The sequence below is a fragment of the Nesterenkonia marinintestina genome, from assembly GCF_025420485.1.
In the GTDB taxonomy this organism is placed as follows: domain Bacteria; phylum Actinomycetota; class Actinomycetes; order Actinomycetales; family Micrococcaceae; genus Nesterenkonia; species Nesterenkonia marinintestina.
In genome coordinates, this window is record NZ_JAOEFD010000003.1 from 1 (window position 1) to 55426 (window position 55426).

Annotated in this window: 60 protein-coding genes, 1 tRNA gene, 1 other RNA gene and 2 pseudogenes (1 of these 64 cut by a window edge); 28 read left to right on the forward strand and 36 right to left on the reverse strand. The window is 69.0% G+C overall.

Annotation, left to right across the window (positions count from 1 at the left end):
- From N7E59_RS03350 to N7E59_RS03380, 7 genes are all read left to right on the forward strand, one after another.
- Nucleotides 1-1294: phage portal protein (locus tag N7E59_RS03350; protein WP_261623506.1), on the forward strand; the 1294-nt coding region annotated here is incomplete at its 5' end.
- A complete protein-coding gene (locus N7E59_RS03355; RefSeq protein WP_261623507.1) occupies nt 1291-1869 on the forward strand; it encodes a VG15 protein in 579 nt (192 codons plus the stop codon). The genes N7E59_RS03350 and N7E59_RS03355, both read left to right, overlap by 4 nt.
- Nucleotides 1870-1880: 11 nt before the next feature.
- Nucleotides 1881-2438 (forward strand): FUSC family protein, encoded by a 558-nt coding sequence (locus N7E59_RS03360; protein ID WP_261623508.1) that lies wholly within the window; start codon nt 1881-1883, stop codon nt 2436-2438.
- Entirely contained in the window at nt 2435-2617 is a 183-nt protein-coding gene (locus N7E59_RS03365; protein ID WP_261623509.1) for a hypothetical protein, read from the forward strand. Before N7E59_RS03360 ends, N7E59_RS03365 begins: the two co-directional genes overlap by 4 nt.
- A 137-nt stretch (nt 2618-2754) precedes the next feature.
- A complete protein-coding gene (locus tag N7E59_RS03370) occupies nt 2755-3591 on the forward strand; it encodes a phage major capsid protein (RefSeq protein ID WP_261623701.1) in 837 nt (278 codons plus the stop codon).
- A complete protein-coding gene (locus N7E59_RS03375; protein WP_261623510.1) occupies nt 3591-3920 on the forward strand; it encodes a hypothetical protein in 330 nt (109 codons plus the stop codon). The genes N7E59_RS03370 and N7E59_RS03375 overlap by 1 nt, the downstream gene beginning before the upstream one ends.
- Complete coding sequence (locus tag N7E59_RS03380; RefSeq protein WP_261623511.1) at nt 3917-4234, forward strand: hypothetical protein; 318 nt, start codon at nt 3917-3919, stop codon at nt 4232-4234. The genes N7E59_RS03375 and N7E59_RS03380 overlap by 4 nt, the downstream gene beginning before the upstream one ends.
- A 529-nt stretch (nt 4235-4763) precedes the next feature.
- Here the strand turns inward: N7E59_RS03380 and N7E59_RS03385 are convergent.
- Nucleotides 4764-4988 carry a hypothetical protein gene (locus N7E59_RS03385; RefSeq protein ID WP_261623512.1) on the reverse strand — a complete coding sequence of 75 codons (225 nt, stop codon included), beginning with the start codon at nt 4986-4988 and terminating at the stop codon, nt 4764-4766.
- A 421-nt stretch (nt 4989-5409) separates the two neighbouring features.
- Between N7E59_RS03385 and N7E59_RS03390 the strand changes: the two are divergent.
- The 10 genes and pseudogenes from N7E59_RS03390 to ssrA all read left to right on the forward strand — a co-directional run.
- Nucleotides 5410-5886 (forward strand): annotated as a pseudogene (locus tag N7E59_RS03390) (type II secretion system F family protein); the annotation flags it as partial.
- Nucleotides 5883-6824, forward strand: a complete 942-nt coding sequence (locus tag N7E59_RS03395; protein WP_261623513.1) for a type II secretion system F family protein — start codon at nt 5883-5885, stop codon at nt 6822-6824. The pseudogene N7E59_RS03390 and the gene N7E59_RS03395, both read left to right, overlap by 4 nt.
- Before the next feature lie 109 nt (nt 6825-6933).
- Nucleotides 6934-7152, forward strand: a complete 219-nt coding sequence (locus tag N7E59_RS03400; protein ID WP_261623719.1) for a hypothetical protein — start codon at nt 6934-6936, stop codon at nt 7150-7152.
- The gene (locus N7E59_RS03405; RefSeq protein WP_261623514.1) at nt 7149-7544 is read left to right on the forward strand and encodes a TadE family protein; all 396 of its coding nucleotides are present in this window, start codon (nt 7149-7151) and stop codon (nt 7542-7544) included. Before N7E59_RS03400 ends, N7E59_RS03405 begins: the two co-directional genes overlap by 4 nt.
- A complete protein-coding gene (locus tag N7E59_RS03410) occupies nt 7537-7992 on the forward strand; it encodes a hypothetical protein (protein WP_261623515.1) in 456 nt (151 codons plus the stop codon). The genes N7E59_RS03405 and N7E59_RS03410 overlap by 8 nt, the downstream gene beginning before the upstream one ends.
- Complete coding sequence (locus N7E59_RS03415; protein ID WP_261623516.1) at nt 7989-8429, forward strand: pilus assembly protein TadG-related protein; 441 nt, start codon at nt 7989-7991, stop codon at nt 8427-8429. Before N7E59_RS03410 ends, N7E59_RS03415 begins: the two co-directional genes overlap by 4 nt.
- Before the next feature lie 67 nt (nt 8430-8496).
- Complete coding sequence (prfB, locus tag N7E59_RS03420; protein WP_261623517.1) at nt 8497-9606, forward strand: peptide chain release factor 2; 1110 nt, start codon at nt 8497-8499, stop codon at nt 9604-9606.
- Nucleotides 9607-9629: 23 nt separating this feature from the next.
- A complete protein-coding gene (gene ftsE, locus N7E59_RS03425) occupies nt 9630-10724 on the forward strand; it encodes a cell division ATP-binding protein FtsE (protein ID WP_261623518.1) in 1095 nt (364 codons plus the stop codon).
- Nucleotides 10724-11635 carry a permease-like cell division protein FtsX gene (gene ftsX, locus N7E59_RS03430; protein WP_261623519.1) on the forward strand — a complete coding sequence of 304 codons (912 nt, stop codon included), beginning with the start codon at nt 10724-10726 and terminating at the stop codon, nt 11633-11635. The genes ftsE and ftsX overlap by 1 nt, the downstream gene beginning before the upstream one ends.
- A gap of 107 nt (nt 11636-11742) precedes the next feature.
- Nucleotides 11743-12122, forward strand: a transfer-messenger RNA (tmRNA) gene (gene ssrA, locus N7E59_RS03435).
- 65 nt (nt 12123-12187) lie between these two features.
- Here ssrA and smpB read toward each other — a convergent pair.
- The 9 genes from smpB to N7E59_RS03480 form a co-directional block, all read right to left on the reverse strand.
- The gene (gene smpB, locus N7E59_RS03440) at nt 12188-12691 is read right to left on the reverse strand and encodes an SsrA-binding protein SmpB (RefSeq protein WP_261623520.1); all 504 of its coding nucleotides are present in this window, start codon (nt 12689-12691) and stop codon (nt 12188-12190) included.
- Nucleotides 12692-12788: 97 nt separating this feature from the next.
- Nucleotides 12789-13463, reverse strand: coding sequence for a cyclase family protein (locus tag N7E59_RS03445; RefSeq protein WP_261623521.1), 675 nt, complete (start codon nt 13461-13463; stop codon nt 12789-12791).
- On the reverse strand, nt 13463-13867 hold the full coding sequence (locus tag N7E59_RS03450) for a FluC/FEX family fluoride channel (protein ID WP_261623522.1): 405 nt from the start codon (nt 13865-13867) through the stop codon (nt 13463-13465). The genes N7E59_RS03445 and N7E59_RS03450 overlap by 1 nt, the downstream gene beginning before the upstream one ends.
- A complete protein-coding gene (locus N7E59_RS03455; RefSeq protein WP_261623523.1) occupies nt 13864-14397 on the reverse strand; it encodes a fluoride efflux transporter FluC in 534 nt (177 codons plus the stop codon). Before N7E59_RS03455 ends, N7E59_RS03450 begins: the two co-directional genes overlap by 4 nt.
- A 12-nt stretch (nt 14398-14409) precedes the next feature.
- Nucleotides 14410-15111: a metal-dependent transcriptional regulator gene (locus N7E59_RS03460; protein WP_261623524.1), complete on the reverse strand. Its 702-nt coding sequence runs from the start codon at nt 15109-15111 to the stop codon at nt 14410-14412.
- Nucleotides 15108-16019: a metal ABC transporter permease gene (locus N7E59_RS03465; protein WP_261623702.1), complete on the reverse strand. Its 912-nt coding sequence runs from the start codon at nt 16017-16019 to the stop codon at nt 15108-15110. The genes N7E59_RS03460 and N7E59_RS03465 overlap by 4 nt, the downstream gene beginning before the upstream one ends.
- Nucleotides 16019-16828, reverse strand: a complete 810-nt coding sequence (locus tag N7E59_RS03470) for a metal ABC transporter ATP-binding protein (protein ID WP_261623525.1) — start codon at nt 16826-16828, stop codon at nt 16019-16021. The genes N7E59_RS03465 and N7E59_RS03470 overlap by 1 nt, the downstream gene beginning before the upstream one ends.
- On the reverse strand, nt 16825-17823 hold the full coding sequence (locus tag N7E59_RS03475) for a metal ABC transporter solute-binding protein, Zn/Mn family (protein ID WP_261623526.1): 999 nt from the start codon (nt 17821-17823) through the stop codon (nt 16825-16827). Before N7E59_RS03475 ends, N7E59_RS03470 begins: the two co-directional genes overlap by 4 nt.
- Before the next feature lie 56 nt (nt 17824-17879).
- Nucleotides 17880-19121: an MFS transporter gene (locus N7E59_RS03480; RefSeq protein ID WP_261623527.1), complete on the reverse strand. Its 1242-nt coding sequence runs from the start codon at nt 19119-19121 to the stop codon at nt 17880-17882.
- An 87-nt stretch (nt 19122-19208) separates the two neighbouring features.
- Between N7E59_RS03480 and N7E59_RS03485 the strand changes: the two genes are divergently transcribed.
- The 4 genes from N7E59_RS03485 (at nt 19209) to N7E59_RS03500 (ending at nt 25154) form a co-directional block, all read left to right on the forward strand.
- Nucleotides 19209-22235, forward strand: coding sequence for a DEAD/DEAH box helicase (locus N7E59_RS03485; RefSeq protein ID WP_261623528.1), 3027 nt, complete (start codon nt 19209-19211; stop codon nt 22233-22235).
- A complete protein-coding gene (locus N7E59_RS03490) occupies nt 22228-23415 on the forward strand; it encodes a hypothetical protein (RefSeq protein ID WP_261623529.1) in 1188 nt (395 codons plus the stop codon). The genes N7E59_RS03485 and N7E59_RS03490 overlap by 8 nt, the downstream gene beginning before the upstream one ends.
- A gap of 103 nt (nt 23416-23518) precedes the next feature.
- Nucleotides 23519-24253: a polyprenol monophosphomannose synthase gene (locus tag N7E59_RS03495; protein WP_261623530.1), complete on the forward strand. Its 735-nt coding sequence runs from the start codon at nt 23519-23521 to the stop codon at nt 24251-24253.
- A 1-nt stretch (nt 24254) separates the two neighbouring features.
- The gene (locus tag N7E59_RS03500; RefSeq protein WP_261623531.1) at nt 24255-25154 is read left to right on the forward strand and encodes a dihydrodipicolinate synthase family protein; all 900 of its coding nucleotides are present in this window, start codon (nt 24255-24257) and stop codon (nt 25152-25154) included.
- 67 nt (nt 25155-25221) lie between these two features.
- On the opposite strand, the gene N7E59_RS03505 is transcribed toward N7E59_RS03500, so the two are convergent.
- The 5 genes and pseudogenes from N7E59_RS03505 to N7E59_RS03525 all read right to left on the reverse strand — a co-directional run bounded on the left by N7E59_RS03505 (nt 25222) and on the right by N7E59_RS03525 (nt 29047).
- Nucleotides 25222-25563 (reverse strand): RNA polymerase-binding protein RbpA, encoded by a 342-nt coding sequence (locus tag N7E59_RS03505; RefSeq protein ID WP_261623532.1) that lies wholly within the window; start codon nt 25561-25563, stop codon nt 25222-25224.
- Between the two features lie 667 nt (nt 25564-26230).
- A pseudogene (locus N7E59_RS11895) lies at nt 26231-27097 on the reverse strand (SPFH domain-containing protein); the annotation flags it as partial.
- 73 nt (nt 27098-27170) lie between these two features.
- A complete protein-coding gene (locus tag N7E59_RS03515; protein ID WP_261623534.1) occupies nt 27171-27656 on the reverse strand; it encodes an NfeD family protein in 486 nt (161 codons plus the stop codon).
- 66 nt (nt 27657-27722) lie between these two features.
- Nucleotides 27723-28583 (reverse strand): methyltransferase domain-containing protein, encoded by an 861-nt coding sequence (locus N7E59_RS03520; protein ID WP_261623535.1) that lies wholly within the window; start codon nt 28581-28583, stop codon nt 27723-27725.
- The gene (locus N7E59_RS03525) at nt 28571-29047 is read right to left on the reverse strand and encodes a hypothetical protein (protein WP_261623536.1); all 477 of its coding nucleotides are present in this window, start codon (nt 29045-29047) and stop codon (nt 28571-28573) included. The genes N7E59_RS03520 and N7E59_RS03525 overlap by 13 nt, the downstream gene beginning before the upstream one ends.
- A gap of 68 nt (nt 29048-29115) precedes the next feature.
- Between N7E59_RS03525 and N7E59_RS03530 the strand changes: the two genes are divergently transcribed.
- Both N7E59_RS03530 and N7E59_RS03535 read left to right on the forward strand, forming a co-directional pair.
- Entirely contained in the window at nt 29116-29505 is a 390-nt protein-coding gene (locus N7E59_RS03530; protein ID WP_261623537.1) for an SRPBCC family protein, read from the forward strand.
- Between the two features lie 134 nt (nt 29506-29639).
- Nucleotides 29640-30554: a sulfurtransferase gene (locus N7E59_RS03535; RefSeq protein ID WP_261623538.1), complete on the forward strand. Its 915-nt coding sequence runs from the start codon at nt 29640-29642 to the stop codon at nt 30552-30554.
- Between the two features lie 30 nt (nt 30555-30584).
- Here N7E59_RS03535 and N7E59_RS03540 read toward each other — a convergent pair whose 3' ends face one another.
- The 3 genes from N7E59_RS03540 to N7E59_RS03550 all read right to left on the reverse strand — a co-directional run bounded on the left by N7E59_RS03540 (nt 30585) and on the right by N7E59_RS03550 (nt 33230).
- Nucleotides 30585-31556, reverse strand: coding sequence for a substrate-binding domain-containing protein (locus N7E59_RS03540; protein ID WP_261623539.1), 972 nt, complete (start codon nt 31554-31556; stop codon nt 30585-30587).
- A gap of 26 nt (nt 31557-31582) precedes the next feature.
- Nucleotides 31583-31873: a hypothetical protein gene (locus tag N7E59_RS03545; protein WP_261623540.1), complete on the reverse strand. Its 291-nt coding sequence runs from the start codon at nt 31871-31873 to the stop codon at nt 31583-31585.
- Between the two features lie 100 nt (nt 31874-31973).
- Nucleotides 31974-33230 carry a Na/Pi cotransporter family protein gene (locus N7E59_RS03550; RefSeq protein ID WP_261623541.1) on the reverse strand — a complete coding sequence of 419 codons (1257 nt, stop codon included), beginning with the start codon at nt 33228-33230 and terminating at the stop codon, nt 31974-31976.
- A gap of 237 nt (nt 33231-33467) precedes the next feature.
- On the opposite strand from N7E59_RS03550, the gene N7E59_RS03555 reads away from it, so the two are divergent.
- Both N7E59_RS03555 and N7E59_RS03560 read left to right on the forward strand, forming a co-directional pair.
- Nucleotides 33468-33827, forward strand: coding sequence for a DUF3054 domain-containing protein (locus N7E59_RS03555; RefSeq protein WP_261623542.1), 360 nt, complete (start codon nt 33468-33470; stop codon nt 33825-33827).
- Nucleotides 33828-33903: 76 nt separating this feature from the next.
- Nucleotides 33904-34992 (forward strand): NADH:flavin oxidoreductase/NADH oxidase, encoded by a 1089-nt coding sequence (locus N7E59_RS03560; protein ID WP_261623543.1) that lies wholly within the window; start codon nt 33904-33906, stop codon nt 34990-34992.
- On the opposite strand, the gene N7E59_RS03565 is transcribed toward N7E59_RS03560, so the two are convergent.
- The 17 genes from N7E59_RS03565 to N7E59_RS03645 all read right to left on the reverse strand — a co-directional run bounded on the left by N7E59_RS03565 (nt 34980) and on the right by N7E59_RS03645 (nt 52034).
- Nucleotides 34980-36773, reverse strand: a complete 1794-nt coding sequence (locus tag N7E59_RS03565) for an L-lactate permease (RefSeq protein ID WP_261623544.1) — start codon at nt 36771-36773, stop codon at nt 34980-34982. The two genes, N7E59_RS03560 and N7E59_RS03565, sit on opposite strands and share 13 nt — an antisense overlap.
- Before the next feature lie 258 nt (nt 36774-37031).
- Nucleotides 37032-37104 (reverse strand) — tRNA-Ala (locus N7E59_RS03570).
- Nucleotides 37105-37155: 51 nt separating this feature from the next.
- Nucleotides 37156-37515 (reverse strand): ribosome silencing factor, encoded by a 360-nt coding sequence (rsfS, locus tag N7E59_RS03575; RefSeq protein WP_261623545.1) that lies wholly within the window; start codon nt 37513-37515, stop codon nt 37156-37158.
- Between the two features lie 61 nt (nt 37516-37576).
- Nucleotides 37577-38089: a hypothetical protein gene (locus N7E59_RS03580; protein WP_261623546.1), complete on the reverse strand. Its 513-nt coding sequence runs from the start codon at nt 38087-38089 to the stop codon at nt 37577-37579.
- Nucleotides 38086-38754 carry a nicotinate-nucleotide adenylyltransferase gene (gene nadD / locus N7E59_RS03585; RefSeq protein WP_390905004.1) on the reverse strand — a complete coding sequence of 223 codons (669 nt, stop codon included), beginning with the start codon at nt 38752-38754 and terminating at the stop codon, nt 38086-38088. The genes N7E59_RS03580 and nadD overlap by 4 nt, the downstream gene beginning before the upstream one ends.
- A complete protein-coding gene (locus N7E59_RS03590) occupies nt 38751-38939 on the reverse strand; it encodes a hypothetical protein (RefSeq protein ID WP_261623548.1) in 189 nt (62 codons plus the stop codon). Before N7E59_RS03590 ends, nadD begins: the two co-directional genes overlap by 4 nt.
- A gap of 141 nt (nt 38940-39080) precedes the next feature.
- Nucleotides 39081-40400, reverse strand: coding sequence for a glutamate-5-semialdehyde dehydrogenase (locus N7E59_RS03595; protein WP_261623549.1), 1320 nt, complete (start codon nt 40398-40400; stop codon nt 39081-39083).
- Nucleotides 40401-40450: 50 nt separating this feature from the next.
- A complete protein-coding gene (gene proB / locus N7E59_RS03600) occupies nt 40451-41602 on the reverse strand; it encodes a glutamate 5-kinase (RefSeq protein ID WP_261623550.1) in 1152 nt (383 codons plus the stop codon).
- Nucleotides 41599-43173: a GTPase ObgE gene (gene obgE / locus N7E59_RS03605; RefSeq protein ID WP_261623551.1), complete on the reverse strand. Its 1575-nt coding sequence runs from the start codon at nt 43171-43173 to the stop codon at nt 41599-41601. Before obgE ends, proB begins: the two co-directional genes overlap by 4 nt.
- 118 nt (nt 43174-43291) lie before the next feature.
- Nucleotides 43292-43549, reverse strand: coding sequence for a 50S ribosomal protein L27 (gene rpmA, locus N7E59_RS03610; RefSeq protein ID WP_261623552.1), 258 nt, complete (start codon nt 43547-43549; stop codon nt 43292-43294).
- 53 nt (nt 43550-43602) lie between these two features.
- A complete protein-coding gene (rplU, locus tag N7E59_RS03615; RefSeq protein ID WP_261623553.1) occupies nt 43603-43911 on the reverse strand; it encodes a 50S ribosomal protein L21 in 309 nt (102 codons plus the stop codon).
- Nucleotides 43912-44102: 191 nt separating this feature from the next.
- Entirely contained in the window at nt 44103-44786 is a 684-nt protein-coding gene (locus tag N7E59_RS03620) for a CoA transferase subunit B (RefSeq protein ID WP_315942978.1), read from the reverse strand.
- A gap of 23 nt (nt 44787-44809) precedes the next feature.
- Entirely contained in the window at nt 44810-45595 is a 786-nt protein-coding gene (locus N7E59_RS03625) for a CoA transferase subunit A (RefSeq protein ID WP_261623554.1), read from the reverse strand.
- Nucleotides 45596-45632: 37 nt separating this feature from the next.
- Nucleotides 45633-46385: a 3-hydroxybutyrate dehydrogenase gene (locus N7E59_RS03630; RefSeq protein ID WP_261623704.1), complete on the reverse strand. Its 753-nt coding sequence runs from the start codon at nt 46383-46385 to the stop codon at nt 45633-45635.
- A gap of 113 nt (nt 46386-46498) precedes the next feature.
- Entirely contained in the window at nt 46499-47908 is a 1410-nt protein-coding gene (locus N7E59_RS03635; RefSeq protein ID WP_261623555.1) for a GntP family permease, read from the reverse strand.
- Nucleotides 47909-48032: 124 nt separating this feature from the next.
- On the reverse strand, nt 48033-49250 hold the full coding sequence (locus tag N7E59_RS03640) for a PucR family transcriptional regulator (protein ID WP_261623556.1): 1218 nt from the start codon (nt 49248-49250) through the stop codon (nt 48033-48035).
- A gap of 9 nt (nt 49251-49259) precedes the next feature.
- Nucleotides 49260-52034 carry an Rne/Rng family ribonuclease gene (locus N7E59_RS03645; RefSeq protein WP_261623557.1) on the reverse strand — a complete coding sequence of 925 codons (2775 nt, stop codon included), beginning with the start codon at nt 52032-52034 and terminating at the stop codon, nt 49260-49262.
- 477 nt (nt 52035-52511) lie between these two features.
- Here N7E59_RS03645 and N7E59_RS03650 point away from each other — a divergent pair, with 477 nt between their 5' ends.
- From N7E59_RS03650 to N7E59_RS03660, 3 genes are all read left to right on the forward strand, one after another.
- The gene (locus N7E59_RS03650) at nt 52512-53129 is read left to right on the forward strand and encodes a vitamin K epoxide reductase family protein (protein WP_261623558.1); all 618 of its coding nucleotides are present in this window, start codon (nt 52512-52514) and stop codon (nt 53127-53129) included.
- Between the two features lie 155 nt (nt 53130-53284).
- Complete coding sequence (locus tag N7E59_RS03655; RefSeq protein WP_261623559.1) at nt 53285-54385, forward strand: S-(hydroxymethyl)mycothiol dehydrogenase; 1101 nt, start codon at nt 53285-53287, stop codon at nt 54383-54385.
- Between the two features lie 63 nt (nt 54386-54448).
- Nucleotides 54449-55090 carry an MBL fold metallo-hydrolase gene (locus tag N7E59_RS03660; protein WP_261623560.1) on the forward strand — a complete coding sequence of 214 codons (642 nt, stop codon included), beginning with the start codon at nt 54449-54451 and terminating at the stop codon, nt 55088-55090.
- Nucleotides 55091-55105: 15 nt separating this feature from the next.
- On the opposite strand, the gene N7E59_RS03665 is transcribed toward N7E59_RS03660, so the two are convergent.
- On the reverse strand, nt 55106-55426 hold the 3' portion of the coding sequence (locus N7E59_RS03665) for an ABC transporter permease (RefSeq protein ID WP_261623561.1). The gene runs 237 nt beyond the window's last position; the window shows 321 of its 558 coding nt (coding positions 238-558); the start codon falls outside the window, past its right edge; it ends in the stop codon at nt 55106-55108.

A 55426-nucleotide genomic window follows, 5' to 3' on the forward strand; every position in this document is an offset into this window, starting at 1 on the left:
ACTGCTGCAGGCCCTGGGCCAGGACCTCGACGGTCGCGCCCACCGACTGGCCACCCTGGACGCCTACTACGCCGGGGACACCCCGCTGAGCTTCATGAGCCCCGAGGCCCGGGAGGCCCTGTCCAACCGGCTGACCCGGATGAGCGCGAACTACTGCCGGCTGGCAGTGACCTCCATCGCCGAGCGGCTGCGCGTCACCGGCTTCACCCGCGACGGAGCCCCCGACCCCGCCCTGTGGGAGACCTGGGCCGCGAGCGACCTCGACCAGCTCTCCGCGACCCTGCACCGGGAGGCGCTGATCCTGGGCTCCGCGTTCGTCATCGTCTGGGCCGATGAGACCGGCCGGCCCTCGATCTCGGTGGAATCCGCGCACCAGATGATCGCCCGACGTGACCCCGGCACACGGCAGATCACCGCCGCGGTGAAGAAGTGGGAGACCCCCACCGGCACCGCAGCCGTGGTCTACGAGCCGGAGAGGATCACCCGGTACACCTCGAAGTCTCACGGGGCGACCGCGGCCTCACAGTTCACCGCCGCCGAGACCGTGGCCAACCCCCTCGGAGTGGTCCCGGTGGTGGAGTTCCGAAACTCCGACCGGCTGCTGGAATCCGGGGTCTCCGAGCTGCGGGATATCGTCCCGCTGCAGGACTCGCTGAACAAGCTTCTGGCGGACCTGATGGTGGGCTCCGAGAACTACGCCCGCCCGCGCCGCTGGGCCACCGGAATCGAGCTGGAAGAGGACGAGGACGGCGAGGTCACCAACCCCTATCCGGAGTCGGACAAGATGATGATCTCCGAGGCTCCGGACTCGAAGTTCGGGCAGCTGCCGGCCTCTGACCTGAACAGCTACGAGACCGCGATTCGCTCCATCGTCTCCCAGATCATGGCCGTCTCCAGCCTGCCGGCGCATTACGTGGGAGTGACCGGGAACCAGCCGCCGAGCGCGGACGGTCTGCGGGCCGCTGAGGCCTCTCTGACCGCCCGGTGCGAGGCCCGACAGGCCACGTTCGGACGGGCCTGGGAGAAGGTCATGGACCTGGCCCACGCGGTGGCCACCGGCACCGACCCGCGGGCCGCGAACGTGAGCATCACCTGGGCCGACCCTGCCACCCGCTCCGCGGCACAGGAGGCCGATGCGGTGGTCAAGCTCTACACCGCCGGATTGCTGCCTGCCACGACCGCCCTGGAACGGCTTGGCTACACCGAGGACGAGATCACCCGGATCAGGGCACAGCGTCGCGGTGAAGCCCTCGACCGGGCCGGGACCGAGATCGGGGCGGTGATGACCTCGTGAAGCTCTACGAGGAGGTCGTGGACGCCCTAGGAGCCCAGGCGTCGAAGTCCCTGCTCGGCCTGCACCAGCTGATGGAGGCCGGGACCATCACCCGGGAGGAGTTCATCGACACCGCGGCCACCGTGGTGGACGTGGCCCGACAGCGCGGCACCGCAGCCGGGGAAGCCTACTTCCGGGCCTACGCCGAGCAGGCCACCGGCCGGCCCTACACCCTGGCGGCGACCCTGCCGGAATCCCAGGCCGACCGGCTCTCCACAGCCCTGGCGACGATCCTCGCGGCCTCCCAAGACACGCACATGCAGTTGGACCGGCTGGCCACTGCGGAACCGATGGAGGCCGCATCGGACGGGTTCCAGCAGGCCATGCAGAGGGAGAAGACCGTCACCGGGTGGACCCGCGGCCTCGACACCGGAGCTTGTCAGTTGTGCACCTGGTGGTGGCGCGAGGGACGGGTCTTCCAGCCCACGCACCGGATGCCGCGTCACACCGGCTGCAGGTGCCACCCCGTTCCGCAGATCAACGTCCGAAGCCGGAACTACCAGACCGAAGCCCAGGCACAACGCCTGGCCCGATGAGAGGAGACACCATGACCGACCACGACACCACCGAGCAGGAGCAGGCAGGTCAGATCTCAGATCCGACCACGCCGAACCGCATTTCAGATGCGGATGGGGGAGGTCACGTTTCGAACGCGACCTCCGAGAAGGGTGTCATTTCAAATGAGACCCCCGAGGGCACGGACAGTACCCGCCCCCTCAGTTCAGATGAGGGTACGCGTTCAGCGAGTACCCCTGAGGAGGACTCGCAGGAGCCCGACACCTTCCCCCGCGACTACGTGGAGAAACTGCGCGATGAGAGCGCCCGCTACCGCCAGCGCGCCCAGCAGGCCGACGAGTACGCCCACCGGCTGCACACGGCCCTGACAGCGGCCACCAGACGCCTGGCCGACCCCACCGACCTCCCGTTCGATCCCGAGCACCTGGAGGACCAGGACGCGCTCACAGCGGCCCTGGACGACCTGGTGGCCCGCAAACCCCACCTCGCCGCCCGCAAGCCCCACGGCTCCATCGGACAGGGAGCACAGCCGCATGATCCGTCATCTGTGGACCTGGCGGGCCTGCTGCGGGCGGGAGCGGGAGGATGAGCGCACGGGACCGCCTCGCGGCGACCTTGTACGAGGCGCTGGAGAAGCTGATCGCCGCGGAGATGGACTATCGGACGCGTAAGGGGTTCGACACCCCGTTGTCCCGCGAGTCCGCGATCCGCTACACCCGGGCGTTCGCACAGATCGCCAGGGGCACCCCCGACACGGATGCAAAGTAATACCCCGGTAGGGTATCCTGGGAGGGTCGGTCCTGGAGGCCGGCCCTCTCTAGGCTCCTGGCGGGCCGAGGTCACACCAGCAGGTGCGTGATGACCACGTATCTCGAACCTCAACCGTTAGGAGCTTTCTCATGGCAATGAACCGCGCTGACGCCCCAGAGCTCCTGCAGGAGCAGGTTTCCTCCATGCTCTTGCAGCCCCTCGAAGCCCAGTCCGTGGTGCTCGCCGCAGGCCCCAAGATCTTCGATTCCGCCTCTCCGCTGCGGATCCCCACCCTGGTCGGATCGGGCACCCCCGCGGTGGTCGGTGAGTCCGAGCAGATCCCCGACGACTTCTCCGCCGAGTTCGGAGAGATCCGGCTGATGCCCGAGTCCCGGAAGTCGATCAAGTCGATCACCCGGTACAGCAACGAGCTGGCCCGGCAGGCCATCGTCGGCCTCGACGCGGTGCTCAAAGCCCGGATGGTCAACGACATCTCACAGATGCTGGATGACCAGCTGCTGGCCGGCGACGGGACCAACGACAGCATCACCGGCATCCTGCACCAGGATGGGACACAGTCGGCGGCGTTCGACGCCTCCGAGCCCGACGCCTTCCTCGACGCCCAGGCGCTGCTCTCCGCCGCTGAGGTGACCGCGAACCGGCTGCTGGTCAACGGCGGGGACTTCATCACCCTGCGCAAGGCCAAGGATGGAAACGGACGCTACCTGCTGGAGTCGGACCTGACCCGCGACGCCACCTATCGGCTGTTCGGGGTCCCGGTGACCGTTTCGAACAAAATCCCCGCGGGCACGGCGATCCTCGCGGACTTCTCCACCATCGCGGTGGTCCGCGACACCGCGCCGTCGGTCAAGATCCTGGACCAGCGTTACGCGGAGTTCGACCAGCAGGCCATCCGAGTCACCACCCGGTGGGATCTCGGTCTGCTGCGCCCGGAGGCCGTGGTGGTCATGGGCGGCGACGGCGGCGAGTGATGAACACCTACGTCGCACTGCCCACCGGGCAGGACGTGGCAGATTTCCTGGGCCAGGGCGGGGAACACACGGGCGTGTCCACCCTGGCCCAGGAGCACGTCCCCATCGTCACCGCGATGGCCCGGGCCTACACCCGCGGCAACGGATTCACCGCCGATGGTGTGGCCGAGGACGTCGCAGCGGTCATCACCACCGCCGCAGCACGGCTGGTCGCCAACCCCGAGCAGATCCACTACTCCGTCGGCGCGGTCCGCTACTCCGGTGGGTTCAAGGGCTGGTCCCTGGCCGAGACGATGGTCCTCAACCGGTACCGGAAACGGGCGTCATGATCCTCAAAGACACCATCACCGTGCGGGTGGCCGCCACCACGCATGACAGGTGGGGACAGCCGATCACCACCTACGAGGACACCGACATCCCCGCCCAGGTGTTCCCGGCCGGCTCAGAGGACCCGGACAGGCTCTCCCTGGTCCTGACAGGCCGCTACCGGATCATCGTGCCCGCGGCCGCCCCGGAGTTCTCCAACAGCTCCAGGATCGTCTGGGGCGACGCGGAGATGGAGATAGAGGGCAAGGTCCAGACCCACACCGCCCAAGGGCGACCGCATCACAGAGAGTTCACCGCGGTGTACCGCGGCGCTTAGACCCCCGGGTGACCTGCTCTGCCAGGTCCGGTGTCGCCCGGGACCGTCGGCTGGGGGTTCTGCTTCCCCCTCTCTCATCAGCCGACGGAGAGACCCCCCGTGAATCAACGAGCACGGGGGGTCTCACTCTGTGCGGGTCCACCCGCCATAGTGACGGATCCGTCATCATGGGGACCACCGGACTCACGGGTGCGGGGTAATCCAAACGTTTGGATTACCCCGTCTTGCTCGGTGTCAGTTAGGTCCGGATCTGAAATCAATGACAATGTGCAAAGTTCCCCCACGCCTGCCCTGAGAAACCTGGCAGGATCCTGTCAGGTTTAGGCCCCACCCTCGGCAGGTTCAAGCGTGACAATGTCACGGCTGATCTGGGAATTGTTGACAATGTACACAATTCCGCCTGCTACTTGCATGGGAGTGGCGCGATGTTAGCGGCACCGTCGTCTTAGATTGGGTTCTATTAGAAGCCGTTCCCGCCGTGCTCCTATTGGTAACAATGTACCCAATACGGGACGACCGGAAACTGTGTCTAATAGACACGATTGACGGGAGGCTGGGAACGTGGCGGATCTGCCATTTTCTGCTCCATCCGATCTGCCTCCGCAAGCAGCTCTGCGGCGATCCGCCGCAGACGGGCTGCGCTGGTGTCCGCCTCGGTCGAGGGCTGGGGGTTACCCAGGGCCATGATCTCGTGAGCCTCGACTCCGAGCAGCTGGGCGATCTGTTCAACGTGCGCGACGGTTGCCGTAGTCATTGTTCTCTCCTCTGGTGGATTCGACAGATCTGTCAGATTGAAGCGGTCCCGGCTGACGCCGGGGCTGGATTCTCTCGGTCCCCTTCCCCATGAAAGCCCGCCGCCCCCGTCCACGCTCTGCGACATTCGCTCACGACTCCTAGACCCCCCGGAGACCGGAGCGTCGAGCAGCTGTGACCTAGCCTGTAGACGGCCGTCTGAGGCTCCCTGGTCCGGTTCCCCAGGGTTCGGGTGGATATCACCGGCATTCATCGGTTTGAGGCTGAGAATCGAGAAGAGCGCCCGGAGCACTGCTCAACGGGACTACCGCAGGAGTACAGCCCTGGATAGACTGACCCTGACGGACCGCCCGTGTTGCGGTCCTCCAGACCCCCGGGGATTGCAGTCCTGCGGGGGTCTTCCTATGTTGCTACGTCTCTAAGACTTGCTGATTCAGCTGGGGACCTCCGGCCCCGAGCCTCTTCGTGAGCCGTTCGTCGAGTTCGCCAAGGACTACCGCTCAGGACAGAACATGGAGACGGCGCTGGACCGGCTGAAGCAGCGTCTCGCCGATCCGGTGGGGGACCGCATCGTCATCTCCCTGACCATCACCCGTGAGGTCGGGGGCTCGGACCTCGGTCGACTGCTCGGAACTCTTGCGGAGTTTCTTCGGGAGTCCGCAAGGACCCGCAGCGAGCTCGAAGCCAGGCAGTCATGGACCGTGAACGCGGCGAAGCTCGCCGTAGCCGCCCCGTGGATCGTGGTGCTGCTGATCTCGACGCAGCCTGATGCCGCCGAGGCCTACCGCACGATGACCGGCCTGATGGTCCTCACCGTCGGACTGTGCGTCTCCGTGGTGTGCTACCGCCTGATGCTCCGCATGGGTGCCCTCCCGACGGAAGCGAGGGTGCTGCTGTGACTACGTCGATCGCGTGGGCGCTCGTGGCCGGGGTCGGCCTCGGTGTGGGGCTGCTGGTGGTCCTCACTTCCCTCCCCGTGCTCAATGAGCCGCGACTCGTCGACCGTGTGGCGCCTCACCTGCGCTCCTCGACCACGGCCACGGATCTGTTCGGCGGCATTGAGCCGCGCGCCGTCCCCTTCGGTGCGGCAGGACGACTGTTCGTTCCGGTCCTGGACACGGCGCGACAGAAGATCGAGCGGGTCGTCTCAGATTCGGACCAGCTCAGATCACGGTTGGAGCAGGCCGATTCTGCGCTGACCGTCGCGGACTACAGGCTGCAGCAGGTCGTCCTCTCGGCGGCGGTCTGCGTCGTCGCCGTGGCGGGAAACATCATGGCGCTGGTGGCAGACACCTTCCATCCTGCTCTGGCCGTCGTCAGCGTACTGGCCGCGGGAGTGCTCGGATACGGGTTGCGCGACTCCCTTCTCTCTGCGCGCATCCGCCGCCGACATACGCGCATGCTGTCGGAGTTTCCGACTGTGGCCGAGATGATCGCCCTGGCGGTCAGCGCGGGAGAGAGCGCTCCGGGAGCCTTCGAACGGGTCAGCCGCATCTCCCGAGGCGAGCTGAACACGGAGTTCCGACGGGTGCAGCGTCACATGCAGGCCGGCGCCAGCTTCGCCGAGGCGCTGAAGCGCATGTCGGTGCGCGTGAGCTCGGCACCGATCACCCGATTCCTCGAGGGCATCATCGTGGCGATGGAGCGTGGGACTCCGCTGGCCGAGGTGATTCGCGCCCAGGCCCAGGACGTCCGGGACCTGTCGAAGCGTGAACTGATGGAGATCGCCGGGAAGAAGGAGATCTCGATGATGGTACCGCTCGTCTTCGGCGTCCTGCCGCTGACCGTGGTGTTCGCCGTCTATCCCGGAGTCGAACTGCTGTCGATCGGCGTATGAGATCAGAAGGGCCGAAGAGGCTCGACGGGGGTCACCCGCCCGGCACTGCCGTCGATCCTCAGAACGCTGAGAGTTCCACATATGAGAGGTACGAAAGAAGGGAAGATCAATGCAGCACATCGATGCGAACGACCGACCGGACTCCTCCGAGCCGACGGCCGGGTTCCTCAGCACTCTCATGGTGCGAGTCCGTGACGAGCAGGGGGATGTCCCCGGCTGGGTCATGATCACGCTGATGAGCGCCGTGCTGGTGGCCGGCCTCCTGGCCGTCGCGCAGCCTGCGCTGGAGGGGCTCTTCAACGATGCCATCAGCAACGTCTCCCAGTGACCCGGTCATCACCGGGCGCCGCACGCAGTGAGTCCGGGGCGGCCACGGCGGAGTTCACGATGGTCGCCGCCCTCCTCGTCCTCCTCACCGTGACGATCATCCAACTGGCGGTGTTCGTCCACGTCCGCAATACGCTGACCGACGCCGCGTCGACCGGGGCGCGGTTCGGCGCGCTCCAGGACCGTGATCCGGAGGACGGGGTGCAGCGGACCCGAGACCTGATCGACGCCACGATCAGCGCCGATCACGCCGAAGACGTCACCTACGAGTACATCGACGGCGACGACGGGCGGACGCTTCGGGTGAGCGTGCGCTCCGCGGTCCCCGTGCTCGGCCTCGGTCCCGGAGTCGGTGAGGTGGAGGTGAGCGGCAGCGCCTATGAGTATGACTGACGTTCGAACTGCTCTGAGGCGCCGCCTCGGATCCGTCCGTGACGACGCAGGATCCTCCATCATCGAGTTCGTGGTGCTGGCCACCGTGGTCATGGTTCCGGTCGTGTATCTCATCGTCGCCCTGTCCGGACTGCAGTCCGCCTCGTACGCCTCCGTCGGCGCAGCAGACCAGGCGGCGAAGATGCAGGCCGGCGGCGAGGCGACCGACGACGAGGCCGATGCCCGGGCTGAGGCCGCGGTCGCCGCGGTGCTCGAGGACTTCGACATCGACAGGTCGCAGGCAGAGGTCAGCATCGAGTGCCCGAGCGGCGGCTGCGAGCAGGACGGTGATCTCATCATGGTGACTGTGGACATCACGGTTCCGGTGCCCGTGCTGTCTTCGATCGGGGGTTGGGACCCGACGCTCGCGACCGTGTCATCCACCTCGGCACAGGTGCGGACACGATGAGTGAGCGGGAGATGATCGCGCCGGAGGATGAGGAGGGCCAGAGCACCGTGCTCTTCCTCGGAATGATGCTGCTCGTGCTCAGCGTCGTCGCCGTCGTCGTGGGCGCCACCTCGGTGAACCTCGAGTCCCGCCGCCTCCTCGCCGCGGCCGACGGTGCGGCCTCGGCCGCCTCACTCAGCGCGACGGCCTCCGGCGACGCCCGTCCGACCGTCTCCGAAGGTCAGGCACTGGCCGCGGCCGAGGAGTACCTCTACACCTCTGGTGCCGACGATCGCTTCGACGGGGTCGAGATCACCGGGGTCCGGGTCACCGACGGCGGGCGGACGGCGCACATCGAACTTGCGACCTCCGCAGAGCTGCCGATGGTCTCAGCCGTGCTGCCTGCCGAGGTCACCGTCACGGCGGAATCGCATGCACGGGTCACACTGCGGCGCTGACGAGGTCCGGGTCGACGGGTCGAGCCTCCGCAGACGCCGCACCCCGAGCCGGTAGTGTGTACACGTTATGGCAGAGACTGATTTCCCGGCCGAGCTGCGCAGCCTGCGCGCCACCATGGACCGCATCACCGAGGTCACCGACGTCGACAGACTCCGGGCCGACGTGGACGAGCTCTCCGAGCAGGCCGCGGCCCCGGACCTCTGGGACGACCAGGAGAACGCCCAGAAGGTCACCTCCCAGCTCTCCCACCGCCAGGGTGAGCTCCGCCGGATCACCGACCTCACCCAGCGGATCGACGACGTAGAAGTCATGGTCGAGATGGCCGAGGAGGAGGGCGACGAGGACACCCGGCGGGAGGCCGTCACCGAGGTCGCCTCGATCTCCAAGGCGCTCGAGTCCCTCGAAGTCGTCACCCTGCTCTCCGGCGAGTACGACGAGCGCGAAGCCGTGGTCACCATCCGCGCCGGAGCCGGGGGCGTCGACGCCGCAGACTTCGCCGAGATGCTGCTGCGGATGTACAGCCGATGGGCCGAGACCCGAGACTGGACGGTCGCCGTGCTGGACACCTCCTACGCCGAAGAGGCGGGCCTGAAGTCCGCCACCTTCGAGGTCAAGGCGCCCTACGCCTTCGGCACCCTCTCCGTCGAAGCCGGAACCCATCGCCTGGTCCGCATCAGCCCCTTCGACAACCAAGGGCGCCGACAGACCAGCTTCGCCGCCGTGGAGGTCATCCCCCTGATCGAAGGCACCGACCACGTCGAGATCGACGAGAACGACCTGAAGGTCGACGTCTTCCGCTCATCCGGGCCCGGCGGCCAGTCGGTGAACACCACCGACTCCGCGGTCCGCCTGACCCACCTGCCCACCGGCACCGTGGTCTCCATGCAGAACGAGAAGTCCCAGATCCAGAACCGCGCCGCCGCCATGCGTGTGCTCGAATCCCGGCTGCTGCTGCTCAAGCAGGAGGAGGAGAGCGCGGAGAAGAAGGCCCTGGCCGGAGACATCAAGGCCTCCTGGGGAGACCAGATCCGGTCCTACGTCCTGCACCCGTACCAGATGGTCAAGGACCTGCGCACCGAGCACGAGACCGGTCAGGCCCAGGCGGTGCTCGACGGAGACCTCGACGGCTTCATCGACGCCGGCATCCGTTGGCGCGCCCAGGGCGACGACGACTGAGCCGCCCGGAGGACCGGTAGTCGATGATCCGCTTCGAACACGTCACCCGGCGCTATGAGCGCGACGGGCGCCCAGCCCTCGACGACGTCAGCATCGAGTTCGACCGCGGAGACTTCGTCTTCCTGATCGGCGCCTCCGGGTCCGGCAAGTCCACCCTGCTGCGCATGATCCTGCGCGAAGGCCTGCCCCAGCGGGGACGGCTCACCGTCGCCGGCCAGAACCTCGGCCTCATGCTCGAACGCCGGGTGCCCGGGTATCGACGCACCATCGGCATGGTCTTCCAGGACTTCCGCCTGCTGCCGGACAAGACCGTCTACGACAACGTGGCCTTCGCGATGAGCGTCATCGGCGCCCGCCGCGCAGACACCCGGGCACGGGTCACCGAGGTCCTCGAGAAGGTGGGCCTGGACCACCTCGGGCGACGCTACCCCCACGAGATCTCCGGCGGGGAGCAGCAGCGTGCGGCCATCGCCCGGGCCATCGTCAACGAACCCGCAGTCCTGCTCGCCGACGAACCGACGGGGAACCTGGACCCGCGGGCCTCGGCCGAAGTCATGAAGATCCTTCGCTGGATCAACGCCTCCGGCACCACGGTGATCATGGCCACCCACGACCGACCCATCGTCGACCAGATGCGTCGCCGAGTCGTCCAGCTGCACCACGGAGTCCTCGTACGCGACGACGCCCAGGGCACCTACGACCCCCCGCGCGGATCAGAAGCCTCCAAGCTGCTCGACGAGCAGGAGGCCGGCCCCGGGCTGCGCGCCATCGATCCGCGCCCGGCCGGCGCCGAGGACTACACCGACCTGCCTGACCGCGAGCGTGGCGACCCCGGCGAGGAGGAGCCGTCAGAGGAGTCGGCCGCCGACCGCGGCGCCGAGGCCGCCCAGGCGTACCGAGTCACCTGGCCAGAGGAGCGACGGCCGGGCGCCGCCGACCCGGACGAGGCCACGCCGGCACCGGCGGGAGTCGACGGCGCCGAGCTGACCGGCGTCGCGCAGGAGGGCCACCTCGAACGGGACGACGCCGCCGGAGAGGCGGACGAGGCGGAGCTCGATGAGCTCGACTCCCTGGACCGTGACGAGGACGAGGTCAGCTTCGAGGAGAGGGGGCGCTGATGCTGCTGCACATGCTCGGAGAGACGTTCACCTCCCTGCGACGCAACGTCGCAATGGTCTCGGCGCTGATCCTGGTCACCTTCATCTCACTCACGTTCGTCGGCGCGGCGGCCCTGATGCAGACCCAGGTCGACCGGATGACCGACGACTTCCACGAACGGCTCGAGGTCTCGGTGTTCCTCTGCACCGAGGACTCACCCCCCTCGGCGTGTCCCGCCGGAGCCGTCACCGACGACCAGCGCGACGCCGTCGAAGCCTCTCTGGAGGACGGAGCCGCCAGCCAGTACGTCGACTCCTTCCGCTACGAGTCCCAGGACGAGGCGCTGGAGAACTTCCTGGACCAGCGCGGACAGGACGCCGAGTCCTCGGCCGTCGAGGCCTCCGACATGCCCGAATCCTTCCGCATCCTCCTTCAGGACCCCGAACAGTACGAGGTCGTGACCGAACTGTTCGCCTCCGCTCCGGGGGTCGAGAGTGTGGCCGACCAGCAGGAGATCCTGGACCAGGTGTTCGGCATCCTCAACGGGATGACCATGGTCGCGCTGATCATCGCCGCAGTCATGATCGTGTGTGCGGTCCTCCTGGTCTCCACCACCATCCGGCTGTCGGCCTTCTCCCGGCGTCGTGAGACCGGGATCAAGCGTCTCGTCGGGGCCTCGAAGTCCATGATCCGCCTGCCGTTCATCCTCGAAGGGTCCCTGGCCGCACTCATCGGCGCTCTGCTCGCCTGTGCCGCCACGTGGGTGATCGCCGAGTTCGTCCTCGGTCAGTGGCTGGCCCGACAGGTCCCGGGGATCAGCTTCGTCGACTCCTCCGCCTCCTGGGTCATCATGCCGATCCTGGTGCTCATCGCCCTGGTGCTCGCGGCTCTGGCCTCCTGGCTCACCGTGCGGCGATACCTGCGCGTCTGACGGGGAGCGTGCCGCGTCGCTTCACACCCTCCGGATCGGTGACCTATACTTGGTTACCTGCCCGGAACAGAGAATCCGGGCGGGACGGTCTTTTGAGAACCGCATAAGGGGACGATCGGTTTCGACGATGTGAGTTGATCATGGGGAAGCGGGTCGAGGAAGCAAGAGGATCTCGTAAATACCCTCTGCAACCCAATAAGTGCCGATTCTAAGCGCACTGACTTCGCCCTGGCTGCCTGATAAACCAGCCAGCGCAAGTCTGTCAGCCTGAGGTCGCTGTCGCCTCAGTGTCTGGCATCAGCTAGACAGCCACTGGTGATGCTCCCTTTTCCGTGGGGGAGTATCACGACAATGACACGGATGGGCCCGGGACAGCCACTCGTCTGCATGATGGCTGGGGCCGAGCAACACCCTGCTGCAGACTGCACCCGGAGAAGCCCATGAGAATCCACATCGGACGCGGGTTCGATTCCCGCCGTCTCCACCCATTCCGAAGGCGCCTTCCCGATTCTGGGGAGGCGCCTTCTGTGTGTGTGCGGACTGTACGGCCTGTCAGGCGGCGCCGCGGTTGCGCTGACGCATCGCGCGCTGGGCCTCACGGTCGTCCTGCTTCCGACGCAGCGTCTCCCGCTTGTCGAACTCCCGCTTACCCTTGGCGATGGCGATCTCGACCTTCGCCCGACCATCCTTGAAGTACAGCTGCAGGGGCACCACCGTGTAGCCCTTGCCCTCGATCTGACGCTGGATCTTGTCCAACTCCCGGTGGTTCAGCAGGAGCTTGCGCTTCCGGCGGGCCGAATGGTTGGTCCACGTGCCGTTGAGGTACTCGGGGATGTGGACCTGCTCCAACCACATCTCCGTCGGATTGGAGAACGAGGCGAAGCCGTCGGTCAGGGCGGCCTGGCCCTCACGCAGAGACTTCACCTCGGTGCCGGTCAGCACCAGGCCCGCCTCATAGCGGTCCAGGATCTCGTAGTCATGACGTGCCCGCCGGTTGGTGGCGACCACATGGTTGTTCGGGTCCTTGGGACCCTTCTTCTGCTTCTTCGCAGCCACGCCGCCACCTCCTCCGTACGGTCTGACGCCTCGGCTCCGGGCGCGGAGCCGACTCACCATGATACATGCGAGGCCCCGGCCCGACGGGGGAGCGGCGTCAGTCGGCGCCGAAGACCACGGCACGCACCGGAGCGCCGTCGACCCCGTGCAGCGGCAGAGGGAACATCCCCACCCGGTGGACGCCCGGACGCAGCGACCGCAGCCGGGTCAGGTTCTCCACGATCAGTCCGTCGCGGCCGAGGACCAGATCGTGCACCGGGAAGCCGTCCGCCCCCTGGACCCCGGTGGGGTCCGGGCTCAGCGCATCGGTGCCCAGCACGCGCATGCCTGTGTCCCAGAGCAGTTCGGCCGCCTGACCCGACACCGCCGGGTGCCGCAGGGCCTCCCCGGTGCCGAAGCGCGTGTCCCAGCCGAAGCTCAGCAGCACCCGGGGAGGCAGGCGGTCCCCGGCGTCGCCGCAGCCGGCCCGCGCCAGCGCGCCCCGGACGTCGTCGACGTCTGCCAGACAGTCGCGCCCCGCATCCAGGTGCAGCACCAGCGTCGGACCGCACAGCTCCTCGAGCCCCACCTCAGAGACGGTGCGACCGCCGGGCACGGTGTGGCATGGCGCGTCCAGATGGGTCCCGGTCTGCACACCGCAGCTGAGCCGGGCCACCGCGACGCCGTCGTCCTGCAGCGTCAGGGCCGGCTCCAGGCGCACCTCGGGGTCTCCGGGGTAGACCATCATTGCATCGGTGATCGGGCGAGTGAGGTCCTCGGTGATCTGCGGCATCAGCCCAACGCCTGCATCCCGGAGACCGCCACGCCCAGCACCCCGGCGGTGATCCCGCAGAGCACGTGGCTGGTCCAGGTGAACAGCGCACGCCCGCGGCGCCCGTCCATCCACAGCTGGGCGACACGCAGCGAGACGGTCGAGAACGTCGACAGAGCCCCGACCAGACCGATCGCCACCACCGCGAGGACCGGTTCGCTTGGGATCCAGAGGTCCATCGTCGCGTCCTCCGCCTGGAGGACGGAGAACTCTCCGAACAGGAATCCGAGCACGAAGCACCCCAGGGTGTTGGCGATCAGCACTCCGCCGCGCAGATATCTGTCCAGCAGCAGGCGCATCGCCGCACCGAAGGCGCCGCCGAGGGCGATGCCCAGCACCACGGCCAGGGAGACGGTGGTGGTCATGAGGGTCCCCCCGTCCCGCCGCGGCCGGCGGCCCGTCGCTCGGCGTCCTGCCCCAGGTACCCGAAGATGCCGCGGGCGCACACCAGTCCGGCCGCCGCCGCCATCGTGCCGAAGATCAGGCTGATCATCAGGTAGGCCCCGGCCTCCAGGATGCCGGGGGAGACGTAGGTGACCGTGGTCAGCGAGTCCAGCGCCGCCCCGGGCACCGAGGGGAGCAGCACGATGATGATCGTGGAGAACGTCGTATAGGCGCCCAGCAGCCCGGTGCCCAGCGTCGGCACCACCCACGCGGGGGTCTTCGTGCGCACCGCCGCCACACCGACCAGCAGCCCGAGGGCGGCGGAGCCGGAGATGTTCACCAGCAGGGTCGTCCAGGGGAACTTCATGCCCTGTTCGGGGAGGAGCTCGCCGAGCCCGAACCGCAGCAGCGCACCCACCGCGCCGCCGAGGGCCACCAGGGGCAGCAGGGTGCGCAGGGGGATGCGGCGGTGGTCCAGAGTCTGGGGCTGAGGATCGGCGGGAGCGGGCACCATCTCAGGGTATTACCGATCCGCCACGGAGACGCGCACGGCATGCGCCACCTCGTGGCTGAGCCGCAGGTCTCCGTCGGGGGCCGCGACCAGCACGTCCCGACCCTCGGTGCGCATCACCTCGACGGCGGCGCCGATCGTCAGTCGCCGATCCTCGAGCAGCCGCAGGGCCTCCGGCACGGAGTCGTCGACCTGCTCCAGCCGCACCCTCGCCCCGGACTCGGTCCGGCAGAGCAGCACCGTCTGGGGATGCTCCATCACCAGGTCCGGAGTCGGGATGGGGTCACCGTGCGGGTCCACGCCGGGATGACCCAGACGCTCGTCGAGGCGTTCGACGAACCGGTCGGTCACAGCATGCTCCAGCCGCTCCGCCTCGTCGTGGACCTCGTCCCATCCGTAGCCCATCTCACGGACCAGCCAGGTCTCGATCAGCCGGTGCCGACGCACCATCGCCAGCGCGAGCCGCCGCCCCTCCGCCGTCAGGCGCAGGGGAGCGTACGGGCGGTGGTCGACCAGCCCGAGCTCCGACATCTTCCGCACCATGGTCGACACCGAGGGGTTCGACACCCCCAGCGCCTTGGCCAGGTCCGAGGCGGTCACCGCGGTGCCGTCCCATTCGCTCAGACCGTAGATCGCCTTGGCGTAGTCCTCCACGGAGGTGGTGGCGGAGGAGGTGCGCGTCGAGCGGCCCTGGTGGGAGGTCCGCGGGCTCATGATGTCCTCTCGGCGGCGATGCGGTCGGGGTCCAGTGTAGAGGCGATCCCGGAGGCCCCCGAGCGGCGATGCCGTCGGCCCTCGGTCAGCCGCGCGAGCAGGCCGCGGCCGGGGGCGAAGAGATAGGCCAGGGTGAACAGCACCGACTGGGTGAGGACCACGGCCGCGCCGGAGGCCACGTCGAACCAATAGCTGGAGTAGAGGCCCACCACGGCCGATCCCGCCGCACCGACGGAGGAGACCACCAGCATCCGACCGAAGGTCCGGCACAGCAGAAGTGCGGTGGCACCGGGGATCACGAGCATGGCCACCACCAGGATGACTCCCAGCGTCTGCAGCGCGGTGACGGTGGTCAGCGCCAGCAGCGCCAGCAGCAGGGCCGCCAACCCCCGGGTCGACAGGCCCACCGTATGGGCGTAGGTCCGGTCGAAGGCGAACAGGACGAGGTCCCGGCGCCTGATCAGCAGTGCGGCGGCGGTGCCCAGACCCAGGACCACCACCGTGATGACGTCGCTGCGGGAGGTGCCCAGGACGTCGCCGAAGAGGATGTGCTGCAGCTGGGTCTCGGTGGGTGTGACCGAGATGAGCACCAGGCCCACGGCGAACAGTGAGGTGAACACGACCCCGATGGCGGTGTCACGCCTCAGCGCAGGGGCCGAACCCACCGCCCCGATGAGCAGCACCGCGCCCATCCCGAAGACGAACGCACCTACGGCCAAGGGCGCACCGAACAGTGAGGCCAGCACCACGCCGGGCAGGATCGAGTGGGCCACCGCCTCACCCATCAGCGACCAGCCCATGAGCACCAGCCAGCAGGACAGCAGGCCGCACACGGCGGCGGCGACGACGGCGACGATCATCGCGTGCTGCATGAACGGGAACTCCAGCGGGGCGACGAACAGCTCGATCACGGTGCGGTCCTCTCCGTCGGATCGTCGGCCCCGTCGCCCGAGGCGTCGGTCTCAGGCTCCGGACGGGGATCGGTGTCCGAGGCCAGCACGGCGCCGAAGGCACGGGCCAGCTGCTGCTCGGTGAGCACCTCCGCGGGACGTCCGGAGGCCAGCACACGTCGGTGGAGCAGCACGACCTCGTCGGCCAGCGAGTCCACCCCCTCGAGGTGGTGGGTCGAGACGAGCAGCGAGGTGCCGGCGTCCCGCAGCGTGTGCAGCACCTCGACGATGAGGTCCTCGGAGGCCCGGTCGACGCCGGCGAAGGGTTCGTCCAGCAGCATCAGCGGTGCCTGTTGGGCGATGGATCGGGCCAGCAGTGCCCGGCGCCGCTGACCGCCGGAGAGCTCTCCGACCGTCCGATGACGCAGCTCCAGCAGGTCGACCTGGTCCAGGGCCGCGTCCACCACGCGACGATCCTCGGCACGGACACGACGGGTGAGCCCCTGATGCGGATGCCGCCCCATCATGACCAGCTGTCCGACGGAGAGCGGAAAGGAATGGTCGACGGCGTCGAGCTGCGGCAGATAGCTGACCAGATTCGTGCGTCGGGCCTTCGACGGGCTGCGCCCGAAGATCGACACCCGCCCGGAGAAGGGGCGCCGCAGGCCCAGCAGGGCGGCGAACAGGGTCGACTTCCCCGAACCGTTGGCCCCCAGCAGCGCGCAGAGGCTGCCCGAGTCCACGGTCAGCCCGACGTCCTCCAGTGCCAGCACGCCGGGATAGCCGGCGCTGAGGTGCTGGACCCGCAGTGCGGCCAGGGAACTCATGCGTCGTCTCCGTCCTCGGTCTCGTCCTCGGTCTCGTCCTCGGCGTCGTCGGCCTCCTCAACAGACTCCGCTCCGGAGATGATCCTGTGGATGTCGTAGCGGAGCATATCCAGGAACGTCGGGGCCGGGCCGTCCTCCTCGGTCAGCGAGTCGACGTGGAGCGGATCGCCCATCTCGACTTCCGCCGCCTCCGCGACCTGCCGCTGCGCGGCGTCGTTGACGGTGGACTCGCAGAAGATGGTGGGCACGTCGTGGCTTCTGACGTACTCGATCTGGGCTTCGACCTGCTGCGGGGTGCCCTCCGTGCCCGCATTGACCGGCCACAGGTAGTGCTCCTCGAGGCCGAGGTCCTCGGCCAGATAGCTGAATGCGCCCTCACAGGTGACCAGGTGCGCCGGACCGTCGAGTGCGTCGAGCCGGGTGCGGGCCTCGTCGTGGATCTGCCGCAGCTGCCCCCGATAGTCCTCCGCCCGAGAGGAGAAGTGGTCGGCGTCCTCGGGGGAGAGGTCGGTGAGCGCCCGTTCGATGGTCGAGACGTACTCCTGGGCCAGGGAGGGGGACATCCAGGCGTGGGGGTTGGCCGGGAGGTCCTCGGCCGTCTCCGGATGACCGGGCAGACGGGTGACCGGAATCGGGTCGACGTCCCGGCTGACCGTGACGTTCTCGGCCTCGACCTGGTCGAGGAACCTGTCGTACCAGGCCTCGAGACCGAGCCCGTTGGAGAGGATGAGGTCCGCTTCGGCGGCGGTGCGCAGATCTGAGGGCTTGGGATCGTATTCGTGGATCTCAGCGCCCCGCGGTGCGATCGTTCGGACGTCGATGCGGTCGCCGGCGACCTCCGACGTCATATCCTCCAGCACGCTGAAGGTGGTGAGGACCAGCGGCGGGTCGCCCTCGTCGGAGCTGTCAGACTCCGGCGCCTGATGGGTGCAGGCGGCGAGCAGCATCACCGTCGCGAGGAGGAGGCCGCATCGACGGACAGGGGGGAGCGGCATGGCGTCAGCCTAGATTTAGGCATGACTAAAACGCAAACGATGACATGTGACCGGCCTCAGCGTCCGGCCGCACGGCGTCTCGTCCGTCCCGAGGCCTCGTCGGAGTAGCGCGGCAGCCACCGGGCCAGGGCGGCGGAGGCCAGTGGGCCCATCGCGGCGGCAGTCAGCACGCCGGCGGCCAGCGAGCCCAGCGCCGCTCCGCCGGCGAGCATCAGCGGCCCCACGGCAAGCCCGCTGTCCTGCAGCAGGCGCCACAGACCCAGGAACTGCGGTCTGGCGTCCGCCGGTGCGACGTCGGCGCCCACCGTCATCAGGATCCCGGATCCCAGTCCGTTGCCCAGTCCGATCAGCATCGCCACAGCCGTCATCTGCCCCGCGGACGATGTCAGCGGCAGGGTCGCCGTCGCGGCACCGAGCATCAGCATGGCTGGCACCCCGATCCACAGGCGGCCGAATCGGTCCATCACCTTTCCCGCCGGATAGAACATCAGCACATCGAGACCGCCGGCGAGACCGAAGATCAGGGAGATCGTCGTCGCATCGAGGCCGAGGTGCTCACCCCACAGGGGGATGACCTGCTGACGCGCACCGCGAAGACAGCCGATCAGGACCACGGCGGTCCCCAGGGTCGCGAAGAGGCGCCGCCGGGCCAGGAAGACCTCACGCAGACTGACGCGGACGGCGGCGGTCGAAGATCCGGGTCCGGCAGGGTCGTCGGTCTTCGCCGCCCCTGCGAGCGCGACCACCAGTCCGGCCAGCACCGCCGTGGTGCAGGCGACCACGAACACCAGTCGCAGTTCGCCTCCGTGGATGACCAGTGCACCGACGAACGGACCGAGGAACTGACCCATCCGCATGGCACCGCCGAGCGTGGAGAGCACACGGGCCCGATGTCCGACCGGCGTCACTGCGGTCAGATAGGAGTGCCGAGCCAGCTGGAAGACCGAGTTCGCCGCCCCGACCAGCAGCACGGCCGCCGCCAGCGTCGCCGCAGACGGTGCCCACGCCGCGACCAGGAACCCCACTGCGGCCGCCGCCGCGGCGATGAGCATCGCCGCCCGGTCGCCGATCCGTGCCGCCAGTGCTCCTGCGGGCACGTCGGCCAGGATCTGACCGACCGGAAGCATCGCGGCGATCAGGCCGGCCGTCGCCAGGGACGCCCCCTGGTCCACCGCGGCGGGCGCGATGATCGGCAGCATCGCCCCGACCCCCAGGCTGAACACGAAGGAGGGGACGAGCCCTCCGAACACCACCGTGCGCAGCGGGAACAGCTGGGCGGCGGTGGGGCGGTCGGTCACAGCCTCACCCTAGGACATGGGTCCGCTCAGTGACGTCGGCGATGGTGGCGGCGCTGACCTCGGCGGTGATGCCATAGGCTGGAGGCCATGACTTCACCGGCCGAGCGCTATGCCGCAGCGCGACGACGGAACGCCGAGGCCAGGACCGAGCTGGGGGCCTTCCGAAGAGGTCAGGAGTTCGACCTCGACGAGTTCCAGCTGCAGGCCTGCCGACACCTCGAGGCCGGCCAGACCGTGCTGGTGGCCGCGCCGACCGGGGCGGGCAAGACGATCGTCGGCGAGTTCGCCGTCCACCTGGGCATCGCCCGGGACCGCAAGACCTTCTACACCACCCCCATCAAGGCGCTGTCCAACCAGAAGTACCACCAGCTGGTCCAGCAGTACGGATCGGAGCGGGTCGGACTGCTCACCGGTGACACCGCCGTCAACGGGGATGCGCAGATCGTGGTGATGACCACCGAAGTCCTGCGCAACATGCTCTACGCCGATGCGGAGCCGCTGCGGGACCTCGGATACGTGGTCATGGACGAGGTCCACTACCTGGCCGACCGGTTCCGCGGAGCCGTCTGGGAAGAGGTCATCATCCACCTCCCGGTCCACGTGCAGCTCGCCGCCCTGTCGGCCACGGTCTCCAACGCCGAGGAGTTCGGCGCCTGGTTGGACACCGTGCGCGGCGAGACCGCCGTGGTGGTCTCCGAGCATCGCCCCGTCCCGCTGTGGCAGCACATGTACGTCGACCGCGACCTCTACGACCTCTTCCTCACCGAGGACGACGCCGCAGGCGGATCCTCGGCAGACCGTCGCGGGCGGCACATCGACGAGGCAGCCGCGGATCCGAGCACCCTGCTGGTCAACCCGGAGCTGCAGCGTCTGACCCATCGGCACCAGGTACCACCCTCGCGACGCTCGGGCGGGCACCGATCGCGGGGCCGCGGTCGGCGCGACGGACGGGGACAGGGACCCCGCAGCGGAGGCGGAGCCGACGTCTCAGGGATCTCCGGAGCACCGCAGGGGCGTCGGCTCAACCGCCCCCAGCTCATCCGGGGACTGGACCGGGCCGGGCTGCTGCCGTGCATCACGTTCATCTTCTCCCGGGCCGGATGCGAGGCCGCGGTGGAGCAGTGCCTGCAGGCCGACCTGCGCCTGACCACGCGGGAGGAGGCCGCAGAGATCGCCTCACGGGTCGAGGCCGTCGGCTGGGAGCTGCCGGCCGAGGACCTCTCGGTGCTCGGCTTCGACAGCTTCCGCGAGTCGCTGGTCCACGGAGTCGCCGCCCACCATGCGGGACTCCTGCCGCCGTTCAAGGAGCTGGTCGAGGAGCTCTTCGCCGAAGGGCTCCTCAAGGTCGTCTTCGCGACCGAGACTCTGGCGCTGGGCATCAACATGCCGGCGCGTACGGTCGTCATGGAGAAGCTGGACAAGTTCAACGGCGAGAAGCACGTCGACATCACCCCCGGCGAGTTCACCCAGCTGACCGGGCGGGCAGGACGTCGGGGCATCGACGTCGAAGGCCATGCCGTGGTGGTGTGGCACCCGGGGATGGACCCCCGACAGGTCGCCGGCCTCGCCTCCAAGCGCACCTATCCGCTGAACTCCAGCTTCCGCCCCAGCTACAACATGGCGGTGAACCTCACCGCGCAGTTCGGCACGGCGCGGGCCCGGACCATCCTCGAGTCCTCGTTCGCGCAGTTCCAGGCCGACCGCTCCGTGGTGGGACTGGCGCGCGAGGTGGCCGACCGCGAGTCCTCGCTGCGCGGCTATGAGGAGTCGATGCAGTGCCATCTGGGCGACTTCGCCGAGTACGCCGCGCTCCGACGGCGGGTCAGCGCCCTGCAGAAGGACCGGGCGAAGGCGAAGAACCGGCAGCGTCGTCGAGAGCTGGTCCGCGTGCTGGCCGCGCTGCGCCCCGGAGACGTCATCGAGGTCACCGGCGGTCGTCGGCGGCTGCGCGAATGCCTGGTGGTCCACAGTGCGCCCGAGCACGACCCGCGCCCCAGCGTCATCACCGCGGAGGGGCAGCTGCGCAAGCTCACCGTCGAGGACCTCTCACAGCCCCCGGAGGTGCTCAGCACCATCCGCCTTCCGCGGAAGCCCCAGGTCAAGGTGCCGAAGGTCCGACGCGACCTGGCCTCGACGATGCGCGCCGCGCTGCGGGACCGCACACCTCCGCGGTCCGACGCCCCGACGGCCGGGTTCGGATTCGTCGAGCAGGGATCCGAGGACCTCCAGGAGCTGGAGTCACAGCTGAGACGCCACCCGTGCCACGGCTGCTCCGACCGTGAGGACCACGCCCGATGGGCCGAACGATGGTGGAAGCTGCGGCGGGAGACCGATCAGCTCCGCGGCCGCATCGACCGTCGGACCGGGTCGATCGCCAAGACCTTCGACAGGATCTGCGCGGTGCTCGGAGATCTGGGACATCTGCGCCGGGTCGAGGACGAAGGCGCTGAGCACGACGGGGGCACGACGGTCACGGACCAGCCGGTCCTGCCGGGAGAGGGCGACGTGGAGGCCTTCGGCGTGACCGGACGCGGCGAGCGGCTCCGCCGCATCTACGGCGAGCGGGACCTGTTCACCGAGATCCTCCAGGAACGGGGCGTGTTCACTCGCCTGGAACCCGCCGAACTGGCCGCGTTCAGCACCGCGCTGGTCTATCAGGCCAAACGTGAGGACGAGGGGGCCATGCCGCAGATGCCCACACGTGCGGTGGCGGAGGGTGTCCGGACCGCCGTGGACGTCCACGCCGACCTCGAGTCCCGCGAAAAGAGCCATCACCTCGATCCCACCCCGGCTCCCGAGCTGGGCCTGATCCCCCCGATGTATGCCTGGGCCAGCGGCCGGAGCCTGCGCAGCTCGTTGGAGGATTCGCCGTTGGCGGCAGGCGACTTCGTCCGATGGGCACGGCAGTGCATCGACGTGCTGGACCAGCTGGGACGGGCACCCCACACCTCGGCCAAGCTCGCCCAGAGGTGTCATGAGGCCGTGGACCTCATCGGTCGAGGAGTGGTGGCCTACTCCAGCGTCGGCCCGTCGGTCCTGCATGACGCCGACGGTGGCGGCGAGGACGGCCCGAATGATAAGGACATCACTGAAGAGGACGACGAAGATGACTGACGCAGCAGGTCCGCACCTGATGACGAACGTGACCGTCCATTCGACCGCCGAACCCTACGCCGAGGCGATGATCGTCGAGGACGGGGTCGTCGCCTGGGTCGGTTCCGAGGAGACCGCGGAGCGGCTACGCGACGAGCGGTCCGTCGTCGAGGACGGCGGGGCGGCGCTGGCGGCTCCGGCGTTCTTCGGGTGGCTGCGACGTCCGGTCGGCACCTCGGCCGCCGAGCTGGAGGCCGCCCTCGACGCCGCGGCCGAAGGGGGCACGGCGACCCTCCGCCTGGTGATCGACGGACTCGACGACCAGGACCCGGAAGCTCTGACGGCCGCCGCGACGCTCCTGGGCATCGCCGCCGAGCACCCGGTGACGATCCATCCGGTCCTGGAGCTCACCGACGCCGCAGCCCGGCGGGACGGGTCGGCGGCCCGCCTCGCAGACGCCGTGGGGGAGCGCGAGGCCGGCTCCGACGCAGTCACGGCGATCGGACTTCCGACCTCACTGTGGTCCGCCGAGGATCCGGGTGCGAGCATCCTGCCCGTGGCCCTCCGGTGCGCCGAGGACGGACGTCAGCTGGTGCTGTCCCTGCCACAGGGGGCCGCTCCCTCGACGGTGGTCCACGTCGTCACCGGAATGCGTCGCCGCCTGATCGAGGAAGCAGGCAGGCGCCCGCCTGCCGACCGACCGACGGTGCTGTTCGGGTTCGACTCGCCGGACATCGACGACTGGGAGGCACTGATCGGCACCGGAGTGCACGTCGTCCTCTACGGACCGGGACACCTATCGGCCGCGCTGAAGGCGGGCGTCCCCACCAGCGCGGCGCCGGGGGAGGGGCAGTGCCCCTGGGAGCTGGTCTCCGCCCACGTGCATCGCGCCGAGGACCCGGTCTCCGTCCGTGCGGCGTTCAACGCCCAGGTCAGAGGTGCGCACCGCATGGTCTCGGGACAGCCGGCCGGTCAGCTGAACCCCGGCTCGGCGGCGACGTACGCGCTGTGGGACGTCGACTCGCTGGCGGTCCAGACTCCGGACAGCCGGACGGCCGCCTGGAGCACCGACGCCCGAGCCCGCACCCCGCTGCTCCCATACCTCGACGGGACCGAGCTGCCCCGTGTCCGGCGCACCGTGATCGCCGGTCACACGGTGGTCCGGGCACCAGCGGCGGAGACCGTCGGGCACATAGACTGACCTCGGTCGGCACATCGGGACGTCGGCCCCCGAGTGACCCGACACCGACTCGGAGAGCGACTCTCCGGGTGAGACCGTGAGGCGAAGGGACGGACAGCCGGCTGTGAAGATCCTGACGATCATCCCCACCTACGATGAGATCGATGCGCTGCCGGTGACGGTCCGGCGCCTGCGTGCCGCCGTCCCGGAGTCGGACGTCCTCATCGTCGACGACAACAGCCCCGACGGCACCGGACGCCTCGCCGAGCGGATGCACACCGAGGACCCCCAGATCCACGTGCTGCACCGGAGGGTGAAGGACGGGCTCGGCGGCGCCTACATCGCCGGCTTCCGGTGGGGGCTCGAACGGGGATACGACGCCCTGATCGAGCTCGACGCCGACGGCTCGCACCAGCCCGAACAGCTGCCCGACCTCCTCGCACGCATCGATGAGGCGGACCTGGTCATCGGTTCCCGGTGGGTCCCGGGGGGATCGGTGGTCAATTGGCCGATCCGCCGCGAGATCATCTCTCGGCTGGGCAGCCTGTACTCCAGGACCATGCTCGGGCTGAAGGTCCGTGACATCACCGCGGGCTTCCGCGTCTTCCGGGCCGAGACGCTGCGGGAGATCGACTTCTCCACCATCGAGTCGGTGGGCTACGGCTTCCAGGTCGACATGACGTTCCGGGTCGCGCAGAACGGTCGGGTCATCCGGGAAGTGCCGATCACCTTCAAGGAGCGTGAGGTCGGAGACTCCAAGATGAGTGGGGACATCGTCGTCGAAGCGATGATCAACGTCACCCGATGGGGCCTGGGCGCCCGCGCCCGGACGCTGTCCGGTCGTCTCGGACTCGGCTGACATGCGCATCGGACTCCACGCGTTCCCGCTGACGCCGTTCGTCGACGGCGCTCCCGACGAACCGCACTTCTCCCGGCTGGTCGAGAGGCTCGCCGGGTCGGGGGTCGACGCCGTCACCGTGCTCGGCTCCACAGGTTCCTACGCCTACCTGACGCGGCGGGAGCGCAGCAGACTGGTCCGCACGGCGGTCGAGCACGCCGGCGACATGCCCGTCGGAGCGGGGATCGGGGCGCTGCGGACCACCGAGGTGCTGGCGCACCTCGAGGACGCCCAGACCGCCGGAGTCGGGGAGGTGCTGCTCGCCCCGGTGTCCTACCAGCCGCTGCGCGACGATGAGGTCGCCGGCCTGTTCGAGGCCGTGGCGGCCGAGTCCGACGTCCCCGTGGTCCTCTACGACAATCCGACGACCACGGGCTTCAGGTTCAGCGATGAGCTCTATAGAGACATCGCCCGCTCCGGCGCCGTGTCGGCGATCAAGATTCCCCCGGCCGGACCCGACCCCCAGCGGGCGCGGGCACGCATGGCCTCCCTGCGGGAGATGCTCCCCGCCGATGTGCCGATCGGCATCTCCGGCGACCCTTCGGCGGCGGCCGCACTGGCGGCACGCTGCGACGGTTGGTACTCCGTGCTGGCCGGGACGCTGCCGGAGCTGTGCATGCCCCTCATGCGGGCGGCACGCTCCGGGGACTCCGAGGGCTGTCTCGCCGCATCCGAGACGCTGAACCCGCTCTGGAACCTCTACACCGAGTGCGGAGGCAGCCTGCGCGCGATCGCAGGCATCGCTGAGCACCTCGGCCTGGTGGCCCCCGACTGCCTGCCCCGTCCTCTGAGGGGACTCTCAGCGGCGCAGCGGAGCCGGGTCGGGGAGACGCTGGACTCCCTGGGCGTCACGGCACGCTGAACGGCCGGCGACATCTCGTCGCCGGCCGTTCAGGGACACAGATCTGATGTGGGTGTGGGAGAGCGGGTCAGACCGTCTCGCCGCGGCGCTCACGGAGCTTCTTCAGGCGCTCCGTGAGGATCTCCTCGAGCTCCTCCTCCGAGCGGCGCTCCAGGAGCATGTCCCAGTGCGTGCGCACCGGCTTCTCCGGGGTCTCGTCCGGCTTGGAACCGTCGACGAGAACACCCTCCTTACCGGTCGGGGAGGTCCAGGTCGCCGGGATGTCCGCCTCCGCGGAGAAGGTGACGGTGATGCGCTCACCGTCCTCACACACATACTCGACGTCCTGACGGGGCGCGGGCTCGACGCCCTGCTCGGTCTCCATGGACTGCGCGCCCAGACGCATGCCTCGCAGGCTGCGGTCGCTCATCGGTGCTCTACCTCCAGCAGATGACAGGTGTACTGAAGCCCCACAACACTGTGGGGCACCCGGATATTCCGGGCGCCCCACAGTGCTGTGGTCGGACGGCGGCGGCTCAGCCCCGGGGCTGACCGTGCGGCGGCTGCTGCTGCCACTGCTGGTCGGGCCGCCAGTACTGCTGCTGGGCCTGGGCGTCGTCCTGCGGTGCGGAGGGCTCAGCGCCCTGCCCATCGGAGTGGTGGTCACCGGCCTGCGGCTGACCGGACTGGTGCTCGCCCGAGCCGATCTGGCCCTGACCGATGTCCCGACCGCTGCCCACCGAGTGCTGCGCCTCCGGCGGAGCGGACTCGGCCACCCGCTTCAGCGCATCTGAACTCGATTCGTCGGAGACCGAGGACTCCCGACCCCCGCTGCGGTTGCGACTCTCGGCCCGCCGGGTCTCCTCCTCGAGCTGCTCCGAGAACTCGTAGTGGGGGTTCTCGTCGGTGACCGACGTCGACCGAGCGGACTCGGCGAGGTCGGCGATGGCGTTGGAGATCGCCGGCTTACCCTTCTTGCGGGCCTCCGACTCCAGCTTCTCCTTCTCCTCCTTGCGGCGCTTCAGCCTCTCGGCACGAGCCTCCCGCTCCTGCTCCCGCTCCTCAGTGGTGCGGGTGTCCTCCGGGTGGGAGTCCTTGCCGGCGAATCCCGAGGAGAACGTCTTCAGCGCTTCGCCGAACTCGCCGGGGATGACCCACATGGTGTTGGAGTCGCCCTTGGCCAGCTCCGGCAGGGTCTGCAGGTACTGGTAGGAGAGCAGCTCCGGGCCGGGCTCGGCGTCGTGGACGGCGTGGAAGACGGTCTCGATGGCCTGCGCCTCGGCGTTCGCACCGAGGATCCGCGCCTGCGCCTCACCTTCGGCGGCGAGGATCGCGGCCTGGCGCTCACCCTCGGCGGTCAGGATGGCGGACTGCTTGGTCCCCTCCGCGGTGAGGATGGCCGCGCGACGGTCGCGCTCGGCGCGCATCTGCTTCTCCATGGAGTCCTGGATGGACATCGGCGGTTCGATGGCCTTCAGCTCCACCCGGGCCACACGGATGCCCCACCGGCCGGTGACCTTGTCGAGCTCCCCGCGCAGCTGTCCGTTGATGGTGTCTCGCGAGGTCAGCGCGGCCTCCAGGTGCATCCCGCCGACCACGTTACGCAGGGTGGTGGTGGTCAGCTCCTGCACCGCGTGGAGGTAGTTGCCGATCTCGTAGGTCGCGGCCTTCGGGTCGGTGATCTGGAAGTAGACGACCGTGTCGATGGACACCACCAGGTTGTCCTCGGTGATGACCGGCTGCGGGGGGAAGGAGACGACCTGCTCGCGCATGTCCAGCAGCGGGAGCAGACGGTCGACGAAGGGGACCAGAAGCGTCAGCCCGGGGGGCTGGACCCGCTGAAACTTGCCGAGCCGTTCGACGATCCCGGTGCGGGCCTGGGGGATGATGCGGACGCTGCGGGCCACGATCACGACCACCAGCACCAACAGGGTGATGAGCACGATGAGGATTGCGATATCCATGGGGGTCCGTTCTGTTCGGGTGAGCTGTCTCGGCGGCGGTGTTCGTGCCGGCGGCCGGCCGGGGGAGGGGCGGCTACGCCTCCCGCGTGTCGGGTTCGTGCCAGCTGATCGCTCGGGCCGCCTTGAGGTAGACGGTCGCACCGTCCACCGAGTCGACGACTGCGGCGGCCCCGGGCTCGAGCGGTTCGTCTCCGACGGATCGGGCCGTCCAGGTCTCGCCGTCGACCTCGGCCAGTCCGGATTCGCGCGTGACCGTCTCAAGGGGTTCGGCGTCCATGCCGGTGACACGGTCGATGTTCGTCAGCTCCTCGGGCGTTCCGCCGCGCAGGTGCCGCAGCGCCACGGGCCGCACGGCGCCGAGCATGAGCAGCGCGGTCCCGGAGCCCACCACGACCTGCAGCCAGGGATCACCGCCGGCCAGCGCCACCGTCGTCGCCGCCCCGGCACCTGCGGCGAGCATCAGGAAAAGCATGTCGAGCATGAGCAGTTCGATCACCAGGAGCGTGAGGGTCAGTGCCAGCCACGCGGCCCAGAGGTTCTCCGTGATCCATTCGATCATGGGGGCTCCCTCCTTCGACGCCGAAGATCGTGCTCCCCATCATACTCACTCGGTGAAGTCCCGTTCTCACGGGGCGAACACCGAGATCCGCAGGTCGATGGTCAGTGTGACGGCATCGTCGTCGACCAAACCCCTGGTCAGGGGCTCGACCGCGTCGCGCGTCCGGTGGTGGCCCGCCGGTCCCATCATCACCAGGTCGACCGCCGTCGTCGGTGTCACCCTCACCGATCGACGCAGGTCGCGGGAGTCGACGGCCGTCCCGAGATGCGGCTCCATCGCAGCGGCGAGCGCCTCGGCCTTGTCCTCCTGCTGAGACAGCAGTCCCGCGTCGGCGAGCTCTGCGAGGTGCTCAGCTCCCGGCGTCACCACGACCGCCGCCCCTCCGTCCCGCAGCACTCGACGGAACTCGGAGGGGTGACGGGGTGCGAAGATGTCCAGGATGAGGTCGACGGATCCGTCGGCCAGCGGCAGCCCGCGCCAGATGTCCCAGGTCACCGCCAGGACGCCGGGGATCTTCGCCGCCCGGCGCAGCGCGGCGGGGGAGAGGTCGAGGGCGACGGCGGCAGCTCCGGGACGTTCAGCGATCAGGGGCCGCAGATAGTGCCCGGTGCCGGCTCCGCAGTCCACGATCACCGGCCGGTCGACGGCATCCAACCAGGGGGCCGTCACCTCATGGAGGGTGCGGCTGAGTGCTGAGAACACGCCGGCGTCCTGAACCCGCTCACGGGCGAGGATCATCTCTGTGCCGTCCGGCGTGGCGCGGCTGCCCCGTCCGACCAGGAGATTGACATAACCCTGACGTGCCGCGTCGAATCGGTGACCGGCGGGGCAGCGGAGCCCGGTGACGCCCCGCTCATCCCGCACGACCGTGACGTCGGCTCGGCAGTGCACGCACAGCACTGCGGGGTCCGACGTCAGGAGCTCCACGCGGCCACCATCACCTCATAGGGTCCCGCGGTGACCGGCGGAGAGTCCGGCGGTGCCGTCGCGAGGGCGGATTCGGGGATCACGTTGCTCATCGTCATACCTGACGGGGCTGCACCGTCTGCGGAGAGGTCGAGGGCGATGAGCCAGCCCCATTCCTCGGCGTAGGTGCCGCTGAGGCTGATGCCGGCATCAGTGTGCGTCCCGTGCAGACGCATGAGGGCGGGCTGGTGGTGCCACGTGTCGAACCACGCGGCCTCCACGGTTCCGTCGTCATCCGGTGCGCCGATCAGCAGTCCGCCGTGTTGGGGGCCGTCGTCAGGGTGGTTCCAGGTGTACGTCACCGAGACGGCCGAGGGTCCGATGCTCTGCAGGGCCACCTGAGAGGGACCCTCGACGAGCCGGTCGAAGGGCATCAGGCGGAAGCTGCAGGTGCCGGCCGCACTGCGGCTGTGGTCGTGCTCCATGGTCACACTCTGCCAGTACTCGGCCGTCGGGACGAGCCTCGCCGTCGCGCCCGTGTCAGGCTGGAGCTATGGAGGACCGAGAGATCCGCCGGGTCGTCGCCGCGACGCCGGACGCCGTCTATGAGTTCGCGCGCGATCCGTCGAATCTGCCGCTCTGGGCATCGGGCCTGGCTCAGGCCGAGGTCGACCGTCGCGGCGATGATCTGATCGTGGAGTCGCCGATTGGTCGGGTACTCGTCAGGTTCGTCCCACACAACGCATCGGGCGTGCTGGACCACGAGGTGACTCTGCCGTCCGGTGAGACCGTCACCAATCCGATGCGGGTGGTCGCCCATCCCGAGGGCGCTGAGGTCATCTTCACCCTGAGGCGGCGCGACCTCAGTGACGAGGAGTTCGCCCGCGACGCCGACGCGGTGTCCGAGGACCTGGATCGCCTGGCGCACCTAGTTACCCTATAATCTATATTATGTCAGTTCAGTCCTGGCGCGTCTCCAACTGGTCCTCCCCTGTGCACCGGGCCGGGTCTCTGGCAGGATCGATCATCAGGATCGCGTGGCTCATCGATTCACCACGTCGTCGGAAGGACGGCTCCATGACAGAGAAACCCTCCGCCTCCCGCAGCGCCGACTCCGGCCCGCTGATCGACGTCGATGAGCTGGAACGATCCCTGCGCGACCCGGATGTGCCGACACCGACCCTGCTGGACGTCCGGTGGAGCCTCGGCACCCCGTCGGACGAATCGTATGAGCAGTATCTGACGGCCCATGTTCCCGGCGCCGTCTTCGTCGACCTGACGACCGCACTCTCCGGCCCGGCCCGCGAGGACGGTTCAGGAGGACGGCACCCGATGCCCGATGCGGAGCGGTTCCAGGCCGCCATGCGCAGACTCGGAGTCTCCGAGGATCATCCCGTCGTGGTCTATGACGCCGGGCCGGGTCTCGCCGCCGCGCGGGCCTGGTGGATGCTCGGCCACTTCGGCGCAGATGACGTCCGCGTTCTGGACGGGGGCCTGGCCGCCTGGCAGGGGGCGGGCTCGGCCGTCGAATCCGGCGAGCACTCCCCGACTCCCGGTGACTTCACGGCCGAGGCCGGGGGCCGACCGTCGGTGACGGCGCAGGACATCGCCCGACGCCTCTCCGACTCCTCATCCGCGGAGGCCGCAGGCACCGTCCTCATCGACGCGCGCCCGCACGAGCGCTTCATCGGTCGTGACGAGTCCGTCGACCCCGTCGCCGGCCACATCCCCGGCGCGGTGAACCTTCCTGCACTCGACCTCATCGATGACGGCGGCGGGCTGCTATCCGGTGACGAGGTCGTCGCGGCCTTCTCCGAGCGGGGCGCCCACCCGTCGACTCCGCCGACGGTGTCCTGCGGCTCCGGCGTCCAGGCGTGCCACCTCGCCCTCGCCTGGGAGGCCGCGCATCCCGAGGCCCCTCCGGCCGCTGTGTACATCGGTTCGTGGAGCGACTGGATCTCCGCCGGGGACCGCCCCGTGGCCCGCGGCTGACCCGCGCGCGACCGCCGAACCCTCAGGACCTCACTCGTCGACGCCCGTCTCCCGCGACTCGAGGCGCTCCTGGGCGTCCTCATAGTCCTCGGGCGACAACGGATAGAAGAAGGCCCTCGGCAGGATCGAGCGGCCGTCGGACAGGAGTCGTTCGGCGTAGGCCTCGACGTCGCCGTCCTCCTCCAGGCTTTCCACAGCGATGTAGGTGTAGAGGGTCCGCACCAGGGGGTACTCCCCCTCGGCCGAGCTGAGGGCGTCCGGTGGGACGTCGTCCACGGCCACCGTCTTGATGTCGGGCTGGACCTCCTCCGGTGCCGCGAGGTAGTTGCCCACGCCCATGAAGGCCATCGAGTAGTCGTCCTCGGAGACGAGCTCGGCGAGTTCGTCGAGTCCGTCCTCCTCCAGATAGTCGTCGCTGAACTCCTCGGGATCCCCGAAGAGCTCCTCGGCGAAGTGGGTGTAGGTGCCCGAGTCCTCGCTGCGCCCGTACAGGGCGATCTCCTCGTCGGGCCAGTCGTCGCGGAGATCGGACCAGGTCTCCACCGACGAGTCCTGCGTCCAGATCTCGCCGAGCTCGTCCATCGTCACGTCGGTGACATCTTCGTTGGCGGTGTTGACGATGACGGAGAGTGCGTCGTACCCGATGGGGAGCTCGACGAACTCGACTCCGGAGTCCTCGCAGGCGGCCCGGAGATCCTCGACCCCCTCGGGGGCGTCGGAGCCCGGCATGCGGATCGACGCGTTGGCGATGTCCGCCTCCCCCGCACAGAAGTCCTCCAGCCCTGCGAGCGTCCCCCGTCCCGAGACGTCGGCCTCCACACCGCTCTCCCGCACAGCGATGCGTGAGATGGGTTCGATCGTGGCGGATCCCACGATGCGGACGTCCTCTTCGGAGTCCGCCGCAGCCCCGCTGTCACAGGCGGCGGTGAGCAGGAGTCCGAACGGCAGCGCGGCTGCGGGCCACCGTCGATGGATGCTGATCTCGCTCTTCCGTCCCGTCATGGTTCTGCCCTCCGGCCGTGTGCGCCTCAGGCGCCGGGACGCCCGCTCCCCCAGGCGTCGTCGGCGCGATACTCTTCGATGGCCGACTGGAAGAACTTCCGCACGGCCTGCCAGTTGATCTGAGCCTGTTCGAGGTACTCGCTGAGCCGCTCGACCTCCTCATCGGTCCCCTCGTGGGCCTCGTCGGCCCGCATCTGCCGTCGGAACTCCCGACGGCGGTCGAGCTCGACACGCAGCTGCTCCACCTTGGCCTCGGCCTCCTGGAGCATCTCGAGCAGCTCGCGGTCAGGATGATCCTGATGTTCGATGCTGTCCATAGACGTGTCGTCCGGCGTCTGACGCCCTCGGTGCGAAGTGTCCATACTTCCTTCCCGGACCTCGGCGGTCCTCCGGTCGGTGGGCAGCTGCCCGGATCGTCTAGAACACCCAGGTGCTGACACCGATCAGCACCGCCGGCAGCACGATGAAGAGACCGCCCAGCCAGAACAGGACGTACATCTTGTTCTTCGCTCCCAGATCCCCCAGCCACTTCGCTCCCTTCACGGGGAGGGGCCGCAGGAAGGGGACGGCGAAGATGATCGTGGCGGAGAAGAGGTTGTAGATCAGGTGGACCGCTGCGGCGGTCATGGCGGCAGTTCCCTCCACGCCGGAGAAGCCGAAGGCCGCGATCATGGCGGTCATCGTCGTACCGATGTTGGCTCCGACGGTGAACGGATAGATCTGCCACAGCGAGAACTTACCCGAGGCGGCCATCGGCACGGTGAGTGAGGTGGTCGTCGAGGACGACTGCACCATCACCGTGATCAGGGCCCCGGAGCCGATTCCCGAGATGGGCCCTCGGCCGATGGCGGCGTGGAAGATCCGCTCGGCGCGTCCCACCAGCAGGGACTTGAGCATGTTGGCGATGAACTTGATGATGAGCAGGATGAGCGCGATGCCCAGCAGGATCATCAGCACCCCGCCGATGACCTCCGGCAGGATCCCCATGACGGCGGCCTCGATGAGGTCGGCACCGGGAGAGGTCACCGCGGAGACGGCATCGCCGAAGGCCGTGAAGATCGTGGTGACGATTCCCCCGTCGGTGCCGGTCGTCAGCTGTGCGAACCAGTCGGCGATCGTGCCCAGCACGCCGAAGATCAGCTCGATGGGAAGCAGGATCGCCACCGCGAGGAGGTTGAACATGTCATGCACGGACGCGGCGGAGAAGGCTCGGCGGAACTGCTCGCGATCCGACGCGGCTCCCAGCGACACCAGGGTCGACGTCATCGTGGTGCCCACGTTGGCGCCCATGAGCATCGGGATGGCGATCTCGATCGGGAGTCCGCCCGCGACCATACCCACGACGATGGACGTCGTCGTCGAGGACGACTGGGTCAGAGCGGTGGCGAGGATGCCGATCACCAGTGCGACGAAGGGATTCGAGGCGAAGCTGAACAGCTCCTCGGCCTGTCCGCCGGTCGCGGCCTCGAATCCGGAGCCGATGGCGCCCACGGCGGTGATCATCACGTAGATGGCCGCGACGACTGCGAGCCATTCGACGATACGGAGCGGACGACCGGTCAGCGGAAGACGTCGGAGCGGACTGGCAGGCGCCGCCGTATCGGCACCGTCGACCTCGATCTGTCGAACTCCGTGCTCGGAGTCGGTCGACTCGTCCCTGATCGTCTGTGACATGGGCGGACTGCTCCCTGCCTCGAGGTGACCTGAGTGTGCGCCCCTCTCCCCCGGGGCGCGGATCAATCCCACCAGACCGAGGTGAACGACGGATGAACTGGAACGAAGTCTCAGATGTGACATCCGGCACCCGAGCGGACGACGGACAGGTAGTGTGCGAGTATGCCGCCTGCACCACCGGAGCAACGGTCCGTACGAGACGCTCGACTCCGATCGTCGCACGTCGCCTCCGGCCCGGTGCGCTGGTCCCTGCTGCTGATCGACGGCGGACTGGTCGTCCTCTTCGCCGTGCTGGGCAATCGCAGCCACGACACCGGCCTCGGGATCGGCGACGTCCTCGGCACGGCGGGGCCGTTCCTGGTCGCCCTCATCCTCACCACGCTCCTGCTGCGCGGCCACCGCAGGCCGTCACGGATGGTGCCCGACGGGCTGGTCGTCTGGACGGGCACCGTGGCCGGCGGCATGCTGCTGCGGGCGGCGACCGATCTGGGCGGCGTCCAGGTATCCTTCGTGCTGGTCGCGGCGGGGGTCCTGGGCGTGCTGCTGTGCGGTCGTCGACTGCTCACCGGTCTGCTCCTACCGGCCACCCGCGGCTGAGACCGTCCGGCGAAATGTCCCGCCGGGAGCATCGTCGCACCCACGCTCCCCGCCAGTCGTCGAAAGGACCGATGCCGTGCCCGAACTGTTCTCTCCCCTGCGTCTGCGTGCCCTGGAGATCCCGAACCGGCTCTGGATGTCACCGATGTGCATGTACTCGGCGGACGATGCGGCCGAGGCGGGACGGCCGACCGACTTCCACCTGGCCCACTACGCCTCCCACGCCTTCGGCGGGGCGGGACTGGTCATGGTCGAAGCCACGGCCGTGCAGGCTCGCGGACGCATCTCACCCTGGGACCTCGGGCTGTGGGACGACGGGCAGATCCCCGACTTCGCCCGTCTGGCAGCCGGGATCCGGCACGGCGGAGCTGTGCCGGGAGTGCAGCTGGCCCATGCCGGGCGGAAGGCCTCGGCTGACTCTCCCGCACGCGGCGGCGGGGCCCTGACCGCGGCGCAGGGCGGGTGGCCCACCGTCGGACCGAGCCCGATCCCGTTCCCCGGCTATCCCGTGCCGGAGCAGATGAGCGTCGACGACATCGCCGAACTCGTCGATGAGTTCGCCGCCGCCGCGCGACGGGCTCGGGAGGCGGGGTTCGAGGTCGTGGAGATCCACGCAGCCCACGGCTACCTGCTGCACAGCTTCCTCTCCCCGGTGGCCAACCGACGGACCGACCGCTGGGGAGGCGACTTCGCCGGTCGGACCCGACTGCTGAAGGAGGTCGTCGCGGCGGTGCGCAGCACCTGGCCCGACACCCTGCCGGTGATGCTGCGCATCTCCAGCACCGACTGGATCGAGGAGGATCCCACCCGTTCCGAGGAGTCCTGGACGGTCGAGGACTCGATCCGCCTGGCAGCCGAGGTCTGTGACCTCGGGGTCGACCTCGTCGACGTCTCGTCCGGCGGGCTCGTGCCGGCCCGGATCAGCAGGGACCGGGACTATCAGACCTCCAAGGCGGCACGTCTGCGACGTGAGTCCGGTGTGCCTGTCGCCGGAGTCGGACGGATCAGCGAGCCTGTCGTCGCATCCGGCCTCGTCGCCTCCGGAGACGTCGACGCGGTGTTCGTGGCACGCCAGCTGCTGCGCGAGATCTCCTGGCCCAACCGAGTCGCTCAGGAGCTCGGCGCTGCGCCCCGGCACATCCCGCAGTACTCCTACGCCGTGTGAGACGTGCCCCGGTGGTCCCTGCGGATCATCCAGCCGACGATCCCGGCCAGGGCACCCAGCACCACGACGAGGGCGACGGCTCCGAGATCGGCTCCCAGACCGTTGACCCAGAGGTAGGTCACCGTCCCGCCCACTGCGCAGTAGTAGGCCGTGATCATGGCCGTCTTGCGGATCAGGTCGCCCTCACGTCCCAGCAGCCCCACCGTGGCCGAGGCCGCGACGATGTTGTGGATGGCCACAGCGTTGCCTCCGGCTCCGCCGACGGCCTGTGCCGCGACGATGGTCTCCGGCGGGGCGCCGATGTGTCCGGCCGCTGAGAACTGGAAGTGCGAGAAGGTCAGGTTGCTCACCGTGTTGGAGCCGGCCACGAAGGCACCCAGCGCCCCGATCCAGGGGGCGAGCAGAGGCCAGCTTCCGCCGGACACGGCCGCGGCCCCCTCGGCCAGGGTCACCGGCATCGAGGCCAGGTCGGAGGCGGTGAACTCCGGGCCGGAGTTGATCAGCACTCGGACCAGGGGGACGGCGAAGAGGAGGGCCACGGCCGCACCGAGGATCTGCCGACCCGCGGTCGTCCAGGTCTGACGGATCTGCTGCGCCGTCATCCGGTGGAGCACATAGGTGATCAGGCAGGTGACGATGAACACGGTGCCGGGACTGTAGAGCCACTCCCAGGATGTGGTGATGCCGGTGCCGAACAGGTCGGCGAAGGTCAGTGTGATCGCCGGGGCGTCGGAGCGCAGGAACTCCTCGAGCGGGCCGATCAGCCGTGTGGCGAGCAGCAGCACGGCGACGAGGATGTACGGGAGCCAGGCGACGGTGATCCGCATGCGCCGGGTTCCGAGCTCCTGCAGGTGGTCGGTGTCCACCGAACCCATCCACCGCTCCTCCCACTGCGCGCGGGGGCCGAAGTCGAAGGTGTCCTCGGGCATGAGGAATCCCCGGCTGGAGGTGAACATCACCAGGGCCAGACCGATGAGACCGCCGATCAGGGACGGGAACTCCGGTCCGGCGAAGTGGGCGACGAGCACGTAGGGCACAGTCATGGCCACCGAGGCGTAGAGCGCGAAGGGCCAGATGCGCAGCCCGTCGAGGAAGCTGCGGCGCGGTCCGAAGAACCCGGTGAGGAAGACGGCCAGGGCCAGCGGAATCAGCAGTCCGACCACCGCGTGGATCACAGCGGTCTGGAACCCGATCTCATGGATCAGTCCCTCCTGCCCGCCGAAGGCCGCGGCCGTCGCGGCCACACCTTCTCCGCCCTCCAGTCCCCCGCCGACGCCGACCAGGATCGGCGTGCCGACGGCGCCGAAGGACACAGGGGTGGTCTGGATGATCAGACCCACCATGACGGCCGCCATCGCGGGGAAGCCGAGGGCCAGCAGCAGCGGGGCGACCACGGCTGCGGGAGTCCCGAAGCCCGAGGTGCCCTCGATGAACGAGCCGAAGAGCCACCCGATGATGATCGCCTGCACCCGCCGGTCGGGAGAGATCGCGGTGAAGCCGGCACGGATGGTGCTCATCGCCCCGGAGGCGATGACGGTTGCGAGCAGCAGGAGGGCACCGAAGACGATGTAGAGCAGCGTCACCGCGACGATGAGCCCTTCCACGGTGGCGGCGATCAGGGCGTCCGGCCGCATCTGCCAGACGAGCGCGGCGATGAGCACCGTGACGACGTATCCCACCGGCATCGCGTACTTCGCCGGCCATCGGAATCCTGCCAGAAGGACGCCGACCACCACGATCGGGCTGAGCGCCAGAAGACTCAGCACACCCAGATGATCCACACTGCCACCTCGTTCTCGGAGCGAGAGTCCGCTCCCCCTGCGGAGGAATGGACTGACCATTCAATTCGCACATCAGTGTGCCCCGGTTCACAGTGTGAGGTCAAGCACTGATTCGGCGAGTGAGGTGCCCGTGTCGTCGTCTCCACAGGAGGAGTCCGACCGAGCCGGTACGGCTCCCCGAGGCAGAAGCCAGCAGAGCACGCACGACGAAAAGAGGGTCCGGCCCGGGTGAGAACACCCGGGCCGGACCCTCGTCGGTGGAGGTAACGGGACTCGAACCCGTGACCTTCTGCATGCCATGCAGACGCGCTACCAGCTGCGCCATACCCCCATATTCTGCTGTCGCCGCCTCGGCAACTCCTACACTGTAGTAGGCCGCTTCTCAGCTGTGCAAATCGAGCCGAGGGACGTCCGCATAGAGCCTGTCCAGCCCGTACAGGACGCGTTCCTGCTCGTGCTGGACGTGGATGACCATGTGTCCGTAGTCCAGCAGAACCCACGTGCCGGAGTGCCGGCCCTCCCGTCGCAGCGGCACCGATCCGTGCTCCTCCTTCAGCCGAAGCTCGACCTCCTCCACGACTGATCCGATCTGCCGCTCCGAGGGAGCCGAGCAGATGAGGAACGCGTCGGTGATGCCCAGGCGCTCCTGCACGTCGAGGCCCAGGATCTCGGTGGCCATCTTGTCCTCAGCGGCGGCAGCGGCGGTGCGCAGCTCAGCCATCACGGACTCGGGGACTGTCATGGGGCGGATACTCCTGGTCTGTGGGACGGTCGGTGGTCGATGACCTCGTGCTCCTGACGGGTCAGGCCGGGACGAACAGAGCCAGCCCGACGGCGACGACGAGCACGACGATGACGACGAGCAGCAGGATGATGAGTCGGTTACGCCGCGCGGCGGATCGAGAGGTCTCCTCAGCCATCGGCCCGAGGTCGAGCCCATGAGCTCCGGAGGCCTCGACCGGTGCGATCGGACCGGCGACGTCCTCGGCGCCGTCTGGGGCCTCCTCCTCCGGAGGCAGCCCACGCCGTGCCCGGTTCTCCCGGCGGGCGCGCTCGGCCATTGCCTCCTGCCGTCGCTTCAGGTCGGCATCAACATCCGTCGGGTCACCGCTCGAGACGGCTGCGATCTCCGACGTCAACGTCCGGAGATCCTCCGAGTACTCCGGCGCCTCGACCGACTCCCCAGCCTGGTCGGAGCGAGCCGCCGTCGGCTCCTCCGACGCGTCCGAGGCGGACTCGACGGCCTCGCGGCGTCGCCGCAGCTCCCGGCGTGAGGGCAGCTGCTCGGCGGGCCGATGGTCGGTCGTCTCACTCATGTGGGGACCTCCATCGGGCTCTGACTGGGCCGGGACCTGTCCGATTCGCCTCGGTAGAGACGATGTTTGGCGATGTACTGGACGACGCCGTCCGGGACGAGGTACCAGACCGGCTTGCCGGCGCGCACCCGGGTGCGGCAGTCGGTGGAGGAGATCGCCATCGCTGGAATCTCCTTGAGCGAGATCTGCTGGGTGCGGCCGTAGTCCTCCGAGGAGTAGCCGGGACGGGTCACCGAGACGAAGTGGGCCAGCGTCCAGAGCTCCTCGACGGACTTCCAGGACATGATCTGCGCCATCGCGTCGGCACCGGTGATGAAGAAGAGCTCAGCGGTGGGTCGGAGACGGCGGAAGTCATGGAGGGTGTCGATGGTGAAGGTCGGGCCGCCGCGCTCGATGTCGACCCGAGAGACCGTGAACCGGGGGTTCGAAGCGGTGGCGATCACAGTCATGAGGTAACGATGTTCGGCCTCGGTGACCTCGCGTCCGGCCTTCTGCCAGGGCTCTCCCGTCGGCACGAAGACGACCTCGTCGAGGTCGAACTCCGCGGCGACCTCGCTGGCCGCGACCAGATGTCCGTGATGGACCGGGTCGAAGGTGCCGCCCATGATGCCGACCCGAGGACGGCGACCGGCGGCGCGGGCATCGGCGGGAGTCACTGGGCTCAGTGGTCCTCGTGCTCCCTAGGGGGCAGCTGCTTGCCCTTGCTGGAGAACATCACGGTCACCAGGAGCATGAGCATCAGCACGATGAACATGATGATGCCGAACCACTTGGTCGGCATGAACAGCTCATTGACGACGTGGGCGTCGTCGGCTGCGAGCAGCAGTGCGGCGAAAGTCAGGTCGGACATGCCTCTCCCTCATCGGCGGATGCGTCACCGACCGTTCTGACGTGGTCCGTGCCCGCACCGAGGACGTCAGATGGTCGTTCGACGGACAGTCTACGGTAAAGCGACGGCCCTGCGCCCGGCGGCGGCACACATGTCCGGCGGTCAGGCCCGGACCTGGCCCTCCCCCCGGAGGACCCACTTGGTCGTGGTCAGCTCACCCATGCCCATCGGACCCCGAGCATGCATCTTCTGGGTCGAGATCCCGACCTCGGCGCCGAGGCCGAACTCACCTCCGTCGGTGAACCGGGTGGACGCGTTGACGATCACCGCTGCGGCGTCGACCTCGGCCAGGAACCGTTCGGAGGCGCTCAGAGATTCGGTCACGATCGCTTCGGTGTGCGCGGTGCTCCACCGACGGATGTGGGTGAGCGCCCCGTCGAGGTCGTCGACCACGCAGACGGCGATCTCGAGGTCCAGGTACTCGCGCCCCAGATCATCATCGGTGAGCGCCTCGACCCGGACGGGGCTCGACTCCTCCGCAGGGTTACCGAGCTTCTCGTCGGGCAGCCACGCACGGGCCCGGTCGTCCACGTGCAGCGCGACTCCGGCGTGCTGCAGTGCGCGCAGACACTCCCGCCCCGCGTCCTCAGCCTCCTGGTGGATCAGCAGGGTCTCGGCGGCGTTGCACACGCTCGGGCGGTGCGTCTTCGCATTGAGCACGATGTCTGTGGCCATGTCCGGATCGGCGGAGGCGTCCACGTACACGTGGACGTTGCCCTCACCGGTCTCGATGACCGGTACGCGTGAATTCTGCACCACGTGCTGGATCAGCTCCCGCCCCCCTCGCGGGATCAGCACGTCCACCGAGCCGCGGGTCTCCATCAGAGCGGTCGCACCCTCGCGGCCGAAGCGATCGATCGACTGGACCGCGTCGACGGGGGCGGAGGTGGTCCTCAGCGCCTGTCGGATGATCGCCAGCAGCGTCTCGTTGGTCGTCTTGGCCGCCGAGCCCCCGCGCAGCACGACCGCATTGCCGGACTTCAGGGCCAGAGCGGCGATGTCCACGGTCACGTTGGGACGAGCCTCATAGATGACGCCGAGAACCCCCAGGGGCACCGCCACCTGGCTCAGTCGGATCCCGTTGGGCAGCGTGCGCCCCTGCAGGACTCGGCCGGTGGGGTCGTCGAAGGAGATGACCTCCTCCACGGCCCGGGCGAGGGCCTCGATCCGGGACTCGTCGAGGGTCAGGCGGTCCAGAAGGGCACGGCTCAGCCCGGCTGTGCGACCGCGTTCGAGGTCCTTCTCGTTGGCTTCGATCAGCGCGGCGGCAGACTCGCGCAGTCCGCCGGCCACCGCCCCCAACGTGCGGTCCTTCTGCTCGCGGTCCAGCCGAGCGAGCCGGCGTGATGCGTCCCGCGCACGGTCGGTGACCTCGGCGAGGTCGTCGATCAGAGTCTCATCGGTCTCCACCGTCTCCACCATGGGCACAGCCTATCGCGGGTGCCGCGACGCAGTCAGCGCCGAGCCGAGGATCACCGGCCGGGCAGACGAACCATGACGTCGGTATGGATGACCGGACGGTCATAGTCGGGGCCCATCTCCTCCGCCAGCTGAGCCGTGGTCCGGCCCAACATCCTCGGGAGCTCCGTCGAGGAGTACGAGGCGATCCCTCGGGCCACGACGACGCCGTCGGGTCCGACCACGTCCACCGGATCGGACGCCTCGAAGATCCCCTCGCACCCGGTGATGCCGGCGGGCAGCAGCGATCGGCGACCCTGGACCACCGCACGGACGGCCCCAGCATCGATGACCAGCCGCCCCTCCGTATGGGCCAGGTGCGTCAGCCACGCCGAACGGGCGCCGCGGCGGCGGCCGCGGGATGCGAAGAATGTGCCGACGGGTCGACCGGCGAAGAGCTCGACGGCCCGCTCGGCAGAGGTCAGCATCGCCGGGATCCCGTTGGCCGTACTGATCTCGGCGGCACCGACCTTGGTGACCATCCCTCCGGTGCCCAGACCGGCGCCCCCGGTGCCGCCGAGTCTGACGTCGGCGAGATCCTGCGGTCCGTCGACGCGGGCGATGGGCCGACCGCCCTCCTGGGGAGGCCCGTCGTAGAGGGCGTCGACGTCGGACAGGAGGATGAGACCGTCGGCATGGATCAGGTTGGCCGTCAGGGCGGCCAGGCGGTCGTTGTCGCCGAAGCGGATCTCATGGGTGGCCACCGCGTCGTTCTCATTGATGATCGGCACGGCTCCCATGCTGAGGAGCCGTTCGATGCTGCGCAGCGCGTTCGTGTACTGGGTACGGCGGATCAGGTCCTCCACGGTCAGCAGCAGCTGCGCGACCACCGCTCCGTACTCACCGAACGTCCTGGAGTAGTGGGCCAGCAGAAGCCCCTGTCCGACCGCGGCGGCCGCCTGCTTGCCGGAGAGGTCCTGGGGCCGGCCGTTCAGGGCCAACGGAGACAGGCCGGCCGCGACGGCGCCGCTGGAGACCAGCACGACGTCGGTCCCCCTGGCACGCAGCACCTGCAGCGCATCGACCAGACGCTCCAGCGCCGGCACGGAGATGCCCCCGTCCAGGGTCGTCAGGGAGGATGAGCCGATCTTGACGACCAGTCGGCGGGCCCGGACGACGTCCTCCGCCGACGAGATCACCGACCCGGTCAGTCGCGGGGTGCTCATCGGCCGTCTCCGACGCCTTCGGCACCGTCGGTGTCCGGACCGTCGACCCCGCGGTCCTGCCGCGTGTACTCCAGGTCCATCTCGGCACGGGTCCGGGCCCGGGCGTCACGACGTGCGCGCTGGTCGGCACGCTTCTGCTCCCGGGTCGGACGCGCGGTCTCCTCGAAGCGGACGTCGCTGCCGCGCGGTGCCGCCAGGTGCTCGGCTCCGGTGGACATGGTGGGCTCCCATTCGAACACGACGCCGTCGTCGCCTCCGATCACGACGTCGTCGCCGGGGGTCGCTCCGACGGCGTAGAGCTCGTCCTCGATGCCGATCTTCGCCAGACGGTCGGCCAGATAGCCCACGGCCTCATCGTTGGAGAAGTCGGTCTGCAGGATCCACCGTTCGGGCTTGGCCCCACGCACGCGGAACAGCGGCTCTCCCCCGCGCTCCTCCCGGACGATGGTGAATCCGCGCTCGTCGACCGGTGCCGGTCGGATCGTGACGGGCACCGTCGCGGTGCGGGTCTCACGCTCGCGTCGGGCCTGATCGACGATCTCCGCCATGGCGAAGCCCAACCGACGCAGGCCCTCGCGATTGAGGGCCGACACGTCGAAGACCTGGTGGCCGCGAGCGGTGAGCTGGTCCCGCACCATGTCCGCCATCTCGGCCCCGTCGGGGAGGTCGGTCTTGTTCAGGGCGATCAGCTGCGGGCGACGATGCAGCGGCACGACGTCGCTCTCCTCGTCGCCCTCGGAGCCGCCCGCCACGGCGTCGGGGGCGTAGGCGGCGAGCTCGGCCTCGATGGCCTCGAGGTCGCTGACCGGATCCCGGTCGGTCTCCAGCGACGCGCAGTCCAGCACATGCACCAGGGCGGCGCAGCGCTCCACGTGGCGGAGGAACTCGTGGCCCAGCCCCCTGCCTTCGGCGGCCCCGGGGATGAGCCCGGGGACGTCGGCGACGGTGAAGCGGGACCCTCCGGCCTCGACGACGCCGAGATTGGGGATCAGCGTGGTGAAGGGATAGTCGGCGATCTTCGGCCGGGCCGCGCTCATCGCCGCGATCAGCGAGGACTTCCCGGAGGAGGGGAAGCCCACCAGTGCGACGTCTGCGACGCTCTTGAGCTCGAGCACCACCTCGCGCCGCTCCCCCGGGATGCCGAGGAGCGCGAAACCGGGCGCCTTGCGCCGCTTCGAGGCCAGCGACGCGTTCCCCAGTCCGCCCTGTCCGCCGGCGGCGACGACGAACTCCGCGCCGACGCCGACGAGGTCGGCGAGCACCTCGCCCTCGCGGGTCTTGACCACCGTCCCGTCGGGGACCGGGAGCCTCAGCGGTGCTCCGCGGCGGCCCTTCCGCAGACCGCCCTCTCCCACGCCGCCGCTCTCGGCGGTGCGGTGCGGACGGTGGTGGTAGTCCAGCAGGGTGGCCTCCTGGGGGTCCACCACGAGCAGCACGTCTCCCCCGTCGCCGCCGTCGGCGCCGTCGGGACCGCCCAGGGGCTTGAACTTCTCACGGTGCACGGAGACGCAGCCGTGGCCCCCGTCGCCGCCTGCTGCGTGGAGGACGACGCGGTCGACGAAGTGTGCCATCGGCGGAACTCCTCTGAGCGGGACGGCTCGGCCGTCCGGAACGGGACTGACGGGGCTGTTAAGACACCTCGAGGACGGACCGCGGGCGGTCCGTCCTCGAGGTGATCTCCGACGCCTGTTACTGGGCGGCGGGGACGATGTTGACGACCTTGCGGCCGCGGCGGCTGCCGAACTCCACGGCACCGGCCGACAGGGCGAACAGCGTGTCGTCGCCGCCCCGCCCGACGTTGGTGCCGGGGTGGAACTTGGTGCCGCGCTGGCGGACCAGGATCTCACCGGCGTTGACGGACTGGCCGCCGAAGCGCTTCACGCCGAGGAAGTTCGCGTTCGAGTCGCGACCGTTCTTGGTCGAGCTCGCACCCTTCTTAGTTGCCATGGCTCTGCCTGCCTCTCAGCTGGATGGGAATGGGGGTCTGCGGGGGATCCCGATCAGGCGATCGAGGTCACCTTCACGCGGGTCAGCTCAGAACGGTGACCCTGGCGCTTGTGGTAGCCGGTCTTGTTCTTGAACTTGTGAATGACGATCTTCGGACCGCGGAGGTTCTCCTGCACCTCGGCGGTGACCTTGACCTCGGCCAGGTCCTCTGCCTTGGTGGTGACCTGGTCCCCGTCCACCAGCATCACTGCCGGCAGCTCGATGGTGCTGCCTGCCTCGGCGGAGGCGCGGTCGAGGGTCACGAGGTCTCCGACGGAAACCTTCTCCTGGCGGCCGCCTGCGCGGACAATCGCGTACACCACTTGGGACTCACTTCTCTCGATGACGATTACTGACGATCTCGGATCCGGCCCGGACTGCGACGACCCTCTCGGGACGGCGGTCAGCGGGCGCAGAAGACGTAGGGGTGCCGATGACACCAGGGATCTACTTTACGGGATCCCCGGCATCGTCGGCAACTGTCGTCGACACGGCCGCGTCGCCTCGACGCGGTTCAGGCCAGCGGAACCCCTGTGGACTCCCGCACCAGCTCCTCGGTGACGCCCGGCGCGGTCTCCGCCAGGCGCAGGCACGGGCGGTCCCCGGTTCGGTCCACGTCGATCACCGCCAGATCCGTGATGATGCGGTCGACCACCCTGCGGCCGGTGAGCGGGAGCGTGCACTCCGGAACGATCTTGGCCGAGCCGTCCTTGGCGGTGTGGTCCATGATGATCACCACGCGGCGGGCACCGTGGACCAGATCCATCGCCCCACCCATGCCCTTGACCATCTTCCCCGGCACCATCCAGTTCGCCAGGTCGCCGTTCTCGGCGACCTGCATGGCACCCAGCACGGCGACGTCGATCTTACCGCCGCGGATCATGCCGAAGCTGACGGCCGAATCGAAGAACGACGCCCCGGGGCGCACGGTCACGGTCTCCTTGCCGGCGTTGATCAGGTCGGGGTCGACCTCCCGCTCATCGGGGTAGGGTCCGACGCCGAGGATCCCGTTCTCCGACTGCAGGACCACGGTCCGCCCCTCGGGGATGTGGTTCGGAATCAGTGTGGGCATCCCGATGCCCAGATTCACATAGGCCCCGTCGGGCAGCTCCTGGGCGGCTCGGGCCGCCATCCCGTCCCGGGTGAGTCCCGGACGCGGGTCTGCAGGGGTCTCTCGTGTGGTGTGCCGTCCGCTCATCTGTGCCTTCCTCTCCGCCCCGGTCAGCGGTCCGACGCGGAGCCTGTGCTCACCGTGCGCTTCTCGATGGGCTTCTCGACGTCGGTGCCGACCTCGACCACCCGGTGCACATAGACCCCGGGCAGGTGCACCTGGTCGGGGTCGATCTCGCCGGGCTCCACGAGCTCCTCGACCTCTGCGACGCACACCCGTCCTGCCATGGCCGCCGGCGGGCCGAACTGACGGGAGGCCTTGTTGAACACCAGATTCCCGTGACGGTCCCCTCGGGCGGCATGCACCAGGGAGAAGTCTGCGGCGATCGACTCCTCCAGGACGTAGTCGAGCTCCTCTCCGAGGCCCGCGAAGCGACGGACCTCCTTCGGCGGAGACTGCTCCCGAACCTGCCCGTCGGAGGTGTACCGGGTGGGGATGCCGCCGTCGGCCACCTGGGACCCGACTCCGGTGCGGGTGTAGAAGGCCGGAATTCCGGCTCCGGCGGCACGCAGCTTCTCCGCCAGCGTGCCCTGCGGCACCAGTTCGAGCTCCAACTCACCCTCCAGGTACTGGCGGGCGAACTCTCGGTTCTCACCGACGTAGGAGGAGGTCATCTTCGCGATCCGGCGGGCATGCAGCAGCACTCCCAGACCGAAGTCGTCGGTCCCGCAGTTGTTCGACACCACGGAGAGTCCCCCCGCGCCCTGCTCCAACAGCGCATCGATGAGGCGGACCGGATTGCCCGAGAGCCCGAACCCGCCCACGGCGATCCGTGCTCCGTCGGGGATGTCGGCCACAGCTTCTGCCGCAGTGGTCACCGTCTTGTCCATAGTCATGATCAGCACCTGCCTGGTGTCTCGTCGTGCCGGCGGCTCACGAGGCGGTCCATCCGCCGTCGAGGGTGTAGGAGGCCCCGGTGACCATGCCCGCGGCGTCGGAGGCCAGCCACACGGCGAGGGAGGCGACCTCCTCCGGAGTGATCAGTCGCTTGACCGCGGCTTCGGTCAGCATGATCTGCTCGACGACCTCGTCCTCCCCGATGCCGTGGATTCGCGCCTGGTCGGCGATCTGCTTCTCGACGAGGGGCGTGCGTACGTAGGCCGGATTGATGCAGTTCGACGTCACTCCGTGGGGTGCACCCTCGAGCGCGGTCACCTTGGAGAGTCCCTCGAGGGCGTGCTTCGCGGAGACGTAGGCGGACTTGTACGCGCTGGCGCGCAGCCCATGGACCGACGAGAGGTTGATGATCCGACCGAAGCCGCGCTCGTACATCCCCGCCAGGGCGGCACGGGTCAGCAGGAAGGGCGACTCCACCATGAGTCGGTGGATGAACCGCCAGGTCTCCGGCTCGTACTCATGGATGGGGGCCACCCGTTGTATCCCGGCGTTGTGCACCAGGATGTCGGTGTCCAGGGAGAGGTCCTCCAGGGCCGCGGTGTCGGCCAGGTCCACCGACCAGGCGGCTCCCCCGACCTCCCCGGCCAGGGCCTCCGCCCCGTCCGCGTCCCGGTCGCATACGGTCACCTGAGCCCCGGAGGCCGCCAAGGCGCGCACGCAGGCGGCGCCGATTCCGGAGGCCCCGCCGGTGACCAGGGCACGGCGGCCCACCAGGGCGTCGGGGCCCATCGATGCGGCGCGGCGGCGCGCGGCCTGCTCTGCGGCGTCGTGGTGTGGATCCATGGATGCTCCTCCTTCGAAGCGTGCCCCGAGTTCGGGGCGTCGTCACGGACGGATGGGGATCAGGCGAATACCGAGACGCCGGTCACCAGCAGGGCGACGACGAAGACCGGGACGACCAGGGTCACCATGCCGATGTCCTTATAGGCCTGTCGGTGGGTCAGGCCGCAGACGATGAGCAGGGTGACCACGGCGCCCGAGTGCGGCAGGGTGTCGATGCCTCCGGCCGCAATGGCGGTCAGTCGGTGCATGATCTCCATGCTCATGCCTTCGTTCTCGGCCATGGCCCGCAGGTCACCGCCGAGGGCGTTGAGGGCGATGGTCATGCCGCCCGACGAGGATCCGGTGAGGCCCGCGGTGATCGAGGTGGTGACCACCGAGGTGACCAGAGCGTTGGCGCCCATGTTGAACACCGAGTCGCGGATGATCGCGAAGGCCGCCACCGAGGCCACCACGGCTCCGTATCCGACCTCCGAGGCGGTGGAGAAGATGGGGAACATCGAGCGCTTCGCGCCGTCGTAGAAGCCGATGCGCAGATCACCGAAGTGTCGGAAGTTCATCAGCACGATCAGCAGGATCGCGGCGAGGATCGCCAGCAGCACGGCCCACAGGGCGGCTCTGTCGTCGATGGTGATGCCGCCGAACTGCTCCTCCTCCAGATATCCCCAGTCCATGGCCGGGAAGATGAAGAGGGTGCAGGCGAAGTTGACCACGGCCACGGTCAGCAGAGGGAGGAACGGCACCAGCCGGTTGGGCGGAGCGAGTGTGACGGGGGCCTGGCCTCCGCCGTCGTCGGCCGATCCTCCGAGGATCTGGCGGCTCTCGGAGCTGTCGAAGTGCTCACCCCGGGCGATCAGGCTGCGGCGACGATACTCCAGCCAGAGCATGCCGAGGACGAAGATCATGGCTCCGCCGACGATGCCCAGCACCGGTCCGGCGTACGACCCGGTGCCGAAGAACTGCCCCGGGATGACGTTCTGCACCTGAGGCGAGCCGGGCAGCGCGGTCATGGTGAAGGTGAAGATGCCCAGCGCGATCGTACCGGGGACCAGGCGTCGTGGGATGTCCGCCACTCGGAAGAGCTCGCGCGCGAGCGGATACATCACGAAGGCGACCACGAAGAGGCTGATGCCGCCGTAGGTCATCAGCGCCGAGGTGATGACGGTGGCGGCGATGGCGCTGCGGCTGCCGATCCACGAGGTGATGGTCCGTGCGATGGACTCCGCGTATCCGGTCACCGTCATGAGGATCCCGAAGATGGCGCCGACCAGGAACACCGGGAAGAAGTTCCGGACGAAGTCCGCCATCGCCGGCATGAAGACCTCGGTGTAGGAGGCCAGGATCGGCGCGCCCGAGAAGATCAGGCAGACCGCGGAGGCGATGGGGGCGGCGATGATCACGGGGACGCCGCGATAGGCCAGGGTGATGAGCAGCAGCAGGGATACGACGATGCCGATGATGCCCAGGATCATGGATGTCTCCTCGGACGGTGATGCGGCGGCCGGTGCCGCCGAGGTCGTAGACCAGCATGCTCGGCGGAACGTGACGTACGCTACATCCGCCTGTCCAAGGCTCAGGGTGTGATCTTGTGCACGTCTACGAAGACGCGCCGTCTCGCTGACCTGTCGACACACCGGTGCGATGCGGGCCCCGTCCGCTCCGCGCGGCCAGCACCCACGAGAGTTCGACGAGCGTGTCCACGTCGCCGAGGTCCGCACCGGTGAGCTCTCCGAAGCGCTTGAGCCGATAGCGCAGGGTGTTCACATGGACGGGGATGCTGCGGGCCGCGAGCGGGATGCTCAGACGGTGCCTCAGGTAGGCGTCGACGGCCTCCAGGACGTGGTCGCCGAAGACTCCGGAGTCCTCCAGCGGCGTCAGGTGCCGCTCCGAGAGCATCCGCGTGGTCTCGGGACTGGCATGGATCCCCACCCGCCAGGAGAGTCCCTCGACGTCGACGACGCCGCTCTCCCCCACGTCTTCGGCCGCTTCGAGCGCCAGGGACGCCGACTCGAAGGAGCGCGGGAGATCATGCAGCGGAGTCGGTCGCCCCAGTCCGACCGTCAGTCCGGGCAGTTCGGTCCCGCAGGCGGGCTCCCCGACGACGATCCCGAGCAGGCTGGAGGCTCGCACGGTCGCCAGCACACGGACACCTGCGCGCTCCGCCCAGTCCCGGATCCTCTGAAGACGCTCCACATCCGATCCGGGGCACGACGCCGCGACCAGGGCGCGCACCGGGTCGGCGGTGGGCACGTCGTAGAGTGCGGCACCGCGGCGCAGTTCGGCCGGGTCCATCCGGGTCGTGGTCGCGTCTCCGATCCACTCGGCCTGTCGCGCCGAGTCTGCGACGGCTCGGGCGGCCTCGTTCGCCTGATACACGACCACCGCCCGCGCGGAGAACGCATCGCCCAGGGCCCAGAGGATCGTGGAGCATTCGAGCACCTTCGCCGCGGGGATCCCCCACTCGACGGCACGAGCCAGCAGTCGGTCCAGGATCACCGACATGCAGATGCGGAACCCGGCCAGGACGCTGCCCATCGGCACGCCCTGCCCGTGCCTCTCGACGGCCAGCTCGTCCGCCTCGGGGACGTCCTCCGGTGCTGGGGTCCGGCCCTCACGCACCGTGCGGATGCTCAGTGCGATGTTCCTGCGAGCCGAAGCCTCCAGCGCCTCGGTCGGGACGCTCTCGTAGCCGGGCACGCCTGCCCGCAGTCCGCGGATCGTCTGCTCCAGGATCGATGCGTCGCGCGACAGCTCGTCGAGCACCGCGTCCAGGAGCTCCTCCGGCACAGGGGCCTTCCCCTCCGAGCGATCCATGGAACCGAGTCAGGCGGACTCGTCGGTCGAGCCCCCGCCGCGGGCGGCACGGCTCTTCGCCAACTCCTCAGCGCTGACTCCGACTCCGAGCATGACGGGCTGCGACCCGCCGGCCCCTCCGCCGGAGGCCTCCGCAGCCGCGTCCGCTCCTGAGCCCGTCGGGGTGCCGGACTCCGCCGCGGCGGTGAAGGTCGCCGTGGTCGCCGAGGCCGCCTCGTCATCGGTGTCGACCCGGTCCACCCGTCCTCCCGCGCCCTGCGCCGAGCCGGCCGCGCGTCGGCGGCGCGGCCTCGGCGACGGTCCGCCGGAGCCGGTCCTCGACGAGGAGCCGGAAGTGCGGGAGGCGACCGCCGCGTCGAGGTTGTCCAGAGTGACGGCGGCATCCTCACCGCGCCCGCCGGGCTGCGGTTCGGCACTCGGCACGGCTACCTCCTCACCACCGATGGTCAGCGTGGAAGGTGCTTCCGAGGGGTCGTCCGACTTCTTGGCGTCATGGTCGCCGGAGCTCGCCGCGGCCACCTGCGTCATGGCCTGCCGCGCCTTCTCGGCCTTCTCACGCTGCTGCCGCTGCTGATCCGGGGACTGCTGATCCGCCCCGTCAGAGCGACCGCCGCGTCCGGAGTCCTGACCGCCCGAAGAGCTCGAGCCGTCGGTCTGGCCGCCGCCCTGTCCCCGGCCGCGGCCCTTGTTCCTGCGCTTCTTGCCGCGACCCGGGCGCGCCTCGCCCGAGGCCGTGTACGAGGGTGCGCCGCCGACCGGTTCGGAATGGGTGATCAGGCCGCGGCCGGCGCAGTGCTCGCAGTTCTCCGAGAAGGCCTCGACGAGGCCCGTGCCCATCCGCTTGCGGGTCATCTGCACCAGGCCCAGCGAGGTGACCTCGGCGACCTGATGTTTGGTCCTGTCGCGTCCGAGGCACTCGACCACACGGCGCAGCACCAGGTCTCGGTTGGATTCGAGCACCATGTCGATGAAGTCGATGACGATGATGCCGCCGATGTCCCGCAGCCGGAGCTGTCGCACCAGCTCCTCCGCGGCCTCGAGGTTGTTCTTCGTGACCGTCTCCTCCAGATTGCCTCCGGAGCCGGTGAACTTGCCGGTGTTGACGTCCACCACCGTCATGGCCTCGGTGCGGTCGAAGACCAGCGAACCGCCGGAGGGCAGGTTGACCTTGCGTTCGAGCGCCTTGGACAGCTGTTCATCGATGCGGTGGTGGGCGAAGACGTCCGCCGACGGCCTGTTCCCCTCGGCGTCCTCGACGTCCCAGCGGGAGAGGCGGTCGAGGAGGTGCGGCGCCACATAGGTGACGTAGGCCTCCACACTGTCCCAGGTCTCCTCCCCCTCGACCTCCATGGAGGAGAAGTCCTCGTTGAAGACGTCCCGGACCACCTTGATGGTCAGGTCCGGTTCGCTGTAGAGGAGCTCCGGAGGCAGGACCTTGCGGTCCTTCTGACGGTCCAGGATGGACTCCCAGAGGGAGCGGAGACGGTTGATGTCGTTGGTGAGCTCCTGCTCCGAGGCTCCCTCGGCGGCGGTCCGGACGATCACGCCGGCGTTCTCCGGCATGTTCTCCTTGAGCACCTTCTTCAGTCGGGAGCGCTCCGTGTCCGGCAGCTTCCGGGAGATTCCCGTCATGGAGCCGCCCGGGACGAATACCAGGTAGCGGCCGGGCAGCGACACCTGGCTGGTGAGTCGGGCGCCCTTGTGTCCGACGGGGTCCTTGGTGACCTGGACCAGGACGGAGTCCCCGGACTTCAGTGCGTTCTCGATCTTCCGGGGTGCTCCGCCGAGGTTGGCCGCGTCCCAATCGACCTCTCCGGCGTAGAGCACTGCATTGCGCCCGCGGCCGATGTCCACGAAGGCCGCCTCCATCGACGGGAGCACGTTCTGGACCTTGCCCAGGTACACGTTGCCGATCAGCGACTCCTGGTTGGTGTCGGAGACGTAGTGCTCGGCGAGCACGCCGTCCTCGAGCACTCCGATCTGGACCCGACGCCCCTTCTGCCGGACGACCATCTTCCGGTCCACCGATTCGCGGCGTGCGAGGAACTCGGCCTCCGTGATCACCTGTCGGCGGCGGCCCCCGCTGCGTGAGGCCCGGCGTCGCTGACGCTTCGCCTCCAGACGGGTGGAGCCCTTCACACCGGTCACCTTCGTCGGAGCGGCGGACTCGGCGTTCTCGCGCGGCGCCCGGACACGGGTCACGGTGTGCTCGGGGTCGTCTCCGTCACCACCGGTGACCTCCATGTCCACCGAACCACGACGACGCCGGCGGCGCCTGCGCACCACCTGACCGTCCTCGTCCGAACCGTCGTCCTCGCCCCCGTCCTGGGAACCGTCCTGGGAACCGTCGGCGCCGGAGTCGGCCTCGCGCTCCGAATCGTCGCCGCCGGTGCCTGAGTCATCGCCGGGACCGGACTGCCCCGGCTGGTCCGACTGCCCCCGACCACGGTTGCGTCCGCCGCCGCGGCGACGCTTCCGCCGCCCGCGGCGGCCCGCGTCACCGCCCTCGTCGGAGTCGTCGGAGTCGTCGCCTGAGGACTCCTTCGACGAGCTCCCGGACGACTCGTCGGACGACTCCGCAGACGAGTCCCTGCGTGCGGAGTCCCGGGAGTCCCGAGAGTCCCCGTCGGAGGACGACTCCTGCTCGGGACGGGAGACCTTGACCGGCTCCACCTCCGAGAGGTCCGGGGCCTGGAAGAGGACGTCGAACGGGTCGGCGCCTGAGGGGCTGCCCGCACCCTCCGAGTCCGATGCGGATGAGGGTGTGTTGTCCTGCTGAGTCATGGGAAAGCTGCTCCTGCCGACGCGGCGACGCCACACTCGCCGACGCGGCGGCTGCTCGTGCGGTCACCTCCGCGCCGCTCGATCCTCTCCCCTGAGGCGGGGTGGGAGCGGTGCGAGGGGAATCCTTCTGTCGGTCGAAAACCTGTCTCGCAGCCTCGTCGTCGGCACCGGGCGCTGACGCCTCTGTGGGCGTGCGCTCGTCACGGTGCCCTGCGACGATCACTCGTCGCATCGGACTTCGGCGGCGGCAGCTTCTGTCGTCGTTCTCCAGCCGTGCGGACTCGGGCAGTCTCTTCGCCCTCGCCCACGACGGGTGCCGGCCTCGCCGAACCGACCGATGCGGCGGCTGAGTCTTCACGGCAGCCGGGTGTGGTCCGCCTGCCGATGCTCCCAAGTATCGCACACTGCACCCCGCCCGGGCCCATCCGCACGCGGCTCCGGCGGGTCGGGAGCCGACCCCCGACGTAGACTCTCAGCATGAGCACAGACACCGCTGCGCGGTCCGAGACCGATCGCGCATGGATCGCCCGGCGTGTGCCGCTGGGCCTCTGGACGGTGCTGACCGGCGCCGTCGGCGTCGTCGGATCGTTCATGCTCCTGTACGAGCGCGTGCTGCTGTGGCAGGACCCCGACCACGCCACGGCATGCGACGTGAATCCATGGGTGTCCTGCGGGGAGGTCATGCAGTCCTGGCAGGCGGCGACCTTCGGCTTCCCCAACATCTTCCTGGGAGTGGTGGGCTTTCCCCTGGTGGTCCTCGCCGGTCTGACGATCCTCTCCGGGGCGCGGACTCCGCGCGCCTGGTGGTGGGGCCTTCAGGCCGGAGTCACGTTCGCCCTCGGATTCTGCGTCTGGCTCTGGTATTCGGCCGTCTACAGCATCGGCGTGCTGTGCCCCTACTGCATGGTCGTCTGGGCCGGCACGATCCCTCTGGCACTGGGTGTGACGGCGGGCAGCGTGCTCAACGGCGTCATCCCCTCCACAGCTCGGGTCAGACGTCTCACCTCCGACTGGTGGTGGGTCGCCGTGATCCTCGTCTTCCTCCTGGTCCTGGCCAGCATCGTCCTCGAGAAGCCGGAGGCGTTCGGGGTCTGAGGCGGTCGGGGTCTGAGGCGGTCGGGGTCTGAGGCGGTCGGCGCCCCGGCCGGACGACCGCCGGACATCGGGGTCCGCCGCGGTGCCGCACATCGGTTTACTCGCCCAAGTCCCGGTGACAGGATGGTCGCAGAGTCCCGATCGAGGAGGATGTCATGCCCCAGACCGTCCGCGCCGTCGTGGTCCGCAGCAAGGACGCACCGGCTGAGGTGGAAGAGATCATCGTTCCCGATCCCGGTCCCGGCGAGGTCGTCGTGGACGTCCTGACCTGCGGAGTGTGTCAGACGGACCAGCACTTCCAGAAGGGTGAGGTGGGAGACGACTTCCCGTACCTCCTCGGCCATGAGGCCACTGCTCGCGTATCCGTGGTCGGAGACGGGGTGACCCATGTCGACGTCGGCGACAAGGTGATCCTGAACTGGCGGGCGGTCTGCGGGGAATGCCGCGCCTGCAGGAAGGGTCAGGCGCAGTACTGCTTCGACACCGCGAACGCCCGACAGAGGATGACCCTGACCGACGGCACGGAGCTCGAACCCGCCCTCGGCATCGGCGCCTTCGCCGAGAAGACCCTGGTGGCCGCGGGGCAGTGCACACGCATCGACGACGTCGGCCCGGAGTCCGACGCCGCCGTGGGACTGTTGGGATGCGGCGTGATGGCCGGCATCGGTGCGGCGATCAACACCGGCGAGGTCCGGCGGGGCGAGTCTGTGGCCGTGATCGGATGCGGCGGTGTGGGGGCCGCGGCCGTCGCCGGCGCCGTCCTGGCCGGGGCGGTGCGGATCGTCGCGGTGGACATCGACCCTCGGAAGCTCGAGCGGGCGCGGGAGCTGGGGGCCACCGACATCATCGACTCCTCCGCGACCGACCCCGTCGAGGCGATCCGGGAGCTGACCGGAGGCTTCGGCGCCGACGTAGTCATCGACGCCGTCGGGCGCCCCGAGACCTACCGCCAGGCGTTCTACGCCCGGGACCTGGCCGGACGCGTCGTGCTGGTCGGCGTGCCGGACCCGAGCCACATGCTCGAGCTGCCGCTGATCGACGTCTTCGGCCGAGGCGGGTCCCTGAAGTCGTCCTGGTACGGTGACTGCCTGCCCAGCCGCGACTTCCCCATGCTCGTCTCCCACTACAGGCAGGGCCGCCTGGACCTCGACGCCTTCGTGACCGAACGGGTGACCCTCGACGACGTCCAGCAGGCCTTCGAGACGATGAACCGCGGCGAGGTGCTGCGCTCCGTCGTGGAGCTCGACGCCCGCTGAGGACAGCGCCTCCGCCGTGGGGGTGAACTGAGGACGACGATTCGGAAGGACGTGTGACGTTCCATGACCGCGAGGATCGAACACCTGGAGACCGCCGGGACCTTCTCACTCGACGGAGGCACCTGGGAGGTTGAGAACAACGTCTGGATCGTCGGTGACGACCAGGAGGTGGTCGTCATCGACCCCGCCCACGACGCCGAAGCCGTCGCCGCCGCCGTGGGCGACCGGAAGGTCGGTGCGATACTGCTCACCCACGCCCACGACGACCACGTCTCCGAAGTCTTCGACGTGCAGAAGCTGGTCGGAGGCCGCATCCACCTGCACCCGGAGGACCACGTGCTCTGGGAGCAGACCCACGGATCGGCCCGGCCGGAGGTGGAGATCTCCGACGGCGACGTGGTCACGGTGGCGGGCACGACGCTGACCGCTCTGCATACGCCCGGCCACTCCCCCGGTTCCACCTGCTTCTACGCGGACGACCTCGACGGGGCTCCCGCGCTCTTCTCGGGCGACACGCTGTTCGAGGGCGGTCCCGGCGCCACCGGCAAGTCGTACAGCAGCTTCGACACGATCATCGAGTCCATCCGCACCCGGCTCTTCGACGAGCTGCCGGACACCACAGTGGTCCACACCGGACACGGGCCGAAGACCACCATCGGTCAGGAACGTCCACATCTGCAGGAGTGGATCGACCGGGGCGAGTGACCGCCCGTCCGGTCCCTAGGCCGTCCGGCGGCGCAGTGTGAGCCCGGCCAGGGCCACAGCGGCCGTGGTGAAGCCGAGGACGATCACCAGGTCCGCCGTGTGATCCCCGGTCCATCCCGCGACGGTGCCGGAGCGTCCCAGTGCGTCGGTCGCGTAGCTCAGCGGCAGGACGTCGGAGATCCGCGTCAGCGGAGCCGCCATAGACTCTCGCGGCGCGAGCAGACCGCCCAGCAGGATCTGTGGGATCACGATCAGCGGCATGAACTGAACGGCCTGGAACTCCGTCCGTGCGAACGCCGAGGCCAGCAGCCCCAGGACACCGACCGCCAGCACGGA

Coding starts and splice junctions, on each gene's coding strand:
- N7E59_RS03360 (WP_261623508.1), top strand. CDS start 1,881: ATGACCGACCACGACACCACCGAGCAGGAGCAGGCAGGTCAGATCTCA.
- N7E59_RS03365 (WP_261623509.1), top strand. CDS start 2,435: ATGAGCGCACGGGACCGCCTCGCGGCGACCTTGTACGAGGCGCTGGAG.
- N7E59_RS03370 (WP_261623701.1), top strand. CDS start 2,755: ATGAACCGCGCTGACGCCCCAGAGCTCCTGCAGGAGCAGGTTTCCTCC.
- N7E59_RS03375 (WP_261623510.1), top strand. CDS start 3,591: ATGAACACCTACGTCGCACTGCCCACCGGGCAGGACGTGGCAGATTTC.
- N7E59_RS03380 (WP_261623511.1), top strand. CDS start 3,917: ATGATCCTCAAAGACACCATCACCGTGCGGGTGGCCGCCACCACGCAT.
- N7E59_RS03385 (WP_261623512.1), bottom strand. CDS start 4,988: ATGACTACGGCAACCGTCGCGCACGTTGAACAGATCGCCCAGCTGCTC.
- N7E59_RS03400 (WP_261623719.1), top strand. CDS start 6,934: ATGCAGCACATCGATGCGAACGACCGACCGGACTCCTCCGAGCCGACG.
- N7E59_RS03410 (WP_261623515.1), top strand. CDS start 7,537: ATGACTGACGTTCGAACTGCTCTGAGGCGCCGCCTCGGATCCGTCCGT.
- N7E59_RS03415 (WP_261623516.1), top strand. CDS start 7,989: ATGAGTGAGCGGGAGATGATCGCGCCGGAGGATGAGGAGGGCCAGAGC.
- prfB (WP_261623517.1), top strand. CDS start 8,497: ATGGCAGAGACTGATTTCCCGGCCGAGCTGCGCAGCCTGCGCGCCACC.
- ftsE (WP_261623518.1), top strand. CDS start 9,630: ATGATCCGCTTCGAACACGTCACCCGGCGCTATGAGCGCGACGGGCGC.
- ftsX (WP_261623519.1), top strand. CDS start 10,724: ATGCTGCTGCACATGCTCGGAGAGACGTTCACCTCCCTGCGACGCAAC.
- N7E59_RS03445 (WP_261623521.1), bottom strand. CDS start 13,463: ATGCCGCAGATCACCGAGGACCTCACTCGCCCGATCACCGATGCAATG.
- N7E59_RS03450 (WP_261623522.1), bottom strand. CDS start 13,867: ATGACCACCACCGTCTCCCTGGCCGTGGTGCTGGGCATCGCCCTCGGC.
- N7E59_RS03460 (WP_261623524.1), bottom strand. CDS start 15,111: ATGAGCCCGCGGACCTCCCACCAGGGCCGCTCGACGCGCACCTCCTCC.
- N7E59_RS03470 (WP_261623525.1), bottom strand. CDS start 16,828: ATGAGTTCCCTGGCCGCACTGCGGGTCCAGCACCTCAGCGCCGGCTAT.
- N7E59_RS03475 (WP_261623526.1), bottom strand. CDS start 17,823: ATGCCGCTCCCCCCTGTCCGTCGATGCGGCCTCCTCCTCGCGACGGTG.
- N7E59_RS03485 (WP_261623528.1), top strand. CDS start 19,209: ATGACTTCACCGGCCGAGCGCTATGCCGCAGCGCGACGACGGAACGCC.
- N7E59_RS03490 (WP_261623529.1), top strand. CDS start 22,228: ATGACTGACGCAGCAGGTCCGCACCTGATGACGAACGTGACCGTCCAT.
- N7E59_RS03500 (WP_261623531.1), top strand. CDS start 24,255: ATGCGCATCGGACTCCACGCGTTCCCGCTGACGCCGTTCGTCGACGGC.
- N7E59_RS03505 (WP_261623532.1), bottom strand. CDS start 25,563: ATGAGCGACCGCAGCCTGCGAGGCATGCGTCTGGGCGCGCAGTCCATG.
- N7E59_RS03515 (WP_261623534.1), bottom strand. CDS start 27,656: ATGATCGAATGGATCACGGAGAACCTCTGGGCCGCGTGGCTGGCACTG.
- N7E59_RS03525 (WP_261623536.1), bottom strand. CDS start 29,047: ATGGAGCACGACCACAGCCGCAGTGCGGCCGGCACCTGCAGCTTCCGC.
- N7E59_RS03530 (WP_261623537.1), top strand. CDS start 29,116: ATGGAGGACCGAGAGATCCGCCGGGTCGTCGCCGCGACGCCGGACGCC.
- N7E59_RS03535 (WP_261623538.1), top strand. CDS start 29,640: ATGACAGAGAAACCCTCCGCCTCCCGCAGCGCCGACTCCGGCCCGCTG.
- N7E59_RS03540 (WP_261623539.1), bottom strand. CDS start 31,556: ATGACGGGACGGAAGAGCGAGATCAGCATCCATCGACGGTGGCCCGCA.
- N7E59_RS03545 (WP_261623540.1), bottom strand. CDS start 31,873: ATGGACAGCATCGAACATCAGGATCATCCTGACCGCGAGCTGCTCGAG.
- N7E59_RS03550 (WP_261623541.1), bottom strand. CDS start 33,230: ATGTCACAGACGATCAGGGACGAGTCGACCGACTCCGAGCACGGAGTT.
- rsfS (WP_261623545.1), bottom strand. CDS start 37,515: ATGACAGTCCCCGAGTCCGTGATGGCTGAGCTGCGCACCGCCGCTGCC.
- N7E59_RS03580 (WP_261623546.1), bottom strand. CDS start 38,089: ATGAGTGAGACGACCGACCATCGGCCCGCCGAGCAGCTGCCCTCACGC.
- N7E59_RS03590 (WP_261623548.1), bottom strand. CDS start 38,939: ATGTCCGACCTGACTTTCGCCGCACTGCTGCTCGCAGCCGACGACGCC.
- N7E59_RS03595 (WP_261623549.1), bottom strand. CDS start 40,400: ATGGTGGAGACGGTGGAGACCGATGAGACTCTGATCGACGACCTCGCC.
- proB (WP_261623550.1), bottom strand. CDS start 41,602: ATGAGCACCCCGCGACTGACCGGGTCGGTGATCTCGTCGGCGGAGGAC.
- obgE (WP_261623551.1), bottom strand. CDS start 43,173: ATGGCACACTTCGTCGACCGCGTCGTCCTCCACGCAGCAGGCGGCGAC.
- rpmA (WP_261623552.1), bottom strand. CDS start 43,549: ATGGCAACTAAGAAGGGTGCGAGCTCGACCAAGAACGGTCGCGACTCG.
- N7E59_RS03620 (WP_315942978.1), bottom strand. CDS start 44,786: ATGAGCGGACGGCACACCACACGAGAGACCCCTGCAGACCCGCGTCCG.
- N7E59_RS03625 (WP_261623554.1), bottom strand. CDS start 45,595: ATGACTATGGACAAGACGGTGACCACTGCGGCAGAAGCTGTGGCCGAC.
- N7E59_RS03630 (WP_261623704.1), bottom strand. CDS start 46,385: ATGGGCCCCGACGCCCTGGTGGGCCGCCGTGCCCTGGTCACCGGCGGG.
- N7E59_RS03635 (WP_261623555.1), bottom strand. CDS start 47,908: ATGATCCTGGGCATCATCGGCATCGTCGTATCCCTGCTGCTGCTCATC.
- N7E59_RS03640 (WP_261623556.1), bottom strand. CDS start 49,250: ATGGATCGCTCGGAGGGGAAGGCCCCTGTGCCGGAGGAGCTCCTGGAC.
- N7E59_RS03645 (WP_261623557.1), bottom strand. CDS start 52,034: ATGACTCAGCAGGACAACACACCCTCATCCGCATCGGACTCGGAGGGT.
- N7E59_RS03650 (WP_261623558.1), top strand. CDS start 52,512: ATGAGCACAGACACCGCTGCGCGGTCCGAGACCGATCGCGCATGGATC.
- N7E59_RS03655 (WP_261623559.1), top strand. CDS start 53,285: ATGCCCCAGACCGTCCGCGCCGTCGTGGTCCGCAGCAAGGACGCACCG.
- N7E59_RS03660 (WP_261623560.1), top strand. CDS start 54,449: ATGACCGCGAGGATCGAACACCTGGAGACCGCCGGGACCTTCTCACTC.